We start from the raw sequence: 57,002 nt of genomic DNA on the forward strand, positions 1-57,002 counted from the left end.
GCGTTCATCCTGAGCCAGGATCAAACTCTCCAATAAAGTTAGTTTGTCTAGCATCTAAAAATAAAAATTGACGTTTCACGTTGTTTGTTTCGTTCAGTTTTCAAAGAACTAAAAGCGGGTGAAGAGAATCGAACTCTCGACCAGAGCTTGGAAGGCTCTTGTTTTACCACTAAACTACACCCGCGTGGTCGGGAAGACAGGATTTGAACCTGCGACCCCCTGGTCCCAAACCAGGTGCTCTACCAAGCTGAGCCACTTCCCGTAATTGGCGCGCCCGAGAGGAGTCGAACCCCTAACCTCTTGATCCGTAGTCAAACGCTCTATCCAATTGAGCTACGGGCGCTTATTCATGATGTTTTTTCGTCGTTGTCTTTTGGCGACTCAGTTATCTTATCATACTGCTTTTTCAAATGCAAGTACTTTTTTAAGATTTTTTTCGATGCGGCCGAGAGGACTTGAACCTCCACGGGGTTTCCCCCACTAGGCCCTCAACCTAGCGCGTCTGCCGTTCCGCCACGACCGCGCGGAAAAAACAAAAGTGAGCCATGAAGGATTCGAACCTTCGACCCTCTGATTAAAAGTCAGATGCTCTACCAACTGAGCTAATGGCTCGTAAATGGCTGGGCTAGCTGGATTCGAACCAGCGCATGACGGAGTCAAAGTCCGTTGCCTTACCGCTTGGCTATAGCCCAATGAAATAGTTTTCTTCTTTTTAAAGACAAATGTTATTGTACCATAATGTCCAATAAAAAACAACTGCTATGTAGCAGAAGTTAAAATGGCGGTCCCGACCGGGGTCGAACCGGCGATCTCCTGCGTGACAGGCAGGCATGTTAACCACTACACCACGGGACCATTTGGTTGCGGGGACAGGATTTGAACCTGCGACCTTCGGGTTATGAGCCCGACGAGCTACCGTGCTGCTCCACCCCGCGATAATACTATTCATATAAATTTATATGGTGGAGGATGACGGGATCGAACCGCCGACCCCCTGCTTGTAAGGCAGGTGCTCTCCCAGCTGAGCTAATCCTCCAAAGTGGTGACCCGTACGGGATTCGAACCCGTGTTACCGCCGTGAAAGGGCGGTGTCTTAACCACTTGACCAACGGGCCAATATGTATGGCAGAGAAGAAGGGATTCGAACCCTCGCACCGCGTTAGCGATCTACTCCCTTAGCAGGGGAGCCCCTTGAGCCACTTGGGTACTTCTCTGTATGGCTCCGCAGGTAGGACTCGAACCTACGACCGATCGGTTAACAGCCGATAGCTCTACCACTGAGCTACTGCGGAATAATGAAGACAATTTGTATCTTATAAAACTTCTCATCGTAAGTCAAGATGTTTTTTAACAATATCTTGCACAAACGTGACATGTTTATAATATACTGGATTGCGTTTTCACTGTCAAGATGTTTTCGCTACCAGTTTTAGTTTTCCCTTACACTTTCCACAGACATATCTTTTTGTATTTATTTGACGTCTTCTTACATATTGAAGCGAACACTCCATACATTCATACATATAAACCTTCTTTTCCTTCTCTTCATTAATCATTCGCTTACAAAAACGTGGCGCACCTACCTTTTTTAATAGTTCACGAAAATCCCTATCCCGATGCTTATATCCTCTCCCTGTAATATGCAAGTGATAATGACAAAGTTCATGTTTAATAATCCCGACTAATTCTTCTTTACCATACATTTCATAATATCGATAATTCAGTTCGATATTGTGACTCTTCAATAGATAACGTCCACCAGTTGTACGTAATCTATTATTAAACATCGCTTTATGTAAGAATGGCATCCCGAAGTATCGTAGGGATACTTCTTCCACTAGCTGCTGAATTTCTTTCTCATCCATTCTCATTCCTCCTAAACAAAAAAATATTTTTACACTTTTCTCCCTTCCTATACATATATTAAATAGTACATATACCCATCCTCATTCAAGAAGCGTGGTTTCTAAAAATACGACATTAATAGAAATCCACTCACCAACCTCTCATCAATAGTACCTTAACTACAAAGGTAAATTTTTGAGAGTAGGATTATACAAGGAGGGATTCCTATGCCTACATGGCTAAAAAAACAAATGCAACGTGCATATTTTGAAAAAAACCGGTATCAAATTAAATTGCTAAATGAATGCTGGTTTTATTATAGCAAAATACATCAAAGCTCATAATCCATTACACTTTCTACTCCATAAAAAAAAGAGCAGTTTTATCTGCTCTCTTTTCTTACTATTCAATCGGTAACATAGATAATGCAACACGACCTTTTTTTGTATCAATATCATCTACCCATACTTTTACGATTTGCCCTACAGATACAACATCTAATGGATGCTTTACAAACTGTTTGCTTAATTTAGAAATATGCACTAAACCATCTTGTTTTACACCAATGTCAACAAAAGCACCAAAATCAACAACGTTACGAACTGTCCCTTCCAGTTCCATACCACGCTGTAAATCTTCTAATTTCAAAATCCCTTTTTTCAGAAGTGGTTTTGGCAATTCATCCCTCATGTCTCGCTCTGGACTAATTAAGGCATCAATAATATCAACCAATGTCGGCTCACCGATCTCCGTCTCTTGAGATAATTTAGAAACATCCACTCCCTCTAAACTCTCCTGCAAGTTCGGTTTCCCTACATCATTCTTCGATAACCCTAGACTCTTTAGTAGCAATTCGACATTTTTATATTGTTCTGGATGGATCCCTGTACGATCTAACGGATTCGCGCCTTCTAATATACGTAAAAACCCAATACACTGTTCATATGTTTTCGCGCCTAAACGAGGGATTTTCTTTAATTCAGTACGCTTCGTAAATTTCCCATCTTCCTCACGCTTAGCTACAATATTTTTCGCAACTGTTTTTGATAACCCCGAAACATATTGTAACAACGCAACTGAAGCTGTATTTACATTCACACCAACTTGGTTAACTGCTGTCTCTACCACAAATGTTAACGATTCATTTAATCTCTTTTGAGTTACATCATGTTGATATTGCCCCACCCCTACCGATTTAGGGTCAATTTTCACGAGCTCAGCAAGTGGATCTTGCAGGCGTCTTCCAATTGAAACCGCGCTTCTTTCTTCAACTTGGAAATCAGGGAATTCCTCACGAGCTAAATCGGAAGCCGAATACACACTTGCCCCTGCTTCATTTACAATAATATAAAAAACATCCTGTTTCACACTTTGTAATACATCTACTATAAACTCTTCCGTTTCTCTAGAAGCTGTGCCGTTCCCAATTGCAATCATTTCAACTTGATATTTATCTATAATAGAAAGAACTTTCTTTTTTGCATCATCATATTTACGAACAGGTGGATGCGGATAAATAACATCGATATATAGAACTTTCCCCGTATCATCTACTACAGCTAATTTGCAACCAGTTCTATATGCAGGGTCTACGGCTAGCACAACCTTCCCTTTCATTGGAGGTTGTAATAATAAATTACGTAAGTTCTCAGAGAAAATATGTATCGCTTGTTCTTCAGCTGTTTCTGTTAATTCTTTTCGAATTTCTCTTTCAATCGAAGATTGAATTAATCGTTTATAACCATCCTCAATCGCTAATTGTACATAATGCGCACTTTTTGAATCGTTATCACGGATTACTTTCTTATATAAGAAAGTTATTATCTCATCTACTGGTGGAACAACAGAAACTCTCAATATATCTTCTTTCTCACCGCGATTCATCGCTAATACACGATGCGGCACTACTTTCTGCAACGGTTCTTCATAACTGTAATACATTTCATATATATTCTTTTCATCTTTTTCTTCGTCTTTTACAGCCGAAGACATAACACCTTTTCTAAAAGTAACATTCCGAATCCAACTACGATACGCAGCTTCATCTGAAACGATTTCTGCAATAATGTCTTGCGCACCTTGCAACGCCTCTTCTGCAGATTCCACTTCTTTTTCTGCATTAACAAATTCCATAGCCTTTTTAGCCGGATCTTCTTTTTTATATAACAATAACCATTCAGCTAGCGGTTCTAATCCTTTTTCTTTTGCAATCGTCGCTTTCGTTCTTCTTTTCTCTTTATAAGGACGATATAAATCTTCTACTTCCTGTAGTTTCGTTGCGGCAACAATATGACGGCGCAACTCTTCGGTTAGCTTACCCTTTTCACCAATAAGACGAAGAACCTCTTCTTTCCTATCTTCAAGCTGCATCATATATTGCCATCTCTCTAAGATTGCACGAATTTGCACCTCATCTAAGGAGCCTGTCCATTCTTTTCGGTAACGAGCAATAAATGGAACTGTGTTACCTTCTTCTGTTAATTGAATAACATGACGAACTTGCTTTTCGGTAAAGCCTAATTCTTTCACTAACATTTTCATTAACGCTTGTCGATTATCTACCATTTCCATATACAACCGTAACCTCCTCTATAATAAAAAAAAGTTGCCCTTCAAAGAGAGCAACTTAAACTGCCGATTTAAAAATCTATTAGTCCTAAACTAATTTGTAACGCTTCATCTACACGAATCATCATCACTTCATCCAAATGAGTGATTTTGTCCGTTAAGCGTTGCTTATCGATTGTTCGAATCTGCTCAAGTAAAATAACAGAATCTCTCTCGAATCCATACTTTTTCGCATCAATTTCCACATGAGTGGGTAATTTCGCTTTTTGAATCTGTGCAGTAATAGCCGCTACAATCACCGTTGGACTAAAACGATTTCCGATGTCATTTTGAATGACAAGAACCGGACGAACGCCTCCTTGCTCAGAACCAACAACTGGGGAAAGGTCTGCAAAATACACGTCGCCGCGTTTTACAATCAAAATATTACCCCCCGCTAACTAAGCGTTCTACCGTATGAGCTGCTTCATACTCTGCTAAGAAAGCTTCAGATGCAATACCAAGATTAATTTTTCCCATTTCAATGTACCCACGTCGCATTGATTCATGTTGGTAGCGTTTCTTCGTCTTATGTTGACGCAATAACAGTTGTGTTGCCTGGCAAATTAGTTCATGGCGATTCTTATTCTCTTGTTTTCCAATTCCGTCCAATTCCGTTACCATTTGCTTTGGCAACCGAACCACGATTTCAGTAGTTACACTTGATTCGGACACAAAAATACACCTCCACCGTCAACTACACACCCAAATATATATATGACACCTATTGTAATAATACCATTGTATGGAGCCTGTTGCAAAGACTTCCTTATTCCTTGCTTATGTTTTCCAATTCACAGGAAAAACATTCATCTTCTATTATTTTTCATCTTATTTTAAACAAGGAACAAAAGAATTCCTCTGCAAAACTTATATTAAAAGTGATTATAAGTAAAAGCTTCTCATCAAAAAAGAGCATATTCTCCATCAATAAAAAGCTCACTTAAATGACAAGAAGCAAATTAGATGATCTTCTATATATTATTCAAATAATTGATGATTTCTACAACTTTACCATGTCGTATAAATATTCTCGGCACACGGAAACTAATCGTTGCAATAATTTCATAATTAATAGTCCCGGAATATTCAGCAACCTCTGTAGCGCTAATATATTCATCACCTTGTCGTCCAATGAGTGTAACTTTCGTACCAAGCGGGACTTCACAAGGAAGATGAATCATGAATTGATCCATTGTTACTCTCCCTACAATCGGTACTCTTTTACCATCCACAAGCACTTCAAATCCTTGTAATCTTCTAAGCCAGCCATCTGCATATCCAATCGCAACAGTTGCAATCCATTCTTCAGTTTTTGTTCGGTAAGTGACGTTATAACTAATTCCATCCCCTTTAATCACCTGTTTAATATGAGCAACTTTCGTATGCAATGATAACGCCGGTTCTAATTTAAATGGTAAAAAAGGACGTATTTCTACAGATGGGGATAATCCATACATCGCAATACCAATTCGTACTGCATTAAATGTAATTCCTTGAAAACGTAAAGTTGCAGCACTATTAGCTGTATGGACAAATTTAGGATCCACTCCGAATTCCTTCAACCAACTTAACTGCTGCAAGAACGTGTTATATTGCTTATCAAAATACGAAGTCTCAACCTCATCTGCTGTTGCGAAATGCGTATATACCCCTTCTAACTCTAAAAATGGTGCACCTTCTAAACTCTTTAAGAATTCTTTTAATTCTTTGCGTTCGCGTATTCCAATTCTCCCCATACCACTATCAAAATTAATATGGAATTTCATTATAGATGAACCATCCCATAGTTTGATGGCTTCTTCCACCCACTCTTTTTGAAAAACAGTTAATGCTACATCATTTTCAGCAGCTACATTTATATCTCGAGGCGGGGAAGGACCTAGCACTAAAATTGGTACGGTAATACCAGCCCTTCTAAGAACTAAGGCTTCATCTAAAAAAGCAACTGCTAATCTTGTTGCACCTGCTTCTAATGCCGTTTTAGCCACCGGTACATAATCGTGCCCATATGCATTCGCTTTAACTACAGCAAAAATCTCAACATTACTCGGAATGAACTCTTTAATATGCGTAATATTGTTATAAATCGCATCTAAATCCACTTCCACCCAAGTATCACGGTAAAATGACGCTTCTTCCATAAATACACTTCCTTATACACGATATGCGAAGCTTATTCTTTTATATGCTTCTTTTATGAAATCCACCTTCAAACTAAGAAAAGACGTGGTGCACATATATCACCACGTCTAAGAAGTTTACTTCACCTGCTTCGCTGTAACTGAACGAGCTACCATTAACAACTCATTCGGCTCTAAACCTTTAGACACGAGCATATATTCTACTCCGTTATGTGACCACGTTACAGATTCTTTCGTCAATGCACCAATCGTAAACCCAAGATCAACCGGCTCTCCACTTACACTTACCGCTGACGAAGCCTCTGCAACTTTTGCCTTTTCTTGTATTAAGGTAAAGGATTTCTTATTTCCAGTGTATGTGAGTATCGCACGCTTGCCACTGTCTGTCTTCAACTCTTTTTCGTCTTTCAGAGTCATACCTTGCGGCGTATCACGCGGATACAAAATAGCAAATGGTTTGTCTTCTTTCGCTGTTGTTTGAACATCTACTTGCGCTCTAGACATATTTTGTTTCGTATCAAATGCACCTTTATCAAATTTCGCATCGAATTTCACTTTAGAGAAATCTACTTTCACAAGAACATTTTGATCATTATCCATTAATTTCACCGAAACTGGTGTTAAATCGCTTTTCTTCAATGCAATCTCTTGTTTCGGTAACATATTTTGATGTTGATAGTTTGTTTTTGTTTTAAAAATATAATATTTATCTGTTTTCTCGAAAGTAAGGTTTTTCTTATCCTGCAAAATATCTCTTACAAGTGATTCATATAAATAGGCCTGGCTACTATTTTGCGGCCAATCACTTTGAAAACGGAAACTCTTATTAAGCGCTGGCGTTAATACAAATACCCCTTCTTCATTTCTTAAAATAATTTGGCTCTGATCTTTTTTTGCATTCTGTAAATTCACACGATAAAAAGAAGGTTCTTTATGCCAAATTTCCACGTTATACTCCTGAGGCTCATTCCCTGTTTTAATAGTTAATTTCGCTTCAGCTTGATAACTTTTCATCCCTTTCACTTTCGCTTCTAAATCTCTCACGACATCATCTTGTTTCTTTTCCATACAGCCCGCCAACACAAAAACGGTCAATAAACCGACAAGAACTAAAAACAGACGCCTTTTCATCACTTCAGCCCCTTTGCCCCTATAAATGAATGGAAGGTGTACCTTCCTTATCGCTACCTCAAATATATGAGACAAGGATATGAAATATGCAGACTAGCGTGACGAGCTTTCTAAAACAACTTGTGCAACAGCAAATTCCTTACTATGACTAATTGATAAATGAACAATATACTCTGTATTTGCAATAAGAAGCGGCTTACCTCTATCATCATTTTTCACTTCAATATCTAAAAAACTCACTTCTTTCCCGATACCAGTGCCTACCGCTTTTGAATACGCCTCTTTCGCTGCAAATCTTCCCGCTACAAACTCTATAAGGCGACTCCCTTTCAGTTCCATAGCAACATTACGTTCACTTTCAGTTAAAATACGTTCCATAAATTTAAGCTTTCCATCTAGCATTTTTTCAATTCGATTTAATTCAATAATATCTATTCCAATCCCTATAATCATTTCGAAATCCCCTTCTTCTATTTAACTTTCTTCTTTCATATTGTAAGAATAACAGAGAATCATTCTGATGCAAAAGGAGTGATACTACCAACATGCTAATACGACCCACTCGCATTTCCTTAAATCCAATCATCCTCTCTTTACTTCTTATTCAACTAGTCATGATGATGTTAGACGACTTCTTTCTCTTTCCAATGGCAGCTAACAATGAATATATCACTAAAGGAGAATGGTGGCGTGTCATAACTTCTCTGCTCGTACACGTGGACTTACAACATTTTCTTTCTAATAGTATTTGCTTATTTATTCTTGGCTCTTCTATCGAAAAACAACTCGGACACATTTCTTTTATCATTCTATTTTTCCTTCCCGGTATTTCCGGAAATATCGCTTCTTATATCATTATGCCTCCTGAATACATTCATGCAGGAGCATCTGGTGGTATTTTCGGGTTACTAGGCGCCCAACTATTTTTATTGTACAATCGATACCGCCCTTCACACTCAAAAGAAATTGCTATTTTCTCAATCATGATACTTATATTACTATTATTTACTTTCTTTAATCCTTTCGCCAATCCTATAAGCCATTTAGCAGGATTAATAACCGGTGGTATTTTAACTCCTTTTTTAACAAAAAAATTCGATGGCGCTGAGCTTATTTAATGTAAAAGCTCGCACCATCGATAATTTCCACATCTATTTGTTTACTTAAGTCTCTCATGAGTTGAAATAAAGACTCATCCTTCTTCTTCGCCTCAATCATACAATCAATTTGCCCAACACTTCCCTTAATCCTTCTTAAAAAAGATAAGAATGCATCAGCATCAATAAAATCAGCGTGTGCCCTCGGGTCTTTCTCATCTCTAGGACTGGAGATATGCATTTTAACTGGTAACAAAGATGTTTCCCACGTATGAACAACACGCGCCCAATCTTCATGCCAATCTTCTCGTTCATTGTTCATCGTATGATGATGCAAATCAAACACGACCGGAATGTCTAATTTTTCTCCTAAATACAATGTTTCCGCTAGCGTGAAGGTTGTATCATCATTTTCTAACATGATCATTTCTTGAATACCCCTTGGAACGTTAGACCAATTTTCTATAAAGCGTTCTAATGCGAGCTCTTTATCTTTATAACCTCCTCCAACATGTAATACACATCGTTGCTTATGTTCAATCCCCATACCTTTTAACATTTTTTTGTGCATCTGCAAAGTTTTTACTGACTGTTTAAAAATACTTTCCTCCGGTGAATTTAGTACAACAAAGTGATCCGGATGGAAATCAATACGCATATTCATACGAATTGCGTATTCACCTAGCACTTTTAAACTTTCTTTTAATGGACGAATATAGTTCCACTCTAACAACTCCTCATGATTCGCTAAAGGAATAAGCTTAGAACTAAGTCGAAAGAAAGATATATCATGCCCCTTATTATGCTTTAATAACCGCAAGCAATTTTCCAAATTCGAATTAGCGATTCTTTCAAGTTTACGAATCGCAGCCTCTCGATCATCAATCCGTTGAAACTGTGCATATGTCATCGTTTGAGATGGAGATGCGTTCTTCAAATGCACACTCATCGCAACATACCCAAGCCTTACAAGCATATCGTACCTCTTTTCTACATGAGTTATTATGTAGTATGTACAATTTTAGAAATAAAAAAAGAGAATGCCAACAAAGGGCATTCTCTTTTTTTATTAAGCTTGTGGACGGCTATGATGTTTTCTTTCGCCGCGTCCATTTGAAGAAGATCCAGGGCGACCTTGACCTTCACCTCTACGACCACGGTTACCATCACGGCCACCATCACGATTGCGATCACGGTTACGACCATCGCCACTGCGTCCATCACGGTTACGGTCACGGTTACGACCATCGCCACTGCGTCCATCACGACTACGATTACGGTTACCATCACGGTATCCGCCTCCGTTACCACCGCGTTTTTTAGAACCGCCACCTCTTGAAACAACTGGTGGTTCTGATGTTAAAGCGATTGGTGTTGTATCTGGCTCTTTTGTCATCATTTTTAAAGCAGCAGCTACTACTGTTACAGAGTCGTTCTCTTCTAACATTTCTTCTGCAATACGCTTGTAGTATGATAAGTTATCATTTTCAATTGTGCTTTGAAGTTTTTCAGCGATTAAACGTTGTTGACCTTCTAGTGCCTCGTCAAGTGTCGGTGCTTCCATACGGTCAACCTTACGTTTTGTTGTACGCTCGATATTTTTTAATTGTCCTGATTCACGTGGTGTTACAAATAACATTGCAATACCTTTTTTACCTGCACGGCCAGTACGACCGATACGGTGAACGTATGATTCTGGATCTTGTGGGATATCGAAGTTGTATACGTGTGTTACGCCTGAAATATCAAGACCACGCGCAGCAACATCTGTTGCAACAAGAACTTCAATAGCACCTTCTTTAAATTTACGTAATACAGACATACGTTTCGCTTGTGTTAAGTCACCATGAATACCTTCTGCTGCATAACCACGTAAGTTTAATGCTTCTGATAATTCATCAACACGACGCTTTGTACGACCGAATACGATCGCAAGCTCTGGAGATTGAATATCTAGTAAGCGCGTTAATACGTCAAACTTTTTCTTTTCTTGCACTTCTAAATAGAACTGCTGAATGTTTGGCATTGTTACTTCTTTTGCTTTTACTTTAATGTGTTGAGGCTCAGTCATGAAACGCTCAGCAATACGACGGATTGGATCTGGCATTGTCGCTGAGAATAATAATGTTTGATGTGTTTCTGGCACATCTGTTAAAATTGCTTCAATATCTTCAATGAAGCCCATGTTTAACATTTCATCCGCTTCATCAAGAACAACAGTCTCAACGTTTTGTAGGCGAAGTGTTTTACGGTTAATATGATCTAAAATACGACCCGGCGTACCAACAATAATGTGTGGGTGTTTTTTTAGAGCACGAATTTGGCGGTTAATATCTTGACCACCATAAATTGGTAAAATACGAACACGTTTATGTTTACCAATTTTGTATAGCTCTTCTCCAACTTGAATTGCTAATTCACGCGTTGGCGCGATAACAATACCTTGAACTGCTTCTTTACGAGTATCTACTTTATCTAATAGCGGTAATCCAAATGCTGCTGTTTTCCCTGTACCTGTCTGCGCTTGCCCAATAATATCTTTACCTTGCAATGCATGTGGGATTGTTTCAGCTTGAATCGGCGTAGCCTCTTCAAAGCCCATACTTTCAACAGATTGCAATAAAGATTCACTTAATCCTAATTCTCGAAATGTTGTCAATGTTACTTCTCCTTTTCTATCCTATACTTATCATTTAAAAAAAGGCATTTTCCGAATTGGCGGAAAAGCCCTTTTCCTGAATGCTCACGTATATAAACGGGCGTATTTCTACACGAAAATACTTCTAAACGTTATTACACTTTATCAATTATAAGTTTTGTATGTGCAAAAAGCAAACCCAACTGTTACCTTATTTTCATATTCAGGACTTTTTTTCTTCACTTTTATTTTTTAACATCCTCTGTAAGCGCTTATTATAAGTTTCTTCTATTTTCGTGACTATCATCCCTATTTATATTCACCAATTATTTCAACATCGTAATAACTTCTTCTAATTTCATACCACGAGATGCTTTAACTAATACAACATCGTTATTACCAACTACCGCCTGTAAATCTTTTACAAGCTCTTCTTTATTATGATAGGCCTTTACACGTTCACCAGGGAAATTAATTTCCGCTCCCTCAGCAATTTGAGCCCCTAATCTACCATATGTGAATACATATGAGATTTTTGCTGGGTCAATTAATTTACCTACTTCATAATGAAATTGAACCTCTTGGTCTCCAAGCTCTAACATATCACCAAGCACGACGATTTTTTGAGAAAAACCATCTAAACCATTCATTAAATGGAATGCTGCTTCCATAGCTGTCGGACTTGCATTGTAAGCATCATTGATAATTGTTAACCCACTATCCTTTTTTACAATTTCCATGCGCATACCTGTCATTTGAAGTGTTACTAAACCTTGTTTCATTTCTTCCCATGTCACACCAAAATGTTTCGCAATCGCCATGGAAGCAAGTGTATTATACACATTATGTTTCCCTAACACTGGTATATAGAATGAAATGTTTTCTTCTCTATTCATTTTAAAATGTGTGCCAGTTGCCTGTAATGTTACAGTCGTTGGATAGTAATCGTTTGCTCTCGCATCACCAAATGTTACTGTTTCCGTCGCTAAATTCATTTCAGGAACACGATTTGTTAATAATGGCTCATCTCCGTTATATACGAACACTCCGCCTTCTTGTAATCCTGCCACAATTTCTAATTTCGCTTCTGCAATTGCCTCACGAGAGCCTAAATCCATTAAATGCGCCTCACCAATGTTCGTAATGATAGCTGCATTAGGACGAGCTAACTTAGATAAGAATTCAATTTCTCCTCGGCTTGACATACCCATTTCTAATACAGCAACTTCCGTATTTTCTTCTAGGTTTAAAATAGTAAGAGGTAAACCGATATGGTTATTGAAATTACCTTCTGTTTTTTGAACTTTGAATTTAGTCGCAAGAAGGCTTGTTACAATATCTTTCGTAGATGTTTTACCGTTACTACCTGTCACACCAATAACTTTAACATCCAATTGATCGCGATAGTTTTTCGCTAACATTTGTAATGCCAATAGTGTGTCTTCTACAAAAATAACTGGAAGATTCTCAGGCGGATTTGCTACATCTTTCATCCATAATGTAGCAACAGCTCCATTTTCAACAGCTTTATCTACAAAAGCATGTCCATCGAAACGTTCACCTTGAATCGGAACATATAAATTTCCTTTTTCGATTTTTCTCGTATCAATAGACACTCCCTGTATAGTAATTCCCTCATACTGCTCTGCTAATCCCGTACCATTTATCATCTGTTCTACTTGTTTTAACGTTCGATTAATCATGAAAACACTCCTTACATAGAGGAAGCACTATTCCTTCGAATAGTGCCTCCTCCTTTTTTGTTATATTGTATATTTAATTTTTTGTTTTTCTTCGTGACGTTCAATCGCTAAACGAATTAGCTCTTCGATTAATTCTGGATATGGTAATCCAGTATGTTGCCATAATAGAGGGAACATACTAAACGGCGTAAATCCTGGCATTGTGTTTACTTCGTTAATATATACTTCTCCGTCTTTCGTTAAGAAGAAATCAGCTCGTGTTAAGCCTGCACCATCTAAAGATTGGAATGCAACAATTGCATCTCGCTTAATTACATTAGACTCTTCTTCTGTCATTTCAGCTGGAATAATTAACGCTGTATCACCATCGATGTACTTCGACTTATAATCATAAAAGTCCTTTTTCGGTACGATTTCACCTACAACTGAACATTTCGGTTCGTCGTTACCTAGTACACCAACTTCTACTTCACGACCTACGATATTTTCTTCTACAATAATTTTGCGGTCGAATTGGAATGCCTCTTCAAATGCACTCTCAAGTTCTTCACGATTTTTACATTTATTAATACCAACACTTGAACCAAGGTTTGCTGGTTTTACGAAGCAAGGATACCCTAACTTCTCTTCTACTTTGTCATAAGCTTCTTCGCGATTTTTTTCCCATGCACTACGAATGAAAGATGCATATTTCGCTTGTTTCAAACCAGCTTCTGCAAAGATATTTTTCATAACAACTTTATCCATACCGGCAGATGATGCTAGAACACCATTTCCTACATAAGGAATGTTCATTAATTCTAATAACCCTTGAACCGTTCCATCTTCACCATTTGGTCCATGTAGTAATGGAAAAATAACGTCGATAGCATCTTCCTCAGAAGTTGCAGATGGAATAATTTCCGTGCTTAATGATAACGGAGAAATCGAATTTTCTGCACCGCTCATTTTTAAAGCTTCAACATCCGTTACTTCACCTTCAATACGCTCACCGCGTACCCATTGACCTTGCTCTGTAATATAAATCGGATGAATCTCGAATTTATCTTGATTTAACGCTTTAATAGCAGCAAGAGCCGTCTGTAACGAAACTTGATGCTCAGCTGATTTTCCACCATATAATAAACCTAATTTAATTTTCGTCAATTAAATCACCCTAACCAATTGTTTTCATTTTTCTATTTTAGCACTTTTTATAAAAATAGGTAGTTCCTATTTGAAATAAAATGTAACTTCCACAAATAATTAAATGACACCACTTATTGGATTTCTACACTTTTCTATTTCATTTTCTTCACAACTACACAAAATGAAATGACAACCTAATCTAGTTATGTACCTAAAATATGTAGAAATCCCCTTTTTGTGTATGTCACCTATTTTATTAAGAAGATTGTTTGGTTAGTGTGTCCTTTTGCCTTTGTTCCACGAGGCGATCTAAAGAAACGTATACAATACCCGCAACTAAACATCCTACACCTAAAATTGTAAATAAGAAATTTCCGAGTAATCTATCTAATAAAAAACCTCCAAGAAGTGGACCAAATGCACTTCCCGTAATCCACTGCAAACTCGCTGCTCCCATATAAGTTCCTCTCAAATGCTCAGGGGCCAAATTCGCTACAAACGTCATCTGTACAGGCGACATAATCATCTCGCCTAACGTATATATGGCATACACGAACATTAACGTCACTAAAATAATTGTAGCATTTGTATTAAATTCTCCAAACCACTTCGGTAACCACCCTATAAAAAACAAACCAATTCCAAACAAACACGCCCCGTATAACATCGTCTTTCCGACAGGTTTATCTGTCGCCCATTTTGAAATTTGAAACTGGAACAACACAACTAATAGTCCATTTAGCGCCATTAAATACGGGTATGGATTGTTAACTCCAAAAATATCCTTCATTTCATTATCAAAGTGAAGTGGTAACATGCCTTCTGTTTGAGAAAATCCCATAGAAATAATGATACCTGCTAACAAATAAATCATTAACGCCTTATCTCTCATTAAAACTTTCCAAACTGCACCTGATTCCTTCTCTGCATTCTCTTCTTTTTTATCTGCTGCTTTTGGCATTGTTTCCTGGATAAGAATTAGTACAAGTAATGCATAAAATAGCATCGTAGAAGAAGCAATAATAAACACAAGATTCTTTGACAACACCACTACTGATGCACCCATTATTGGACCGATTGCAGCACCTATATTGTGTCCCATTCGCAATAAACCATATGCTTCGGTTCTTTTTTCTGGCGCGGTCACATCTGCAACCATCGCTGATGCAGCTGGATGAAATAAAGAATTACTTAATCCTAAAAAAACAGATAAAATTGCATATGAAATAAACCCTTCTATAAATAAAAAACCGAGCATTAATAATGCATTACTTGCCATTGAAAATATCATAATCGGCTTTCTTCCATATATATCAGCAATTCTTCCACCTATAAGCGATCCAAAGCTTGCAGCAATTGGAGAAAGCGCCATAATAACTCCAACCTGTAATAAAGAATCTACCTTATCTTTTAAATATAATGCGAAAAAAGGCATTAACATCATCATCGCAATTCCATTCAATGTCTCACCGATAAATCGAATCCATACGTTACGATCCATTCCCCTTAGCTCACGCCATGTATTTTTCATATTTTCACCCCTTTAGTTGACCAACAATTATCTTATAATAGATTCAGAAAAATGTAAATTTTCAAATAAAAAAATCCATTCTAACAGAATTAGAATGGATTTTTCCACTTATAAATTCGCTACATCATCTTCTTTTTTACTATTATTTAAAACACTATGTTTTCGACTATATAAGAAGTAAACCGCTATACCTATAACCATCCATACTCCAAAACTAATCCACGCTGTCCCTGATAATTGAAGCATTAAGTATAAACAGAAAATTACTGTTAACGCTGGTAAAAATGGTACGAGTGGCGCCTTAAATGCTCTTGGTAAATCCGGATGAGTCTTTCTCATCACAATAACCGCAACAGCTACGAGTGCAAAGGCTGACAATGTCCCCATGTTTACAAGGTGTGCCAATACATTTAAATCTATTAATCCTGAAATCAATGCTGCAATAATACCCGTTGTCCATGTATTTAAAAACGGTGTTTTAAATTTCGGGTGAACCTTAGCCAGACGCTTCGGCAATAACCCATCACGGCTCATCGCATATGAAACACGAACTTGCCCATACATCATCACTAGCATTACAGTTGTAATCCCTGTGATTGCCCCTACTGAAATTACCCCCGCTAAACCATCTTGTCCAATAAATTGAAGTGCAAAAGCAACTGGATCTGATATATTCAGCTGTCCGTATGGAACAATTCCTGTCAGAATAAGTGAAACAACGATATAAAGAACTGTACATATTAATAACGATGCAATAATGCCGATTGGTAAATCACGTTGTGGACGTTTCACTTCTTCCGCAGCTGTTGAAACTGCATCGAATCCTATAAATGCGAAGAATACTGTAGCAGCCCCAGCCATTACACCATCTAAACCAAATGGCATAAAAGGCGTCCAGTTTTCAGGCTTCACATAATTAAAACCAGCAAAGATAAAAATAAGAACAACTGCTATTTTAATAAATACCATAATATTATTTACACGTGCACTCTCTCGAACACCCCTAGATAAAAGAGCTGTCATCACTAAAATAATTAAGACTGCAGGCAAATCAATTATTCCACCTTTTCCTGTGCCCGGGGCCGAAGAAAGAATGGTCGGAATATGAATCCCAAATCCCTTTAGTAAAGACTGGAAATACGCGGACCATCCATTTGCTACAGCAGATGTAGCAAGTAAATATTCAAGCATTAAATCCCAACCAATTAAAAACGCGAATACTTCTCCCATCGTCGCGTACGTATATGTATATACGCTACCCGAGACAGGAACTGAAGAAGCAAATTCAGCATAACAAAATGCAGCAAAGGCACAGGCTAATGCGGCTATCGCGAATGATAATATAATAGCTGGTCCAGAATGTTTTGCTGCCACTACGCCTGTAAGAACGAAAATACCAGTTCCAACAATCGCTCCGATTCCAAGCATAGTTAAATCCAGTGCGCCCAATGTTCTCGCTAACGTTTTTTGCTTACTTTCTTGCATTAACTTTGCAATAGGCTTCTTTTGAAAAATTTGCTTCATCGTCCACTCCTCCAAGTTTTAAATTTTCTGAAAATTTTTAATTCGCTTTTTCATTTTACTCATAACACTTTTTCTCGTCAATACTTTTGTCGAAATAAGTAGAAATCTTTCGGAATATACAATATCCTTATTATTCTTTCTGAGAATCTTTCTATCACCTTATTTTGGTGTCATTATACATATTAAAGAGGCGTGCTCCTTTATTGAGCACGCCTCTTTTTGCTTATTTCACAGTATATGAACCATCTTCAATCCAGCTATACATATACTTTTCATCTTCCGTTTCATGTGCTTGTTTTACAATACGAAGCGGACGGAATGTATCTATCATAACGGCTAATTCAAGCGTCTCTTTCTTTCCGATACTTGCCTCTGTTTTCCCAGGATGCGGCCCATGAGGAATTCCGCTCGGATGAAGTGTAATAGACCCTTCTTCCACACCTTTTCGGCTCATAAAGTTTCCTTCTACATAGTACAGTACTTCATCACTATTCACGTTACTATGATAATACGGTGCCGGGATAGATTCTGGATGATAATCGTATAAACGCGGTACGAAAGAGCAAATGACGAAATTATGCCCTTCGAATGTTTGATGCACTGGTGGTGGCTGATGAATACGGCCTGTAATTGGTTCAAAATCCTCCACATTAAAGACCCACGGATATAAATAACCATCCCACCCAACAACATCTAGCGGATGATGCCCTAAAACATACTTATGCATATATCCTCTCGACTTTGTCATTACGACAAACTCACCTTTCTCATCATATGTCTCTAATTTTTCCGGGCCACGAATATCTCTCTCGCAAAACGGGCTATGTTCTAACAATTGCCCATATTCATTGCGATAGCGACGTGGTGTTGTAATTTGGCTATTCGCCTCTACAACAAGAAACTTAGTCTCTCCTTCATCTGGAATAACACGATAAATCGTTCCAATTGGGATCGTTACATAATCACCTTTTCTATAGTGAATCGTTCCGAACATTGTTTCGATCTTTCCGGTTCCATAATGAACAAATAACATTTCATCGCCATCGCCATTACGATAGAAATAGTCCATTTTTTCTGTCGGAGTCACTACTCCAATTAATAAATCCTCATTCCCAAGCATAAAATTTCTTCCGCTTACTGCATCGCCCGTTTTTTTATTTTCTTTCGTGCGAAAATGACGATGTGCAAGAGCTACATCTTCTTCATACTGCAACTGACAAGAATGAGATACTGCCGCATGACCTACTTCCGTTGGCATATAATGATGGTACAAAATAGACTGCGTACCAGAAAAACCTTTCGTTCCCATTACCTGTTCACGATAAAGCGCTCCATCTTTTTTACGAAATTGTACATGTCGTTTATGAGGTAGCTCCCCCATGTGACGATAAAACATGCCCATCACCTGCTTTCATGTCTTTTTTGACCGTATTACGTAACGTACCTAAACCAGTAATCGACAGCTCTACAACATCTCCATCTTGTAGCCACTCTTCTGTACCAAGTTCTAAAATACATCCTGTTCCTACTGTTCCAGAACCGATCACATCTCCCGGATATAAGGTCACGTCTTGTGAAGCACGTTCAATCATTTCAGCAAACGTATAGTAAATATCTTGGAAATTTCCCTTTGATAATAGTTTCCCATTCACGTGAGCAGTCATCTCTAAATCATATCGATTACCATTACGATAAATGTCTAATTCCTCTTTCGTAACGAGATACGCTCCTAATGAAGTTGCAAAGTCTTTTCCTTTTGCTGGTCCAAGCCCTACCTTCATTTCTGTTGCTTGTAAGTCCCTTGCACTCCAGTCGTTCATAATACAATAACCAAAAATATATTCCTCTGCTTGCTCACAAGAAATATTCCTTCCTTCTTTTCCGATTACACAAGCAATCTCTAATTCATAATCAAGCTTTTTAGACTTCTTCGGACCAATTACAAAATCATCTGGACCAATAACAGCACGATGGTTAGTAAAATAAAAAACCGGGACATCATACCATTCAGGTACAACATCTAGTCCTCTTCGTCCGCGAGCTGTTTTTACATGCTGTTCAAATGCATAAAAATCTCGAATGCTACCCGGATTAGGAATAACAGCTGTCAATTGTACTTCTTCTAAGGAATATATACCCTTGTTTGGATTCTTACTATTACTCAGCAACTCTACATACTCATCCGCTTTCTCTAAAAAGGCGAGCATAGATGAAGGGACTTTTCCGTCACTAGCAAGATTCATATCGATTACTTTGTCACCTTCAAGCCACCCAGCTCGCATTTCTTTCGAAGGGAGACGAAATGTAACAAATTTCATCATAATTCCTCCCTATGAAAATGAAATTTCCACCAGCAAAAGAATTCTTGCTGGTGGATACAAATCTTATAAATTTCCGCGACGCTCTTGTTCTCTTTCAATTGATTCGAATAATGCTTTAAAGTTCCCTTCACCAAATCCACGAGAACCTTTACGTTGAATGATTTCAATAAATAAAGTTGGACGGTCTACAATTGGTTTCGTAAAGATTTGCAGTAAATAGCCCTCATCATCACGGTCTACTAAAATCTTTAATTCTTTTAACTTATCAATTTCCTCATCGATTTTTCCAACTCGCGCAGTTAACTCATCGTAATACGTATCTGGTGTATCTAAAAACTCCACACCATTTGCACGAAGCGCTTCAACTGTTTTAACAATATCACTCGTTAATAAGGCAAGATGTTGTACACCTGCTCCATTATAGAATTCAAGATATTCTTGAATTTGCGATTTTCTCTTTCCATCTGCTGGTTCGTTAATAGGGAACTTAATACGACTTCCATTCGTCATAACTTTTGACATTAATGCCGAATACTCTGTACTAATATCATCATCGTCGAAATGGATCATTTGTTTAAAGCCCATAACATTCTCGTAATAACTAACCCACTCTTCCATTTTCTCAACGTTACCAACTACATGATCTACAGCAATTAAACCAGATTCTTCAAATGGAATATTAAACTCAACCTTTTGGAATCCTGGCATAAATGTTCCTTTATAATTTTTACGCTCTACAAGCGTGTGAATTGTATCACCATACGTACCAATAACTGCTTTTTTCAATGTACCATCCTCATCTGTTAACTCCTCAGGTGGAGCAATTGCGACGGCACCACGTTTCACCGCTTCCGAGTAAGCCTTATCAACGTCATCGACAAGTAATGCAACGTCTTTTACACCATCACCATGAGTTTTTACAAACTCTGCGATACGATTATCGCTACCTAGGGCCCCGGACACAACAAAACGCATATTTTTTTGCACAAGAACATAAGATACCTTTTCACGGTTTCCTGTTTCTAATCCAGAGTAAGCCACAATTTTGAATCCGAACGCTCTCGCAAGGTAATAACTCGATTGTTTTGCATTCCCTACGTAAAACTCCAAATGATCTACATCACGTACCGGAAAAAAGTCCTCCATTTGTGCAGCTAGCGTATCCATAGATTTTTGTTTCATAATATCTTCATCCCCCTGTAAATAGTTTAAATGGTCCATACTTAAAATCAACCGAAAACGCTTCCAATATCAATTTATAGAAATTAGTTAGCAGGCTAACAATTTCTGACCTTTAAAATTTTCTATCTTTTCTGTCAAATTCCTCTTTTTTTCTTACATATAAAATTCGACTTTTTTCTCTTTAAAGTAAGGGGAAAATATTCATACTTGAAAGTATATATGAGGGGAAAACAAAAAAGACTCCAACATATTAACTACTTACTAATACGTTAGAGTCTTTATTTTTTTTGAATGATTGTATTTATATTTCTCATACTAATATATTTGCAAGGAATAGAATAAACGATGTTAATATTACTGCTCCGCCTAATGATCCTAATAAATCTGTTTTTGTTACTTGTAACACTTGTTCACTGTTCATATTCCTCATTCTCCTTTCATTTTGTACAATTTAAAACTTTTATTATACTAATACGCTTGATAGAAATACGATTAATGCCGTTAACACTACTGCTCCACTTGCTGATCCTACGAAGTCACCTTTTGTTACTTGTAATACTTGCTCTTTCATATCTTTCATTCTCCCTTCATTTATCTTTTGTTACAAAACTTCTATTATACTAATACGCTTGATAGAAATACGATTAATGCTGTTAATACTACTGCTCCACTTGCTGATCCTACGAAGTCACCTTTTGTTACTTGTAATACTTGCTCTTTCATATCTTTCATTCTCCCTTCATTTATCTTTTGTTACAAAACTTCTATTTATACTAATACGCTTGATAGAAATACGATTAATGCTGTTAATACTACCGCTCCACTTGCTGATCCTACGAAGTCACCTTTTGTTACTTGTAATACTTGCTCTTTCATATCTTTCATTCTCCCTTCATTTATCTTTTGTTACAAAACTTCTATTATACTAATACGCTTGATAGAAATACGATTAATGCTGTTAATACTACTGCTCCACTTGCTGATCCTACGAAGTCACCTTTTGTTACTTGTAATACTTGCTCTTTCATATCATTTATCCTCCCTTTGAATAAGTTTTCTATATGTAATTTATAAGAAATGTTTTTTTCATAGTTTTTATGTTATCGTTACATTGAATTTGATAACGTAACGTTTGTAACATTAATGTAACATAACTATTATTACGTTGCAATATGATTACGTAAATTTTATTACATTTTTTTTACGTTTTTTTATAAACACCCTTAAAAACACTGTTTTAATGCATTTTCCACTACATTCACGTTTGTAACATTCGTGTAACATTACAGTCATAAACCTAAATATAACTATATTCCTCTCTACTTTTGTTACAAATCAAGGTGAATCTTTAATAAGTAAGGTTGAATCTACTAGGTTTTCACTGGATGGTACACTATAGGACAAAATACTATCTTTCCAAGATAAGTTTATATGTTTCCTCTATATAACTATGTATAATAAAAACAAAGAGGTGGTCATTTTGAAATTAATCGCATTAGATATGGATGGTACACTACTATCATCTAATCTTGAAATCTCCAAAGAGAACTTACAAGCAATCCAAACTGCACAAGAAGCTGGACATATTGTAATGATTTGTTCTGGCCGCGCAAAAGAGGATGCTTTAAAACTATTGGAAGAATACCAATTATCTCTTCCAGTTGGAGCAAGCAATGGGGCAATTGTTTACGTGGATGGAAAAGTAATTAACTCGCGTTGTTTACAAAACGATAAAGTATACAAACTTGCAAAATTACTAGAAGCTGAAGGTTTTCCATATAAGCTATATACAAATAAAGGGGTTTACTCTCCTTCTACATGGCAAGATCAAGTGATGCAGGCATTCGAAGAAAACAAGCATGCGCTAGATGTTACATTAGAAGAACTCGAAAGAATTACAGAAAAACAAAAGAAATCAAACCTAATTACTGATTTCCAAAAAATCGAAGATGTTGTAAACAATCAAGAACTCGAAATATCTAAATTCTTCATTTTAACGTTCAATGCAGGTCATCGCGCCCAGTTATTAAGTATGTTACAAGAAGACACTGCTATTATGGTTACAGCATCTGCTCCTACTAATTTAGAAATTATGGATAAGAATGGCCATAAAGGAAATGGGCTACAGCAGATGGCAGCTCATTTTAATATACCAATTGAAGATACAATTGCTATTGGTGATAATTTTAATGATGTACCAATGTTAGAAGTTGCTGGTTTATCTGTTGCAATGGGAAATGCTGAAGAAGATGTAAAAAAATTATGTGATGTTGTAACATTAACAAACAATGAACATGGTGTTGCCCATGCAATCGAGCAATTTGTTTTAAAACAAACTTTATCTAGTAAATAAAAAAAGACCCTTTCAACTTCTGAAAGGGTCCTCTCTTTTATACATGATGACAAGCAACAAAATGATCTTCACCAACATTACGAAACTCTGGTACCGTTTGTGTACAAACATCTGTCGCAAACGGGCAGCGTGTATGAAAACGACAACCTGAAGGTGGATTTGCTGGACTGGGAATATCCCCCTCTAGTATAATTCGCTCCCGCTTCACTGTTGGATCTGGTATTGGCACAGCTGATAACAATGCTTTTGTATACGGATGAAGTGGATTCGTAAATAACTCATCACGCGGTGCCGTTTCTACAATCGTTCCTAAATACATAATTCCTATTTTTGTACATAAATGTTCCACAACACTTAAATCATGTGAAATGAATAAATAAGATAATCCCTTTTTCTCCTGTAACTCACTAAATAAATTAATGATTTGTGCTTGAATAGATACATCTAGTGCTGCCACAGGTTCGTCAGCTACAATGAATTCTGGATTTAATACCATAGCTCTTGCGATAACGATACGCTGACGTTGCCCACCAGAAAACTCATGAGGATACCGGTCAATATGATACGGAGCTAAACCACATAACTCCAATACTTCTATCACCTTTGCACGAACATTTTCTTTCGTCGCTAGTCCGTGAGCCAACATCGGCTCACCAAGTGCTTCTCCAATTCTCATTCTTGGGTTTAATGAACTAAATGGATCTTGAAAAACAAGCTGCATATTAGGGCGATGTTTTCTCAATTCCTCCTTGGATAAGGAATAAACATCGTGCCCTTTAAACTTTACTTCTCCCTCCGTTTTTTGGACGAGACGTAAAATTGTTTTTCCTATCGTTGTTTTTCCACTTCCTGATTCTCCAACTAGGCCAAACACTTCACCTTTATTAATAGTAAAACTTACTCCATCAACTGCCTTTACATGTCCAATCGTTCTACTAAATATGCCGCCCTTAATCGGAAAATACGTCTTTAAGTTTTTCACTTCTAATAATGGTTCACTCATTGTTCCGCACGCTCCTCATATAACCAGCAAGCTACTTTATGGTTCTCATCGTGCACATTCAAATTTGGTGCCTCTTCTTTACATATTTCCATACAATGCTCACAACGACCACTAAAATAGCAAAATTCACCTAAGCCAACTAAATTCGGAACTTGCCCTGGAATAGAATATAGTTTATCTATTCGTTTTCCCATTACCGGTTTTGATTTCAACAAACCTTTCGTATACGGATGTTTCGGATTTTGGAATATCTCTAGTACTGGAGCTTCCTCAATAACTTTTCCGCCATACATAACGACAACGTAATCAGCCATTTCTGCTACAACGCCTAAATCATGTGTAATTAATAAAATCGATGTTTTAAATTCCTCTTTTATCTGTCTTAGTAAGTCTAATATTTGAGCTTGAATCGTAACATCAAGAGCAGTTGTCGGTTCATCTGCAATTAATAACTTAGGATTACAACTAAGCGCAACAGCAATCATAATGCGTTGTAACATGCCTCCACTTAGTTCATGTGGATACGAATGGACAATTTCATCCGCACGAGCTATACCAACTTTACGAATTAATTCGATTGCCTTTTTATACGCCTCATTTTTACTAAGTAATTCATGCTCTCTTAACGTTTCTACAATTTGTTCTCCTACAGTGAAGACGGGATTCAGCGATGTCATCGGCTCTTGGAATATCATCGCAATATCATTTCCTCGTAAACTACGAAGCTCTTTCTCTTTCATACCTAAAAGACTTTTTCCTTCATATAAAATGTCTCCACCTACTACACTTCCTGATTCAGCAATAAGTCCCATAATCGATAGCGCCGTTACACTCTTTCCGCAACCCGATTCACCTACAACACAAACTGTTTCACCTTCTCGAACTGCAAAGCTAACATGATTAACAGCCTTTACTGTTCCTTCTTCTGTCTGAAAATGTGTTTGCAAATCTTTCAGCTCTACTACCGCTTTACTCATATTCCCTCACCTACCGTCTCATCTTTGGATCTAACGCATCACGAAGTGCATCACCAAGTAAATTAATTGATACAACTGTTATAAAAATTGCAAAACCGGGCGGAATCCATAACCACGGACGCTTTTGGAAATCGATTAATGAGTTAGCTGCACTAATCATATTTCCCCATGATGGTGTAGGCGGGACGACTCCGAGACCTAAGTAGCTTAGTGCGGATTCCCCTAAAATAGAGCCTGCAACACCTAATGTGGATACAACAATTAAGATCGGTAAAACATTAGGGATTAAATGATATATAATTTTCCGGTAATCTTTTATTCCTAACACATCAGCAGCTTGCATAAATGCTTGCTCCCTAAGTGATAAAATTTGACCTCTTACAAGACGTGCAAGTCCTGGCCAACCTACTAAACTTAAAATAATCATAATGACATAAAGACGATAATCAGATGGTACTTTCCATTCTGATAAAATAGCTCCCATTATAATAAGCAACGGCAATCCCGGCATCGACATTAAAATATCTGCAAGACGCATAATAATATTGTCGACAATCCCGCGATAAAAACCTGCAATAGCTCCTAATAAAGCTCCAAGTATAACCGATAAGACCATTGAAGCTAATCCAATTGTTAATGAAATGCGTCCTGCTTGCATAAGTCTCGTTAAAATATCTCTTCCCAATTGATCTGTACCGAGCCAATGTGAAAAACTAGGTGGTTTGTTAATTAAAGCGACTTGTATTTTCCCTGATGCATATGGCGAAAAGAGCGGACCGACAAAACAAAATAAAAACATAAACATTAGTGCATAAAACCCCACGAGTGCCATCTTATTTCTCTTTATTTTTTTAAGAGCCTGTCGCCATGGTGATGATTCATTTCTTCTCTTTTTTTCTTTTTTCTCTGTAATTGCTGTAACAGTTTCCATCTAATCCCCCCCTTACTTCAACCGAATACGTGGATCAACAACTGCATATACGATATCAGCGAAAAAGTTTGAAACAATTGTTAAACAAGAAAGAAACATCGTAAATGCCATTAATACTGTATAATCACGAAAATTTAGTGCTTCTAATTGAATATTACCAATCCCTGGCCAGTTAAAAATTTGTTCAATAATAATTGCTCCCGAAAATAAACCTGGTAATTCAAATGCTAATAACGTAATCGCCGGTAATATTGCATTTTTTAACGCATGCTTATAAATAACAGTCTTCTCCTTTAAACCTTTCGCCCGTGCTGTTCGTATGTAATCTTGCCTTACAACCTCTAAAATGCTTGTTCTAAAGTAACGAGTTAATGAACCCACACCAAGAAGAGTCAAAATAAATACTGGTAAAACCATATGCTTGGCAACTTCTATTACGTAAGCTAATCCAGTCGAATTACTCCCGACATCAATCATTCCGCCTATCGGTAATAACTTAAAGTCCACCGCGAACACCTTAATTAAAAACAAACCGATAAAGAATGAAGGAAATGACATTGCTGCAAAGACACCAATTGTTACAAGTTTATCGAATAAAGAATGTTGCTTCGTCGCTGAGAATACGCCGATAATAAGTGCAATTAGCCAAATAAAAAACAATGCAATAACAGCTACACTAAAAGAATTCCAAATAAATTTATTTAATAATGACGTTACAGGTTCCTGATATTGAAGCGAAAAACCAAAATCCCCTTGCAATGCATTACCTAACCAATGAAAATAACGCTCAACAATTGGCTTATTTAATCCATATAATTCCCTAAGTTCAGCTGCCCTTTCAGGTGTAATCTTTGGATTTGAATCAATATAGTCTCCTGGAAGCAGCGCAAACAGGAAGAAAATAATAATTGATGTTCCGAACAGTGTAGGAATCATTTGTAACAACCTACGAACGATATATGTTTTCACCCTTTTTCTCTCCAATCTTATGCCTAAAATAGAAGAACATTTTTTCAAAGCGGTACATTACTAACCGAATGAAAAAATGTCTTCTATTTATACATCCTTATCGTTATTTTTCAAATGATAAAACTGGTAAGTTTGCGCTAATACTATTGTATTTTTCAGAGTCAATTCCTTTTATATTCCCGTTATAACCAGTAATTGTTCTACGGTAGTTTAATAGAATTACTGGTGGGTCATCACTTAACTCTTTATATAATTCTTTATAAATAGGTTTACGTTTTTCAATATCAACTGTCTCAATACCTTTTTTAATTAACTCATCTACTTTCGCATTTTTATAACCAAGACTCTTATTATTGACACCAGACAAATATTCACCAGCTGTTTCACTCGGATCACTTGTAATCGGTGTCGAAACAGAAGCTAAATCATAGTCACCTTTATTTACCTTCGAAAGCATAGTATTAAAGTCCATAAATTCTGGATTAAATTCTACACCTATTTCTTTATAATTCTCTTTCGCAATTGGAATTAATAAATCACTATCTTTAGCCGAACTTGGGCCGAAATAAGAAAGCTTTAATTTTTGACCATCTTTTTCACGAACTCCATCCGAACCAACTTTCCATCCTGCTTCATCTAATAATTTTTTCGCTTTTTCTTTGTCGTATTCATATTTATTAACTCCTTCTTCCGTATAAGCCCAAGAAGTTGGATGAATTGGTACATTAGCTACCGTACCGTATCCTTTCAATGCTGTATCAACATATTTTTTACGATCTAATCCGTAAATAAGTGCTTGGCGAACCTTTTTATCCTTTAAGTACGGCTTATTATTATTCATATAAATATAACTAAATGACGCTGCTGTTTCGATTTGGATATTCGCAAATTCTAAACCCTTAGCCTGTTCAAGAATTTCATCACCAGTACCTAGGCCAGTGTAGTCAACCTCACCTGTTTGGAATAATTGAAGCTTCGTATCGCCAGAAGTAATTTTATAAATGAAGTTTGGAATTTTGGGTTTGCCCGCATAATAATTTTCATTTGCTACAAATCGAACTTCTTGCCCCGGGATATACTTTTCAAATTTATATGGACCCGCAGCTATCGGTTTTCCATATAACTCTTTTAAGTAATCTAAACTTGTATTTTGTTTGTAATCTTTTCCGTAATAAGCTTTTGATAATACTGTACCACCTAAAACAAATATAGCTTGTGAATTAACTTTTTCAGTGGTAATTTTAATTGTTTGTGGATCAACAACTTGAATACCTTCAATAGAAGTTGCCTTTCCTTCTTTATATTCTTTACCACCTTTAACCGCATATTGAGAGATATCTATTTCACCTTCATATGCCTTATCATGTAAAAGCGTCAATGTGAACGCTACATCATCTGCTGTTAATGGCGATCCATCGCTAAATTTTAAGTCTTTACGTAAATGGAATGTATATGTTAACTGATCAGAAGAAACGTCCCACTTCTCCGCTAATTCCGGAATTGGTTTCCCTTGTTTATCCGTTGATACAAGAGATGCAAAAATCACTGAAGTCACGTTTCCATCCCAACCATTTTGTTGGAAATATGGTAAAAATACGCCGCCTGGTTTACTAATACCAACTACTAGCGTATCTTTTCTATTCTTCGCTTTATCTGGTACTTTCGTTTTATCTGTCGCAGCGATCTTTTCAATTTTTATATTTTTTAAATCTTGTTGTTTAACCGGTTCTATAGAAGCCGTATCTTCCTGTCCCCCACAAGCAGATAGCACAAGCGAACTACTCATTAATACCGAAAATACACCAGCCCATTTTTTCGTCTTTTTCTTCATTGTCCCCACCCTAACTTTTTTTTAATAATTACACCTTATGAACTGCTTGCCCTATGTATGCCTCCCACAGCAACATTTATAGCCAATCGGAAAAGTCGGTTTTAATCGTAAAAAAATAGATGTTTTTGAGGGGTAACAATCTTATTCCGACTTTTCCGGTAGACTTTATGGTTAATAGCTTATAACTTTCAATATATTTTGTCAATTCTTTCTAAATAAATATTTTTATGGTTTTTTTCAAAAATATTGTTCATTTAATTTAGGAAACTACATATCGTTGTAGTTATCTTCACTCAACCCCTACTATAGCTTTTTTTATAAGTCCCTTTTCGTTTTCAATATGTCTCGTTTCTAATGTTTTTTAGTTTATGCATCCACATTTTATATTAAAAAACATAAAAACTACTTCTATTCCTTCAGCATGAAACATAGAATACTAATAATCAATTACCAAAAAGGGGGCGAAAACATGGACAACCTATTCCAATATGTCCTGCACTACGTATTATTAACAATTATGATAGTCGGGGCGCTATTACTATTCCCTTTCTTCCCAAAATTCGTCCTCTTTTTAGCTTTTTTTATTATGCTCGGGATCGCTATTATCATTTCAACAAAAGAAGATGCCACACAAAAAGAAAGCAGAGTTCAGCGCGTAAAGCTGTGACTCTGCTTTCTTTTTTATTTTCAATCTCAGATTTCCATCATACATACTTATGTCTCGGGAAATAATTAGCCTTTACTTTCGTAATTAATCCTATCGAAAATCTACTAATAACATATATATTTTGCCTCACCATTGCATATGTTTCACAACCTATGCAAGATGCGTAACAAAGATTTACCCAAGTTACTGTTTCACGTGAAACACACTTTTTCATTTATCTCTTACAGTAAAATATAGTTATAAAAAAAAGAAAGCTAATCCCTTCAGCAAAACTGAAAGGAATTAGCTTTCTACTCTTTACCCTACAATATTATCTAACTCATTATATAACTCCGCTCGTAACAACTCTTTTTTCGTTTTTTCTTCATACAATTGTTCAAGCATTTCAACATCAGCTACATGTTCCATTTTACATTCAAGTGCATATATATCTTCTTCTACACGCATTAACTCGTTTTCAATCCCCTCAATATTCCTAGCTTCTTTCTTTTTTACAGGGACTGTTTCAATACTTTTTCTCCCTTGAGGTTTCTGCTTTATTACTTGCTTCTCAATCCTTTCCTCCCACTTTTGACGAGCCCATGCATAGTTCCCTGCAAACTCAAATAATTTGCGTTCATCAATCCAATACGTCTTTTCAAATAACTTATTTAAAAAATAACGATCATGTGAAACAGCTAAAATCGTTCCATTATATTGCTCAAGAGCTTCCTCTAAAACTTCCCTTGATTCAATATCAAGATGGTTTGTCGGCTCATCTAAAATTAAAAAATTGATGTCTTGATACATAAGTTGCGCCAGTCTTAGCCTCATTTTTTCTCCACCGCTCAGTTGCGTTACATTCTTAAACACAGCTGGACCATAAAATAAAAACTTAGCTAATATATGTCTTGCTTCTCCCTCTGTTACAGCTACATACTCTCTGAAAGCTTCCAATACATTACTCTTCATATTTCCGTACGCATGCTGCGATAAATAACCAATTTTGACACTACTACCCATCCGAATTTCACCAGCATCTGGCTCTATTTCTTCTAATAGTAATTTTAGTAGCGTAGTCTTCCCTGTGCCATTGCGACCAACGATAGCCGCACGCTCCTGAAAACGAACATGTAAATTCGCTTGTTCAAATAAAGGTTTGTCAGAAAAACCTTTACTCACTTCTTTCATTACAACAACATCTTTCCCGCTTCTCTCTTGCCCTTCAAACTGAAGTCCCATCTGTTTTCGTTCTAAAATCGGTCTCTTTAACTTCTCCATACGTTCTAACGCACGTTCCATATTTCTCGCTCTCTTATGGAGTCCTTCATTCGGCGGATTCGCTTGATTTGCCCATTCACGTAGACGCTTAATTGCTTCTTTCATTTTCTTTATTTTCTTTTGCTGTTCTTGATAAGCCTGAAACTCATGAAGCAACCTTTCTTCCTTCTCCTCAACAAACTGAGAATAATTCGTATGATACACGTGAATTTCTCCATCTTCTAAATCAAAAACTTTCGTTACAACTTCATCAAGGAAATAGCGATCATGTGAAATAACCATAACTGTTCCGGTGTATTCTTTTAAAAATTGCTCTAACCATTCGACTGCAAATAAATCCAAATGATTTGTCGGTTCATCTAATAGAAGTAAATCTGGTTTCTGCAATAGCATATACGCAAGGCTTACCTTCGTCTGTTCTCCTCCGCTTAATTCTAGAAATGATCGGAGGAATAGTTCCGTCACTTGTAGACCATTTGCTACCTTCATAATATTTGCCTCTATTTCATAACCACCAAGAAACGTAAATTTTTCTTGAATTACACCGTACCTCTCCATCAGTTTTTGCAAAGCAGACGCTTCCCGTTCCTCCGTCATATTTTTTTCTAAAACACGCATTTCTTTTTCTAATTCCTTTTCTACTTTAAAGGCGGAACCCAATACATCGTATACAGTCATGCCCTCATCAAACTTTGGAATTTGTGCGACATGACCAATACGTGTACCTTTCTTCATATGAACGGCTCCTGCATCCACATTCTCCATTCCTGTTAGAAGACCAAAGATTGTTGTCTTCCCACTACCGTTACGGCCAACTAAACCAACACGTTCACCATTCTTTATTTCAAGCGATATATTTTCAAATATGATGTTTCCACCAAAAGATTTCGTTACATTATTTACACTACAAATTGTCATTTTCCGTACTCCTTTCAATATAAAAAAACCATGGGAAAGAAACATTCCCCATGATTTTCGACATAGAAAAAGGAAGCCAAATAGCTCCCTTTTCACACGTTTATTAAAAATGGGTGAAGAGATTTCTATCGTTCAATAGCTACTATGCAATTGTTAAAAAAGGGCAGACGTATCCCGTTAACAATTACATCATGAAAAATCGCACGACAAAAATAGATAAAATCTAAAAATTTGGCACGCGCAGCTAAAGAACGTTTCATCTCATTCACCCCTTTCGTACGGAATTTAATACTTACTTCTTTATTATACTTCCCTATTTTATGTTTGAATAGTCATTTTTCTGAAAATAATGAAGATAGACTAAACATTTCAATAAGTGACATCAAATCTTACAAAACTGTTATGTTCACGTAATGGAAAGCGATAGTACGAAAAGATGCCTCCCTATACAATAAAGATGTAAACAAGAGAGACAAACAAAAGGAGGAAACAATCATGATGAAAGAAATCGTAAAAGCAATCTTTGAGGTATTAGTGAACGGACAAGCAGTTGTAAAAGAACTAAATGAACTATAAAAAGGAGTGAAGAAATATGATGAACATGGTGAAAATGATCTTACACGCTTTAGTCGATGCAAAGGCAGTTAGCCAAGAATTAAACCAACAATAAAAAGGGGTATATGAATATGAAGAAAGCCATTATTATAATCACAAGTACAGCAATCGCCTTATACACAATAAAAAATAGAAAAACGAAACATAGTGAAAATACTCTATATTATCCATACACATTATTAAAGAAAAAATAAAAGACAAGATACCCTATCGTAATGAGGATATCTTGTCTTTTATTTTTCCCTATTCACTTTAAAGGATTTCCTCCTCCTTTCCCCGAATGTATTAAGCGGGATTTTTACACATATTTTAAAGGGGTATATACAAATGGATACACAACAACTATATTTTTTAAACGATATCGGTAAACAAAAACCAGAAAGCATTCGGAACAGAAGCGCTGCATGTCCATTTTGCGATAGAGAAAATTTAACGGATATTTTAGAAACTGAGGGCTCAATTATTTGGTTGAAAAATAAATTCCCTACATTAAAAGATACATTTCAAACCGTGTTAATCGAAACGGATAATTGTGAAGATCATATCGCAACATATACAGAAGAGCATATGCGAAAACTAATTCATTTCTCTATTCAACATTGGTTAAAGTTACAGGAAAACGAAGACTTTTCATCTGTAATTTTATACAAAAATCATGGTCCATTTTCAGGCGGAAGTTTGCATCATGCACACATGCAAATTATCGGAATGAAACATGTAGACTATCTCGAGAATATTGAAGAGGAAAATTTCCAAGGGATAATTGTTCAAAAAAATGAACGTATTGAACTCAATATTTCAGAGCGTCCTATTATCGGTTTTACTGAATTCAATATAATCATTGATGATATTGCATGTATAGATGAAATGGCAAATTACATTCAGCAAACTGTACGTTACATACTGACAGATTTCCATAAAGGGTGTAGCAGTTATAACTTATTCTTCTATCACTTAAACGGAAAAATTATTTGTAAAGTTGTTCCTAGGTTTGTCGTTTCACCGTTGTATGTAGGATATAAAATACCACAAGTTTCTACAAAACTAGAAGAAGTGAACATACAACTAGCGCAGTACTTCACAAGGCAGGAAGACAAAAATATCCATAAAAAAATAGAGTAGGTATCGAAAACCTACTCTTTTAGTACACCTTTATTTCGATAGTATACGTTCTCTAATCCAACGTTATACTTCATATTATTATCCGTCCACTCTGGCCCTAAATTCCCTGGCCATCCCGATGTATTCGCTACATATTTCAATAATGCAAAATCAGTCAAACCTCTTTGCACCCCGCGCTTATATCCCTTCACCAAATGCGGCATTGCAATTTGTGCATTTGTACGTGGGTCTTTCAACTCTTCATCAGTTAAATGATCTGGCGCAAGTCCACCACCACGGTGCAATTGAAACAATCCGAATGAAGTTCCGTTGTCTCCAATACTTCTTGGATTCAATCGACTTTCATGTTCGGCAATTGTAAGAGGTATCCATTCTGGAAGATTTACTTTCTTTGCTTCCTCTATAATAATTTGTTTCATCTGTTTTGCTTCTTCTGAATCAACATAGCTTGTCTCTTTCACTAGCTTATCCATTCCTTCAGACTTTCCTTGGAAATATAAATACACCCCAAGAACGACTAAAAATCCTACAAAGAATTTCTTCACTACCTCTACCTCTTTCTCCGCTGAAATTTGTCCCCTTTCAGCCTTCCCTTTACAATTACCTATGTTCTATCATTCTCTTACTCTTTTATCATAGCAAATAACTATACATATTATCATCATGCTTTAGGCCTATTTTGTGAAAAAACATTTGGTAAATACGTGCAAAAATGTAACTTTCATAGACTATAACTTATTTTTTGTATATAATTGTAAATTGAATTCTAAATATAAACTAGGAGAATAATAATATGAAAAAATGGCTATTACTCTTATTCAGTTTACTACTATTAATTCCTGTCCCTATTTCCGCACAAAAAACCGAAAAGTCGAAAGTCCTTATTTTATACAGTTCAAATGATGATCAAATTACAAGTGATATCCAAATACTTAATACACAAGTAGGACATTTCACTAATGATATAACAATTAAAAATATAAAACAGTTATCTGAAGTAACTGATAAATCTTCGTATACACACGTTATTTACATGGGTGAAAAACAAGAAGAACTTTCTACTGAAGCAAAAGAATTTCTAGAAAGCTTCCCCGGACCACTACTAGTTTTAGGTCAAAACATAGAACAGTTATCTAATCGTTTTTCGTTCATCACACTTAAAAACGAAGATATAAACTCTGATAAAATTGAATATCCAACACGTAAGCTAAAGAATACATTAGAGGAAGAGAGATCGATTAAACAACTTGATACAAATGGAACAATTCTTGCCCATGCCTTAAGAGACAATAATACTTATCCATTAATTGTACAGCAAAACAATTCGTATTACGTTGCAACTTCCAACCTCTTTGATTGGATATCTTATTATATTGGAGAAAGCTTATTTTCTTATTTCCAACAAAAACCTGAAACTAATAAAAAATTAGCCTATTTACGCCTCGAAGATGTTCACCCAGCTGCAGATATAAATCAATTACAGGATATTGCCGAATTATTAAAGAATAAAAAGATTCCTTATATGATAACTGTTATTCCTGTATATACAGATCCAAATACAGGTAAAACACTACATTTAAAAGATAAACCCGAACTAGTCGATCTTTTACGCTCTATGCAAGATGATGGTGCAGCAATTATTATGCATGGCTATACTCACCAATTTTATGACAGTGAAACTGGTGAAGGGTTTGAATTTTGGGACGTAAAAACTGATCAACCCATTCGTCAACCAAAGCATGAAAAGCCAAAAACAAAAGATAATTTCCCAAATATAGAGGCATATAACCAATATGTAAAAAAAGGTGAAGCATTTGAAGAAAAATATACGACAGATCATATTGAAAAAGGTATCCAAGAACTTGTAGATGCTAAACTATATCCTGTCGCATTTGAAGCACCTCATTACACAATGTCTCAAAAAGGTTATGAAATCTTATCAAAGTACTTTTCAACTTATGTAGGTCAGCTGCAGTTAAGTGATACAACTTGGAAATCCATGCACTCTCCAGCGTATAGAAGTACACCATCATTTCTACATGGAATGAAATTAATGCCTGAAACAGTTGGATTTATTGAAGAAGATAAACCACGAGCTATTGCCCAAATGAAAGAGCGTGCTTTATCTGTTGCTAAATTATCCGATGGAGTTATTGGTGCATTCTATCATCCTTACTTAGGTGTGAAACCATTAAAAGAAGTATTAAAAGATCTAGAAAGTATTCCAAACATAGAGTGGATTGATTTACAAAAAGAAACGAATGAAGTAAAAATGAAAGATATTCATATTACTACTAATAAAGACGGTATCCACGTTGAAAAACCAACTAGTGCAAATGACGTAATTGATTATATAAAACAATATGGATTCTTCCTTATACTTGGGTTCGTTATCATTGTCTTTCTATTATTATTAAGACGTGCGAAAAAATTAGAATCCTAATAAAAAACACTAAGCGAGCTGCTTGGTGTTTTTTAGGATTCAGTCAATCGATAAAAGCGAACTGTATTCTTATATATTTGTTCTGCAACTTTCTCTACTGGAATTTTTTTTATTACACTAACTTCTTCTAATACATCTTTAATCATACAAGGGTGTGTTATAGTATTCTCTTGAAATTCCCACGGTCCATCCGTTTCTACCATCATATATTCCAGTGGATAATACGAAACGATCTTTCTAATTTTCTCCTTATGTAAAACATCTGGTGTGATAGAAATATAATAACCATTCCTCACCATCCGTCCCATTGTCGCTTCATTTCCTTTAAACCAATGGAAGTGTGCACGTGAAATTTTATATTCTTCAAGTAAATCACATACAATATCGGCATCTTCATAAACTGCGTGTAATACAATGGGCAAATCATATTCACTAGCTAGTTCTATAAATTGTCTCAATATCGCCACGTATGAATCTATAGTAACCCCCTCATCTTCTTTCGTTAAATAATACGGCAAGCCCACTTCACCAATCGCAATGATTTCCTCAGCATGAGCTTCAATTAATTTGAATATGCGCTCACATTCTTCTTTATGAATTGGTTGCTCCGGATGAAATCCTATTGCTGGGTGTATGAAAGAGAATTTCTTTCCTAAAGATAAAGTTTCCTTACATGATTGATAATTCATAGATACCGCAATAAGCCCCTTTACCTCTTTACTATTTTCCAAATCTTTAAGTAATCTACTTTTCTCTTCATCCTTATATTGATCAACATGTATATGGCTATCAATCCACTTCATCTTTATTCCTCCATAAAAAAAACAAGAAAGGAACCCCCTTCTTGTTTTATCATCTATATTATTTAACAATTAAGTTTGTTATGATATCAAATAATCCAATACATACTACGGCAACAGTAAAGTAGCTACAGAAATCTTTAATTGGAAACCTCACTACTTCTTCTTTACGCATCCCATTTTTCTCCCTTCTTACTAAATCCCTAATTATTTTCATCTATTTGTATCTATTATGCAAAAAATATGACAAATTTACTATCGAATTAACTTACGTAAACCTTACAATGTTGTAAGGTTTATAAAAAGAGCCCCATCTACATACAGATGAGGGTTATTAAAAAGTAGTTGGTTTTTCATTCTTCCTTACATTACAAACAGAAAGTAATACATTAGACTTTCTACTTATACTATATTAAATTTACTATCTTTTAACTATCGAATTACATTACAGAAGGCTTACATGTTTGTAAGCTATGCGTAATGTAATTCGATAGTTTTCCATATCTATATTTCGTACAATACAGTTAGAAAGTAAGCCAAATAAGAAGAACGCTCACATAACCAAATTACATTGCTAGTAGCTACTCTTCTTATACCTTTCACTCATGCTACTACAATGTACCCCCTTCCCCTTTATATAATAAAAAAAGCCTTAGCCCATATGGACTAAGGCTTTTTTACGAACCTCAAAATACCCCTACCTAGTATTTTGATTTTCGACAAAAAATAGGCAGGGGTATATTCCGCTATCTCATCGCTAAAAGTTTACTCTTCGCATTAATAGGAATATTTACGGCTTCAATTTCTTCAATTGACTCGCCGTATCGTCCTTTTGCGTACACTTTTAATGCTTCATCTCTCTTTAACATATGCTTAACAGTCTTCTTTATTTTTTGTTCTCTTCCACGTTCGTCAAATGCAATAAATTCATATTCATACCACTCATCACCAACATGCTGACCAATTGTATTCACAACCGTATAGTATTCTTTCGTCTTATAAAGCGGATTATATTTATCAATAACTGGTCCAAGTTTCGTAGGCAGTAACATTACTACTATCACTAGCATCGCTATTATAGTAGTGATCATTTTTTTCTTCACAATAAACATTCCTCCTCTGCAGGATATATATACATCCATTTTAAGAAGAAGCAATAAAATCTACTATTGAATCTCATTACATTACACTTACATTTTTGTAAGAATAAAAAAAGGTGAACGATTTTACTCGTTCACCTTTTAGCTCGCTTTAAAGCCCCCACCAAGCACATCACGCACATCATGAATAACAACGAAAGCATCTTCATCTACTCGGCTAATAACTTGCTTTAACTTAACAAGCTCTTGTTTATTAATAACAACATATAAAACTTCTTTATTTTTTCCAGTATATCCGCCGCGTCCTTCTAATACAGTGACACCGCGTGTCATGTTTTTCGTAATAGCCTCACGTATTAAATCTGGTTGATTTGAAATGATTGTAACAGCCGTTTTTGTATCCATTCCTTCTACAATGAAATCAATCACTTTCGCACCGATGAATACTGCAACAAGTGTGTACATCGCTTTTTCTTGTCCTATTATAAATACAGAACCAGCAATTACAACGATATCAATAATAAGTACGCCTTTACCAACGCTCCACCCTAAATATTGATTTGCTAACTGTGCTAAAATTGCCGATCCTCCTGATGTACCTCCAGCTTTGAACATACAGCCTAATCCGATACCTACAAACAAACCAGCAAATAAAGCTGCTAATAGCGTATCACTATTTACATGATACTCAATATGTTCTGTAACATATAAAAACAAGGATGTTTCTACAATCCCTAAAATCGTATAAACCATCGTTTTTTTATCAAAAAACTTATAACCAATAGCTAGTAAAACTGCATTTATAGCAAAGTTCACAATCCCTGGTGACCAATCAAATAAGTAGTACGTAACAACCGTTAAACCAATAATTCCACCTTCCGATAAACGGTTTGGAATTGCAAAGTAATTAATACCAATTGCGAATAATAATGAACCAATTGTAATTAGTGTTATTTCCTTTATACGTTGATTAACCATAATTCATACCCTCCCCCATTTGACATTGTATCACTATCTCCTAGAGGTTTAGAAGTGGTTTTTATTCCGCATTTTACCTCTTAAAGATCGAGATATTATGTTTAAACAAAGGGTTGATTAATTATTCATATTTTCTCTAACTGCACGAACAAATCGCTCCACATTCCCTTTCTGAATATACCTAGCTCTAACCCTTTCATGATTACAAGTAAATTCAAAATATGGACAGAGATCTATGTCATCTATATGCAAATACGGATACTCTTCAAATATTGCAGGGTAGCCCGAAAATTTCCCGTAAAAAAGGAGACGTCTAGTAGTAGCAGCGAAAATCCCATGCCGGTAAGCTACGGTAAAATCATCCTTCTCAAATATCCCTACCACAACAGCTAAAATCTTTTCGTCATCCTCTACATATTTTTTCATACTCGATAAAAGTTCATTCATGCATATTCCTCCAAATTCTATTCATTGTTTTAACACTTGAAAAGAATCCATGGATTATTACAGACCGGTTTAACTCTTTTATAAAGTATGAAACGCGTTTCCTGTCAAAGACATTTCAAAAAATAATCCGTTATGCGATTATACACATAACGGATTAAGACTAAACTGTAGAGCGTTCCACAAGTTCATACGGAATCTCCACCTTTTCTTGTTTATAACTCTCGTTGCTCACTTGCCTATAAAACATTTCAAAAGCGTTTTTGCCTATCTCCTTTAAATTTTGATCAATCGTTGTCAACTGTAACACTTGTGAAATAGGTTGATTATCAAAACCAATAATCGCCAAATCCTCAGGAACTTGAATACCTAACTTTTCAACTTCTGTCATAATCCCAATCGCAACTTCATCTCCTGCTACTATTAACGCTTCTGGGAGGACCTGCATCTCCTTTAACTTATGAGCCACTCTCACACCATCTTCTAATGTAAAACATTCTGTAAAAATCCACTCTTCATTAACCTCTTCATCTATGGATTGTAATTGATGTTTATAAACATCAAAACGTTTTTGACTACTTGGCCCTAACTTCCTTCCCGTACAATAACCAATTTTTTTATAACCTTTTTCAATAAGATAATTCATTCCTAACTGAAAGGCTGCCGAATGATTTGTATATACACTTGAGATATTTGAAATATCATTATCTTCACAAGCAATTATTGTGCCGTAAGAAGCATACGGTTCTATCGTTTCCCAATCATTCGCACGCGAGCAAATAATAAGGCCGTCCAATTGTTTTGTTTTTAGCATATGTAAACTTTTCATTTCTTCTTTTTTATTGTAATTCGTTTGGCAAAGTAACACCCTGTAATTATGAGCTAACGCCACCTCCATCATTCCACCTACCATCGCATCAAAACACGGATGATTAATGTAAGGTAAAATTACACCAACAATATTCGTCTTCCCTTTGGATAAATGAACAGCGTTTGCGTTTTGTGAGTAATTCAACTTCTCAACTATCTCAATAACCGCTTTCCTTTTTTCTTCACTTACATATGGGTGATCATTTAGCACCCTCGAAACGGTCGTAACTGAAACTCCGGCCATCTTTGCGATATCTTTAATATTAGCCATACACTCACCTCTCCTTTTAACTTAATGAATTCCATGAACATATGTCAAATCTTCTCATCATTACACCTTCACTCGTTTTTCTTACAAAAGTGTAATTTTCCTGTAAGCTAATTCGATAGTGACTCTTCCCAATATCTTATACAATTAAGTCAGAAACAGGGCAACAACTATTCGAAAAGGAGCGGATCAATATGATGAACAAAATGAAGAACAACAAATTTACGAATACAATGGGCATGGTATTGTCCGCTCTTATCGATGCAAAATCTGTTGCTTCTACATTAAACAAGTAAGGAGAATATATTATGCAAAACATCACCTTTAACAAATTAGATTTTTTAGGACTAGCTAGCGGCTCTCTTCTTCTTACTGCTTTTATTTACGCTGCTACGCTTATATAAACTTTGTGTCCCCTTTCCCCTTTATATATAGAAAAAGACGACCGTCTATGCCCGGTCGTCTTTTTTACTTTTGTTTCGATTGCAAAGTTTCCTTTAGTTCTTCAAATTTTTCGTTTAATTGATCTGTCATCATTTTCATAGCCGTTTTTCGATCTATTTGTTCTCCGGCATCAATTTGAATCGGATCTCCAAAAACTAATTGCGCTTTTTTTCCTTTTATTAATTCTTTTACACTTGATGGACCAATATAAGCTGCCGGCACTAATGGAACGTTAGAACGCAGTGCAATCGTAACAGCCCCCGCTTTTAATGAAACGTCTTCTGTTGATCTCGTTCCACTTGGGAAAATCCCTACTACTTTTCCCTCTTTTAATAAACGCGATGGAATTTTTAATGTGCTCGGCCCTGGATTCGCACGATCTACCGGAAATGCATTTACATTTTTAAAGAACCAGTTTTTGAATTTCCCTTCAAATAATTCTTTTTTGGCCATGTAATGAATTTGGGTTGGATACATCCCAGTTGCTAACATTAAAACGTCCATAAAACTCGTATGTGTACACGCAACAACGTAAGGGCCGCCTTCCGGTAATTTCTCTCTCCCTTGTACTTCTACTTTCCCAGCCATTTTAAATATATATTTCAACGAAAATGTAATTGGTTTATACATTTGTTTCGTTCCTTTCTAAATATCCGAAGTATAATCATTTTCTTACAATGATTATAACACTAAGTTTTAGGAGTTGGTAATAAAAATAAGTATTTATTGTTAAATTTCAATTCTTACAAAAGTGTAATTTTCTTGTAAGCTAATTCGATAGTGACTCTCCCCAATATCTTATACAATTAAGTCAGAAACAGGGCAACCATTTGAAAAGGAGCGGATCGATATGATGAACAAAATGAAGAACAACAAATTTACGAATACAATGGGCATGGTATTGTCCGCTCTTATCGATGCAAAATCTGTTGCTTCTACATTAAACAAGTAAGGAGAATATATTATGCAAAACATCACCTTTAACAAATTAGATTTTTTAGGACTAGCTAGCGGCTCTCTTCTTCTTACTGCTTTTATTTACGCTGCTACGCTTATATAAACTTTGTGTCCCCTTTCCCCTTTATATATAGAAAAAGACGACCGTCTATGCCCGGTCGTCTTTTTAAATTTTTCTTTCTTTTAACTCTTTTAAAAGCTGTATCAGTTCAGCTTGTTGTTTTACCTTCTTACGACCATTTCGATTAATTGCTGCAAGCTCGCACGCAACTCCGACGGCGAAGAAAAACAATAAACTTTCTAACATGTTAAATCCTCCAATTGCCTATTAAACCGCTTGGCGTAATTGCTCTTCTTGTAAAACTTGCTTATTTATATTTTCTTCTTTTCTCTGACAAACGTTATTGCGAATAAGTGCTGCAATAACAAGTAAAGTTCCTACAATATCAAACATTGTTATTTGATACCCTTGTATCATCATAATAATCAAAGTCGTAATGGGTACAAAATTAATAAATAAAATGCCGTTAATCGATGATAAGATTTTCACACCGTAATTCCAAGCGAGTAGCGCTATGATTCCTGGTAATGTCATCATAAATAACAAATCATACTTCACGATAGAAATCGTTCCCATACTTGGGACCGGAACATACCCAAGCACCGTAATCATTACAGTTATAATTCCTGTGACAGTCGTACCAAATACACACGTCAATGTAGAATAGCGTAATGTTGACCAATCGCTACACGTTTGACCACCCATCGTATAAATAACCCAACCTACAACACCAATAAATATAAACGCTAGTGAAAACATGTTATCTTTCAATGTTAAAAAGAAACTCATATCACCTTTCGTAATAACAAACACAGCTCCTACAAAAGCGATAATCATGCTCGTTATCATATATTTTTTCGGTTTTATATGCTTATATCCCCATAGAATACAAATGGAAATCATCGGCATGAGTGCTTCCATAATGGAGGCTACCATTACACCTGATTTTCCCATTAACATTTGACCTAAAAATATGAGTACATTATATACAGTAAACGCCATCGTTCCAAAAAAGACGAGTAACTTTCCCCTTCCTTCTAAACGAAATGCCTGTTTTCCTTCTTTCATTAACAATAATACAATCAGTACTATCGCCACTGCTCCATAACGAATAAGTGAAAAATAAAATGGATCTATGTATTCTAGCGCATGATCAGCAACCGGAAACATCGCTCCCCATGACATACTTGCAATTAAACATGCCAAAGCTCCTATTACTATTTGACCTCTTCTCACCATAATCCCCCGCTTCTTTCTATTTGCACAAAGAGAATTGTAAAAGAAAAAACATATCACGTAAAACGATTCAAAATGATGTTAACTATCATTTATAATGATAGTTAACATCAAGGGGGAGCATACAATGGAATTACGAGACTTACAAATCTTCCAAAGCGTTGCCGATCGCGGTAGTGTAAGCGGCGCAGCAAAGGAATTAAATTATGTACAATCAAATGTAACCGCACGTATTAAACAATTAGAAAACGAGCTAAAAACACCGCTCTTTTACCGTCATAAACGAGGCATGACTTTAACAGCTGAAGGAAGAAAAATGCTCGTTTATGTTAATAAAATTTTGCAAGATGTTGAAGAGCTAAAACAAGTGTTTCTAGATAGTGAAACACCATCTGGTATATTAAAAATCGGTACAGTCGAAACAGTAAGTACATTGCCTACCATTTTGTCTTCTTACTATAAAAGCTATCCAAACGTTGATTTATCATTACAAGCTGGTCTAACCGAAGAACTTATTAGAGAAGTCCTTGACCATCAATTAGATGGCGCCTTTATATCAGGTCCTATTAAGCATCCACTAATTGAACAATACGATGTTAGTACAGAAAAATTAATGCTCGTGACACAAAATAAAGCTTTTCATATAGAAGAATTTACTACGACGCCCTTACTCGTTTTTAATCAAGGGTGTGGATACCGTTCCAAACTAGAACGATGGCTTAAAGATGAAGGTTTGCTACCAAAAAGAATTATGGAATTTAACATATTAGAAACAATATTAAATAGTGTAGCACTCGGTCTTGGGATTACACTCGTGCCCCAGTCCGCGGTACAACATCTTTCTACAGCAGGTAAAGTACACTGTCATCCGATTCCCGAGAAATACGGTAGTATTTCAACTGTTTTCATACGCCGCAAAGATAGCTACATGACCAATTCAATGCGTAGCTTTTTAAAAACAATTGAAGAGCATCATCACATCAATATGCTTTAAAAGACATTCTTACACGAATGTCTTTTTTTCTTACAAAAGTGTAAGTCTCCCGTAAGATAATTCGATAGTTGTAGTTCATCATTTTCCCTATAATTAAGACATAAAGCAGGGCAACAACAATTCGAAAAGGAGCGGATACGCATGATGAACAAAATGAAATCAAACAATTTTTTTAACACAATGGGCATGGTGCTATCCGCACTTGTCGATGCAAAAGCAGTTGCAACTACATTAAACAAATAAGGAGAGATGATAATGAACAACATTACTTTCAACAAATCAGACTTTATCGGACTTGCAAGTGGAGCGACTCTTCTTACAGCTTTCATTTACACACTTGCTCAAAGTCTTGTTTAACAATTCGTTTCCCCAAACCCCTTTATATAGAAAAAGCTGCTCGTCTTATAGACAAGCAGCTTTTTAGTTTGTTTCATATATAATTTGGCCTGTTTTCATAATATCGTATCCGCCAATCGCTTTTAACTCATTATGAAATTCTTCCGATTGCAGAATGTCTTTCATCACTTCAATAAGTTCTTCATTGTCTTTATTCTTCAAAATTACTAAATCATACTGTTCTTTCATTATCGGAATAAAGTCTACATTTACAATTTGCGAAACCTTTTCCGACCCTACCCCAACATCAGCTTTTCCATTCGCAACTTGCGTGGCAACACCAAGATGACTCGATTCTTCCCATTCATATCCACTAATATGTTCTTTATTTAACTTTTGAATTCGTAATTGTTCATCCACTAGCACCCTAATACCAGAGCCTTTTTCTCGATTTACAAATTTTATAGAGGACCCGGATATGTCAGCCCATGTCTTTATTTTCTTTGGGTTTCCTTTTTGAACATAAAACCCCACATTTCTTGCCAATAAATTGATCATAATACATGGTTGTCCAACTAAAATACGTTTTACGTAAGGAACATTATATGTACCCGTTTCACCATCAAATAAGTGTAAACTAACTACACTTCCTTCTCCTTGGTACATCTTCACTAAACTTGTTAAACTACCTTGATACGCTCTTAATACATTAGAATTTAGCAATCGATTTTCTATACGTTTTGCCAACATATCTAACGTTAGTTCTTGCCCGCTAATGATGCATGTATTCAAGATACTACTATCGTCATTCTTTACAGAAGTAACTTGTATCTTTCCTGTTTTCATTTGCTTTATATATTGTTCTAAATCCGCTGTATCAATGCGCATCTGTCTACCAACTCTATAAGAAGGAAGTTCTCCTTTTTTAATTAAGTCGTATACAGTTAGTTTTGATACTTTTAATCGCTTCGCTACTTCTTCCGTTGTGTAGGAATGATGATCCATAGACGATTCCTCACTTTCTTCCTTCATTGTAACAAAGAAAAGAATATTTCTCCTATTTTTTAAAAACAACCATATTGTTCAAATTATATTCAATTATAACTAGTTATAATTAGTTATATTTAGTTATAATTAATTATGTCAAAACGAAAGGGGATTTTTTTATGAACAAATTCACATTACGATCTATTGGGGCACTTATACTTTCTTTCCTTCTTATATTTAGTGCTGCTTGTACAAGCGGGGAAAAGAAAGAGAAGTCAGTTGCTAAAGAGGGAAAAACAGTCGAACTGACTATATCAGCTGCTGCTAGCTTACAAGATGCATTAAAAGAAATTGAAAAACAATATACAGAGAAAAAGCCTAATATTAAACTTTCTTTTAACTTCGGTGCTTCTGGTGCACTTCAACAACAAATCGAACAAGGTGCACCCGCTGATTTATTCTTCTCTGCAGCAGAAGATAAATTCCAAACACTTGTTAAAAAAGGATTCATTAATGAAAAAGAAGGAAAAAACCTTCTTGGAAATGAACTAGTTCTAGTCGTCCCAAAAGATAGCTCTCTTACAAAAATTCAAGATTTAAAAGATGAGAAAATCAAAAAAATCGCACTTGGTACACCTGAATCTGTACCCGCTGGGAAATATGCAAAGGCTTCTCTCACACATGAAAATCTTTGGAATGACATTCAAAATAAAATCGTATTTACAAAAGATGTTCGCCAAGTGTTAACATATGTAGAAACAGGTAATGTCGATGCTGGTATTGTATACAAAACAGATGCTCTCATTTCAGACAAAGTAAAAATTGGCGAGACGGCAGCAGCTACTTCTCATGAGCCAATCCACTATCCTTTAGGCGTTATAAAAGAATCGAAGCATAAGAAAGAGGCGACTTCATTTTATGAATATTTGCAGTCAACAGATGCACAATCTATCTTTAAGAAATATGGATTTACAGTCCTATCATAATTGCCATGAACTTTGATGATATTTTGTCACCTGTCTTTTTATCTTTACGAGTAGCTGCATACGCCACCATTATCGTCACAATTTTAGGAACGATTATCGGTCGGTCACTAGCACGCTCCTCATGGAGATATAAAGTAATACTAGAAACTATTTTCTTATTACCAATGGTACTTCCGCCAACTGTAATCGGCTTTTTTCTCATTATTATTTTTGGAAATAACAGCCCCATTGGAAAGTGGATAGAATCGTTATTTCAGCAGTCCATTATGTTCACATCTACTGCTGCTATCATTGCTTCTACAGTTGTCGCATTTCCGCTCATGTATCAATCAGCAAAAACAGGATTTTCGATCGCAAATGTACAAATTGAAGAGGGCGCTCGCGATCTCGGCGCCAGTGAATATCAAGTTTTTCTACACGTTACACTACCGCTTGCATTTCCTGCATTACTAAGCGGTATGATCTTAAGCTTTGTTCGTGCACTAGGAGAATTTGGTGCTACACTCATGTTTGCTGGGAATATTCCTGGCAAAACACAGACAATCCCAACAGCAATTTATATGGCCATTGATGCAAGTAATATGCAACTCGCTTGGACACTTGTAATTATCACTATCAGTATGTCACTCATATTTCTCCTATGTATTCAGCTCATTAATAAAAGAATTACTAATTCTTAAAGCAGCTTTCGACAAAAGCTGCTTTTTTATTTCTTAGGAAATAAAAAATACTATATAAAGTGACTGAATTTTACCTTTTATTTAAATATACATTCTATTTGAATTTACTTTCTAAAATAGGCAATTTCCTGTTATTATATGGAGGTGTTTGAAAAAATGAAGAAATGAAAACGCATTTATATCGTGAATTCTTCATCCTGTTTTAGCGATCGGTAATCTTCTACTCTATTAGTGGGGCATTACCGATCGTTAGAACGATATGTAATTATATTGGTATAGCAAACCGAAGGGAGTCTTGTAATGGACATTTTATTAGCGCTTCTTCCTGCAATTGCATGGGGAAACATCTTATTAGTAAGCGTAAAAATGGGCGGTGGTGCATATAGCCAAACGGTAGGTATGACAATCGGTGCTCTATTCTTCGCAACAGTTATGTATGTATTTACTCAACCAGCTTTAACAATGACAATTTTGATTGTTGGTTTTATTTCAGGTTTATTCTGGGCTTTAGGACAAGTAAACCAATTAAAAACAGTTGAAAAGTTAGGTGTTTCTACTACTGTAACGATTTCTACTGGTATGCAACTTGTTGCAACTTCTATCTTTGGAGTTATCGCTTTCCGCGAGTGGACTACTACAACAACGATCATTATGGGAACGATTGCAATCCTATTAATCGTAGTTGGTGTTGTATTCACATCATTAGATGATAAAGAAAATGCACAGCCACCAGGACAATTGAAAAAAGGACTTCTTACTCTAATTGTTTCTACTTTCGGCTATCTTGTATATGTAATTATTATTCGTTGGTATAACATTGATGGTTGGTCTGCTATTTTACCACAAGCAGTTGGTATGTTTGTCGGTGCGGTTGTACTGACATCTAAACATAAGCCATTTAACAAATATGCAATTCGTAATGCTTTATCTGGTTTACTTTGGGGAACAGGAAACTTATTCTTACTTCTTTCATTACCACGTGTCGGAGTAGCGACAAGCTTCCCATTATCTCAAACTGGAATCGTTATCTCAACATTCGGTGCGATTGTCTTCTTAGGTGAAAAGAAAACAAAACGTCAATTGATTTTTATTGCACTAGGTAGTGTTTTAATTATCGGCGGCGCTGTATTACTTGGTCTAACAAAAGCATAAACTTATATTCTATTAAAAACCCCTGAGGCATATGTGTCCCAGGGGTTTTTTCGATTTTAATTATTTTCTAAATATAATTATTTACACGCACTTGTCCTTTATAGTTCTTCTTCCACTCTAGCAAACCAGCTACACATATAAAGAGATTAATAACAGCTAGTATTAGCATGACATATAAACCAGTGGAAATATAAATTACAATGCTAACTACGTTATACAAAATCCATAAATGCCAGTTCTCTAAGATTTTTCGACTTAGCATAAATTGAGCTACTAATCCTAATACAGCATTTAAAGCGTCTAAATATGGACTTGTTGATTCTAAATAACGGACTTGATAATAGCCCCAACCAACCCAAGCAACTAAAATAAAAATTATATAAAAGGTCCACCCCTTTAAATCTAAACGAACAGTTGCTTTTACCTCTTCTTCCCCACTACGTGCAATCCAATAATACCAACCATATACATTAAATATAAATTGAAAGACTGCTAATACTGCCATTGCATATAAACCTTGTATAATGAAAATATACAGAAATAACGTAACGGTAATCATACCAAATAAAAAGTTGGATACTTTTTCTCTTGCTAATAACCAAACATTAACAATCCCCATAACTGATGCGAAAATTTCAATATAACTCGATTGAATGTAAAATCCAACCAATACGCAAATAATACTAGAAATGAGTAAAAAAAGTGGACTTCTAACCATATTTATCTCTCCCCAGATGTGTAATAAATTCCATATCACCAGTATAAGGAACTCCTCTTATTTTTATCATGAATTCCCTTATTCAAAAACCCCCTCATTATCTATTCCATATACGGTAAGTCTTTTCTTTTTACAAAATTCTCTTAAAAATGGTATCGTTTTTTATAACATATCTCTACTAGAAGGGAATAAAGGATATGCTTACTAAACATCGAATTTTATTTATTGGTGCCGGTCGTATGGCAGAAGCTATCTTCTCCGGGTTACTTAAAACGAGTAAGGAATATATCGAAGAAATTATCGTTTCCAACCGAAGCAACATAGAAAAACTAGAACAATTACAAGGGCGATATAATGTGTCCATCACTACAGACTGGAAGCAGCATATTACATCCGTTGATACGATTGTTTTAGCGATGCCACCAGCTGCACATGAACAGTTATTACAGGAGTTATCTCCTCTTCTAACTGAGCAATTCGTTGTGACCGTTGCTGCCGGGATTGGACCATCTTATTTAGAAAAAAGGCTTCCTCAAGGGACACCTGTTGCCTGGATTATGCCAAATACAGCTGCCGAAATCGGAAAGTCCATCTCCTTATATACGACGGGACATTCCGTAGGTGAAACGCATCAAGAAACGCTACAACTCCTTTTAAAAGGTATTGGTACCTCACAGTTTTGTACTGAAGAGGAAGTTCATCAACTTACCGCCATTACTGGTAGTGCACCTGCTTTTCTCTATCACTTTGCTGAAGGTTTAATTGAAGCGACGAAAAACTATGGAATTGATGAGAAAACGGCAAACCACCTTGTCATTCAAATGATTGCTGGTTCTGCCGCTATGCTCCAACAAAACGAAGATCCAGCTATGCTCCGAGAACAAGTAACAACACCAGGAGGTTCAACTGCTGAAGGCTTAAAAGTTCTATATGAAAATAATTTTTCAGAAGTCATTCAACAAGCAGTTGAAGCAACAAATAAAAAAGCTAGGGGGAAATAATATGAATTTAACAAGTTTAAAAGACTATACAACATTACATAATGGTGTAAAAATGCCTTGGTTCGGTTTAGGTGTGTTTAAAGTAGAGGACGGATCAGAAGTAATTGATTCTGTAAAAGCAGCTATTAAAAACGGATACCGCAGCATCGATACTGCAGCAATCTATCAAAATGAAGAAGGCGTTGGTCAAGCAATTCGCGAATCTGGTATTCCTCGTGAAGAGCTATTTATCACTTCAAAAGTATGGAATAGCGATCAAGGTTATGAAACAACACTTCAAGCATTTGAAACTACATTAGAGAAATTAGGCCTAGAATATTTAGATTTATATTTAGTACATTGGCCTGTAAAAGAAAAATATACTGAATCATGGAAAGCGTTAGAAAAGCTTTATAAAGATGGTCGCGTTCGTGCTATCGGTGTGAGTAATTTCCACATTCACCACTTACAAGACGTATTTGAAATTGCTGAAATTAAGCCAATGGTCAACCAAGTGGAATACCACCCTCGTTTAGCACAAGAAGAATTACATGCTTTCTGTAAAGAACATAACATCCAGCTCGAGGCTTGGTCACCATTAATGCAAGGGCAACTACTGGATCATCCAACATTACAAGAAATTGCGACAAAATATAGTAAATCAACTGCACAAGTTATTTTACGCTGGGATTTACAAAATGAAGTTGTAACGATTCCTAAATCAATTAAAGAGCACCGCATTATTGAAAATGCAAACATCTTCGATTTTGAATTAAGCTCGGATGATATGAAAGCAATTCAAGCTTTGAATGAAAATCATCGCGTCGGTCCAGATCCAGATAACTTTAACTTCTAGTAGAAAAACCACTGCCATGTGCAGTGGTTTTTTTCACTTTAAAAAACTGAAAATTTAAACTATATTCCATTTGATTGACACTTCATTATCCAAGGTGTAAGATTTTGAATTATCAAAGAAACACAAAAATTAATAAAATTTATTCGTTTACTCATTGTATCAAGAGAGGTGGAGGGACTGGCCCTTTGAAACCTCGGCAGCAGGTTCATTTTGAATACTGTGCCACTTCCTGCAAGCTTTATGCTTGAAAGATAGAATGAGGGACTTCGTTTATATACGGGTACATAACTCGTATGTGAAAATCCCTCTTTCTCAATCAGAAAAGAGGGATTTTTTATTTTTCATTTCCCTCATCATCATCCAATCTTATTAATTATTTAGGAGGAAAATCAAATGAAAAAGAAGTTTGTACCCGGTATCGCATCAGTTGTAGGAGTAAGTATTTTATTAACTGGTTGCGGTAGTTATAAAAACGAAGCTAGCGGAGCAAATGCAAAAGACGAGGCACCTAGTAAACAGGTTTTAAACTTATCTTCACCTTCTGAAATACGAACAATGGATACAGCTCGTGCTACAGATACTGATTCCGGTCAAGTAATGAGAAACGTATTTGAAGGTTTGTATAATCTTGGTGAAGGTAACAAACCTGTCCCTGGCGTTGCAAAATCCCATGAAGTAAGTGGCGATAAAACGAAGTACACATTCCACCTGCGAGATTCAAAATGGTCAAACGGTACTCCTGTTACAGCGAAAGATTTCGTCTTCGCTTGGCAAAGAGCTGTTGACCCAGCAACAGCCTCTGAATATGCATTTTTATTCTTTGATATTAAAAACGCAAAACAAATTAACAACAAAGAGCTTCCAGCCGATCAACTTGGTGTAAAAGCAGTTGATGACCATACGTTTGAGGTAGAATTAGAGCGTCCTGTTCCGTACTTTATTAGCTTAACGGCGTTCCCAACATTTCTACCAATTAGTGAGGAATTCTTTAAAACACAAGGTGATAAGTACGCTTTAGAAGATAATACAATTTTGTACAACGGAGCTTTTACACTAAGTGATTGGAAGCATGAACAAAGCTTTAAATTTAAGAAAAACCCTACCTACTGGGATAAAGATACTGTCAAAATCGAAGAAATCAATTTCAACATCGTAAAAGAAAAATCAACAGAAGTAAATTTATTCGAATCTAAACAATTAGACCGTATAAAACTAACATCTGACTTCGTTGATAAATATAAAAAGGATGCTAATTTTAAAGAACGTCCGAACGTAGGGGTACAATTTTTACGTATGAATCAACAAAACAAAGTACTTCAAAACGTTTCTGCACGCCAAGCAATTGATCAAACGATTGATCGAAAGTCCTTTGTCAATACGTTATTAAATGATGGCTCTACACCAACCTTTGGTCTTGTGCCAAAAAACTTTGCAAAAGGTCCTGATGGAAAAGACTTCCGTGCTACAAACGGCGATTTAACAAAAGTTGATACGAAATCTGCACAAGAATTATGGAAAAAAGCAAAAAAAGAACTAGGTTCTGAAAAGATAACATTAGAATTATTAACAAGTGACGGTGACCTTGAGAAAAAGACTGGTGAGTTTCTAAAAGGTCAATTAGAAAAGAATTTAGAGGGCTTAACAGTAAATATAAAACCGCAACCACGTAAACAACAAGTTTCACTCTTATTAAAAGGTGACTACGAAATCGGAATTGATGGTTGGAGCCCTGACTTTGCTGATCCAATTACATTCCTTGAATTGTTTACAACGAATAACCCTTACAACTTAGATCATTACTCTAATAAAGAGTTCGACGAAGCAATTGAAAAGGTGAAAACTACTTTAGCTGGTGATGAAAAAGCCCGCTTTGATGCATTACTAGCATCAGAGAAAATATTATTTAAAGACTCTGTTATTGCTCCTCTTTACCAAAAAGGCGAATCTTATTTAGAGAAATCTTATGTGAAAGGCATTGTACAAGTAGACTTTGCAGGTCAATTAAACTTCAAATGGGCAAAAATTGAAAAATAAAGTGAAACTTTAAACAACGTATTTCCACCAACTCCCATTGTTTTTTTGACAAAATATATTAAAAGTAGATTCCTTAATATGAGTGAATCTACTTTTTTGATATATTATTCCAAGAAATTAACACTTTGTTTTTATTATTGACATATAGTTCTTTCTGGTGTTAATATTCTAAATAATCAAAGAAACGAAATATTTAACCATCAAAATATAATGTCTACTACGTTGAAACATATAACGATACATTATAGTTCAACATGTATATACATATAGAACACATGATTACCTATAAACAAATATTTATACTAGGTTTTATCTCTTTCTATAGCTACTTCAAGACATGGACATTATGACGTTATGAACAACACATTTAGGGAGGAACGAACAATGAAGAAAAAAGTTGTACCTGTTGTTGCATCTGTTTTAGGGGCAAGTCTACTACTAACTGCTTGTGGGGGAAATAAAAATAATGCAAGCGGTGCAAAAGCAAACGATAAAGCACCTGATAAACAAGCAATTAACTTATCATTTGCTTCAGAAATTCCAACAATGGATGTTGCAAAAGCAACGGATGGGGAATCCATGAACGTAATGCGAAATGTTTTTGAAGGTTTATATGCAATGGGCGAAGATAATAAACCAATTCCTGGTGTCGCTGAGTCGGTTGACGTTAGTCCTGATAAAACAAAATATACATTCCATCTTCGTGATTCGAAATGGTCAAACGGTACTCCTGTTACAGCAAAAGACTTCGCCTTCGCTTGGCAACGTGCCGTAAATCCTGAAACAGCTGCCGAATACGCATTCTTATTCTTCGATATAAAGAATGCAAAACAAATAAATCAAAAACAATTACCACTTGATCAATTAGGTGTCAAAGCCCTTGATGACAAAACTTTAGAAGTACAACTAGACCGTCCTGTTCCCTACTTCTTAAGCTTAACGACATTTGCAACATTCTTACCAATTAATGAAGATTACTTAAAATCGCAAGGTGATAAATACGGTTTAGAAACAAATCATTTAATCTACAACGGTGCTTTCACATTAGATAACTGGAAGCACGAACAAGGCTTCCAATTAAAGAAGAATCCTAACTATTGGGATGCTAAAACAGTAAAATTAGAAGAAATCAACTTCAATGTCGTTAAAGATAAGTCTACAGAAGTTAACTTATATGATTCAGGACAAATTGACCGTGTTGCTTTAACTGCGGAGTTTGTTGATAAATATAAGGGCGATCCAAACTTCAAAGAACGTGCTGAAGTCGGCATTCAATTTTTACGACTCAATCAAAAAAATGAGGTATTAAAAAATCAACATGCACGCCTTGCTATTAACGGCGCAATGAATAAAAAAGCATACGTAGAAACAATTTTAAATAACGGTGCTGTTCCAGCTGAAGGAATGGTTCCTGCGAAATTTGCAAAGAGCCCAGAGGGCACTGACTTCCGCAAAGAAAACGGAAACCTAGTCAAAGATGATGTGAAATCAGCGAAAGAAAACTGGAAAAAAGCGAAGCAAGAACTTAGTACTGACAAAGTAACACTTGAACTATTAACAAGTGATAATGCTTTAGCTAAAAAGACTGGCGAATATTTAAAAGGTGAACTGGAAAAGAATCTAGATGGATTAACAGTGAATTTAAAGCCACAACCACGTAAACAACAGTTGAAATTACTATTAAGTGGTGATTATGAAATCGGAATTGATGGCTGGGGCCCTGACTTCGCTGATCCTATTACATTCTTAGATTTATTCACAACAGATAGTGCTTATAACTTTGATAAATACTCTAACAAAGAGTACGACGAGCTAATTCATAAAGTGAAAACAGATTTAGCTGGCGATGAAAAAGCACGCTGGGAAGCAATGAAACAAGCTGAAAAAATCTTATTACAAGATGGCGCTGTCGCTCCTTTATACCAACAAGGTCGCTCTTACTTACAACGCTCTTTCATTAAAGGACTTGTAACAACTGACTTCGGCGGTGAATTTAACTACAAGTGGGCAGAAGTTGCAAAATAATAAGTACTAATAAAAAGGTATCCAATTGAAGGATACCTTTTTACTGTGTACTTCATTAATTACAAGGTCTCTTCCCTTTATCATTTCTTTTATACCTATAGTGAGGCCCGCTACTAATTGTGTAACTAGTCTAATAAATAATAATGAGATAATATTTTCTCTAAATTAACTCCAGCAAATATTATTTTGTAATAGCCATTCGCTACGCATGTTGCGGGAAATAATCCCACATACAGGAATAAACATTTGTGTTAAAGAGATGCGAAGAAGACTATTGTCAACAATCCTCTTTCCCATCTTTTTGTATTGAACTAAAACTCATAATAAATATAAATGCAAATGTCAAATATGTTTTCCATGTCAAAGAAGGTGTATGCCCTGACCAAATATAGCTAACTAAATAGTTAATTCCCATAATGCAAGACGATATTACTAAACTAATACTTATTAGTTTTACATATTTGAGCATATCTTTTCTCCTTGTTTTTTATTTTTCTACTTCTTCAAATTGTAGATTCACCGGTTCTTCTAAGAGTGTTTCATAAAAGTTCTCTGCCAAATCTGTTGTAGGAATTTTTTCATCTACTTCATCAAATCGAATACTATCTAGCCACACACAACCTTCTCCTGATAATAAAACACCAAATGCAATACCAAGCGCTCCTTCTTTTATATCTAATACAACCGAGTACGATTGCCAATTATTCGTATTTTTAATGGGACGATTTTGCATATTATCCATAGCAAGCGGTTCTGTCTCTTTTCCGTCTACTCGCATCCACAACCCTGCCCAATCTCTTACGTTCTCACTCTTAACAAATGCTGTAAAACGTAATCTTTTACCTACATATTTATCCGCTCGGAAGATTTGCATTAATGTTGAAAATCCCCCATGCGTAACATTCTCTTTTGCTTTTATGTATGCAGATACTTTTCCTTGATGGACAACTTCATAATCTAACCCCATCTCGTATTCAGCAGGATGACTTCCACTTAATACCCACCCTTTCGGTATACCTTTTTGCATTGAAACACCCTCTCTTTCTATATAAAATGACTGGAAGTACTTTCGGTATTTCTTTGGTGGCAATTGAAACATTCTTTTAAAAGCTCTCGTAAATGCCTCTTGTGAGGAAAAACCGTATTGCACTGCAATATTAATGACTGCTCTTTCAGTCGATACCAAATCTTGTGCAGCATAAGTTAATCTTCTCTTACGAACATAATCCGTTACACTCATCCCAACATATCTTTGAAAGATGCGATGAAAATGGTACATCGATACTGCACTGTGAGATGCCACTCTTTCTGTTGTAAGCTCCTCATGTAAGTGATTCTCTATATATTCAATTGATTTTTTTATTATCTCTTTATATTCTTCATGCATTTTAGTCCCCCCCTCACAACTTCAATTTACCATATACATACAAATCGTTTTTGATTTAAATTGCGGATTAGCCCTTATGACTGCAGGATAATAATTTATTTTCAACACATACATAATTACATGTTTTTGGGAAAAACTTGTATAGAACGAATTTACATAAGGAGGAATTTATAATGAGAATTCTACTATCAGTTTTATTAGCTCTTATGCTAGTACCTGCATTAACAGGATGTAAAGCTCCTGCAAAAGAAGACACAACTTCTAATAAAAAGACGACTGAAGAAGCAAAAAATGAGGCTCCTGCAGATTTAAAACTAAACTTCAATGAATTCGATTTAAAGGCAGACTACCAAGATACAAAGAAAGACTACGAAGCAGACTATAAAAATGTAGCAGCTGATAAGAAAATGGAAGCAAAAATTGAAGATCATAAAGCAGATGTAAAATTAACAGGAGACGAGGCTATCACAAAATTAAGCCCACTTCTACAAGAATTGAAATTTGATAAAGATACTGCTGACCAAGAAGTAATCGATCAAGTAGTGAACGTGTTCAAACTTGATAAAGACTATCAAAAATTCGATTTAGAAGTTGTCTTCTCTAATGGAACGAAAAAAGAATATAAAAGAGAAATAAAATAAAGAAGTAGGCGGTTGCCTACTTCTTTATTTTTTAATTTTTGCGTACCTTAGTTCTGGACTAGAACCGATAATGAATTGGACACCGGATACTGATGGTTTTTGTAAATATGAGGCACTTGGGAAAATAA

The 57,002-nt window shown here is 35.8% G+C and carries 61 protein-coding genes, 12 tRNA genes, 1 pseudogene and 1 riboswitch (1 of these 75 running past the window's edge); of the genes and pseudogenes, 19 read left to right on the top strand and 55 right to left on the bottom strand.

The window, feature by feature from the left end; translation table 11 throughout:
- Positions 1–113: 113 nt before the first annotated feature.
- From ACS2MN_RS27545 to ACS2MN_RS27605, 13 genes are all read right to left on the bottom strand, one after another.
- Positions 114–184 (bottom strand) — tRNA-Gly (locus ACS2MN_RS27545).
- A gap of 1 nt (position 185) precedes the next feature.
- Positions 186–262 (bottom strand) — tRNA-Pro (locus ACS2MN_RS27550).
- Positions 263–266: 4 nt separating this feature from the next.
- Positions 267–343 (bottom strand) — tRNA-Arg (locus ACS2MN_RS27555).
- Between the two features lie 97 nt (positions 344–440).
- Positions 441–523 (bottom strand) — tRNA-Leu (locus ACS2MN_RS27560).
- Positions 524–539: 16 nt separating this feature from the next.
- A tRNA-Lys gene (locus ACS2MN_RS27565) sits at positions 540–612 on the bottom strand.
- A 5-nt stretch (positions 613–617) separates the two neighbouring features.
- Positions 618–692: transfer RNA gene (locus tag ACS2MN_RS27570), tRNA-Gln, on the bottom strand.
- 87 nt (positions 693–779) lie between these two features.
- Positions 780–855, bottom strand: a tRNA-Asp gene (locus ACS2MN_RS27575).
- A 3-nt stretch (positions 856–858) separates the two neighbouring features.
- Positions 859–935 (bottom strand) — tRNA-Met (locus ACS2MN_RS27580).
- A gap of 25 nt (positions 936–960) precedes the next feature.
- Positions 961–1,036: transfer RNA gene (locus ACS2MN_RS27585), tRNA-Val, on the bottom strand.
- A 4-nt stretch (positions 1,037–1,040) separates the two neighbouring features.
- Positions 1,041–1,115: transfer RNA gene (locus ACS2MN_RS27590), tRNA-Glu, on the bottom strand.
- A gap of 8 nt (positions 1,116–1,123) precedes the next feature.
- Positions 1,124–1,214, bottom strand: a tRNA-Ser gene (locus tag ACS2MN_RS27595).
- 3 nt (positions 1,215–1,217) lie between these two features.
- Positions 1,218–1,292: transfer RNA gene (locus ACS2MN_RS27600), tRNA-Asn, on the bottom strand.
- Positions 1,293–1,406: 114 nt separating this feature from the next.
- Positions 1,407–1,865: a SprT family protein gene (locus tag ACS2MN_RS27605; RefSeq protein WP_000343550.1), complete on the bottom strand. Its 459-nt coding sequence runs from the start codon at positions 1,863–1,865 to the stop codon at positions 1,407–1,409.
- Positions 1,866–2,072: 207 nt separating this feature from the next.
- Here ACS2MN_RS27605 and cmpA point away from each other — a divergent pair, with 207 nt between their 5' ends.
- Positions 2,073–2,189, top strand: coding sequence for a cortex morphogenetic protein CmpA (gene cmpA / locus ACS2MN_RS27610; protein ID WP_001143642.1), 117 nt, complete (start codon positions 2,073–2,075; stop codon positions 2,187–2,189).
- 58 nt (positions 2,190–2,247) lie between these two features.
- Here cmpA and ACS2MN_RS27615 read toward each other — a convergent pair whose 3' ends face one another.
- The 6 genes from ACS2MN_RS27615 to acpS all read right to left on the bottom strand — a co-directional run bounded on the left by ACS2MN_RS27615 (position 2,248) and on the right by acpS (position 8,180).
- Complete coding sequence (locus ACS2MN_RS27615; protein WP_142345028.1) at positions 2,248–4,416, bottom strand: Tex family protein; 2,169 nt, start codon at positions 4,414–4,416, stop codon at positions 2,248–2,250.
- Between the two features lie 68 nt (positions 4,417–4,484).
- Positions 4,485–4,835, bottom strand: a complete 351-nt coding sequence (gene ndoA / locus ACS2MN_RS27620; protein WP_000635963.1) for a type II toxin-antitoxin system endoribonuclease NdoA — start codon at positions 4,833–4,835, stop codon at positions 4,485–4,487.
- A gap of 4 nt (positions 4,836–4,839) precedes the next feature.
- On the bottom strand, positions 4,840–5,127 hold the full coding sequence (locus ACS2MN_RS27625; protein ID WP_000004570.1) for an antitoxin EndoAI: 288 nt from the start codon (positions 5,125–5,127) through the stop codon (positions 4,840–4,842).
- Positions 5,128–5,426: 299 nt separating this feature from the next.
- Entirely contained in the window at positions 5,427–6,596 is a 1,170-nt protein-coding gene (gene alr, locus ACS2MN_RS27630) for an alanine racemase (RefSeq protein WP_000390621.1), read from the bottom strand.
- A gap of 117 nt (positions 6,597–6,713) precedes the next feature.
- Positions 6,714–7,664, bottom strand: a complete 951-nt coding sequence (locus ACS2MN_RS27635; protein WP_002059179.1) for a LolA family protein — start codon at positions 7,662–7,664, stop codon at positions 6,714–6,716.
- Between the two features lie 156 nt (positions 7,665–7,820).
- Positions 7,821–8,180: a holo-ACP synthase gene (gene acpS / locus ACS2MN_RS27640; protein ID WP_000583422.1), complete on the bottom strand. Its 360-nt coding sequence runs from the start codon at positions 8,178–8,180 to the stop codon at positions 7,821–7,823.
- A gap of 92 nt (positions 8,181–8,272) precedes the next feature.
- Between acpS and ACS2MN_RS27645 the strand changes: the two genes are divergently transcribed.
- Positions 8,273–8,845 (top strand): rhomboid family intramembrane serine protease, encoded by a 573-nt coding sequence (locus ACS2MN_RS27645; RefSeq protein ID WP_000908504.1) that lies wholly within the window; start codon positions 8,273–8,275, stop codon positions 8,843–8,845.
- On the opposite strand, the gene uvsE is transcribed toward ACS2MN_RS27645, so the two are convergent.
- From uvsE to ACS2MN_RS27715, 14 genes are all read right to left on the bottom strand, one after another.
- Entirely contained in the window at positions 8,838–9,800 is a 963-nt protein-coding gene (gene uvsE / locus ACS2MN_RS27650) for a UV DNA damage repair endonuclease UvsE (protein WP_000961175.1), read from the bottom strand. The two genes, ACS2MN_RS27645 and uvsE, sit on opposite strands and share 8 nt — an antisense overlap.
- Before the next feature lie 93 nt (positions 9,801–9,893).
- Positions 9,894–11,483: a DEAD/DEAH box helicase gene (locus tag ACS2MN_RS27655; protein WP_000206605.1), complete on the bottom strand. Its 1,590-nt coding sequence runs from the start codon at positions 11,481–11,483 to the stop codon at positions 9,894–9,896.
- A 305-nt stretch (positions 11,484–11,788) separates the two neighbouring features.
- Positions 11,789–13,165, bottom strand: coding sequence for a UDP-N-acetylmuramoyl-tripeptide--D-alanyl-D-alanine ligase (murF, locus tag ACS2MN_RS27660; RefSeq protein WP_000610668.1), 1,377 nt, complete (start codon positions 13,163–13,165; stop codon positions 11,789–11,791).
- Positions 13,166–13,225: 60 nt separating this feature from the next.
- Positions 13,226–14,311, bottom strand: a complete 1,086-nt coding sequence (locus ACS2MN_RS27665) for a D-alanine--D-alanine ligase (RefSeq protein ID WP_000161430.1) — start codon at positions 14,309–14,311, stop codon at positions 13,226–13,228.
- A 238-nt stretch (positions 14,312–14,549) separates the two neighbouring features.
- On the bottom strand, positions 14,550–15,824 hold the full coding sequence (locus ACS2MN_RS27670) for an MDR family MFS transporter (RefSeq protein WP_000799755.1): 1,275 nt from the start codon (positions 15,822–15,824) through the stop codon (positions 14,550–14,552).
- 108 nt (positions 15,825–15,932) lie between these two features.
- Positions 15,933–17,348, bottom strand: coding sequence for an amino acid permease (locus ACS2MN_RS27675; RefSeq protein WP_000809353.1), 1,416 nt, complete (start codon positions 17,346–17,348; stop codon positions 15,933–15,935).
- Between the two features lie 223 nt (positions 17,349–17,571).
- Complete coding sequence (locus tag ACS2MN_RS27680) at positions 17,572–18,744, bottom strand: homogentisate 1,2-dioxygenase (protein ID WP_000499906.1); 1,173 nt, start codon at positions 18,742–18,744, stop codon at positions 17,572–17,574.
- Positions 18,710–19,666 carry a fumarylacetoacetate hydrolase family protein gene (locus tag ACS2MN_RS27685; protein WP_000674028.1) on the bottom strand — a complete coding sequence of 319 codons (957 nt, stop codon included), beginning with the start codon at positions 19,664–19,666 and terminating at the stop codon, positions 18,710–18,712. The genes ACS2MN_RS27680 and ACS2MN_RS27685 overlap by 35 nt, the downstream gene beginning before the upstream one ends.
- 66 nt (positions 19,667–19,732) lie before the next feature.
- Positions 19,733–20,851, bottom strand: coding sequence for a 4-hydroxyphenylpyruvate dioxygenase (gene hppD / locus ACS2MN_RS27690; RefSeq protein ID WP_000810910.1), 1,119 nt, complete (start codon positions 20,849–20,851; stop codon positions 19,733–19,735).
- 310 nt (positions 20,852–21,161) lie between these two features.
- Positions 21,162–21,272, bottom strand: a complete 111-nt coding sequence (locus ACS2MN_RS27695) for a DUF3948 family protein (RefSeq protein WP_001083697.1) — start codon at positions 21,270–21,272, stop codon at positions 21,162–21,164.
- 42 nt (positions 21,273–21,314) lie between these two features.
- On the bottom strand, positions 21,315–21,431 hold the full coding sequence (locus tag ACS2MN_RS27700; protein ID WP_000654250.1) for a DUF3948 family protein: 117 nt from the start codon (positions 21,429–21,431) through the stop codon (positions 21,315–21,317).
- Positions 21,432–21,466: 35 nt separating this feature from the next.
- On the bottom strand, positions 21,467–21,574 hold the full coding sequence (locus ACS2MN_RS27705; protein WP_000664237.1) for a DUF3948 family protein: 108 nt from the start codon (positions 21,572–21,574) through the stop codon (positions 21,467–21,469).
- Positions 21,575–21,619: 45 nt separating this feature from the next.
- Positions 21,620–21,736, bottom strand: coding sequence for a DUF3948 family protein (locus ACS2MN_RS27710; protein WP_000654250.1), 117 nt, complete (start codon positions 21,734–21,736; stop codon positions 21,620–21,622).
- Between the two features lie 35 nt (positions 21,737–21,771).
- Positions 21,772–21,879 (bottom strand): DUF3948 family protein, encoded by a 108-nt coding sequence (locus ACS2MN_RS27715; protein WP_000664237.1) that lies wholly within the window; start codon positions 21,877–21,879, stop codon positions 21,772–21,774.
- A gap of 452 nt (positions 21,880–22,331) precedes the next feature.
- On the opposite strand from ACS2MN_RS27715, the gene ACS2MN_RS27720 reads away from it, so the two are divergent.
- Positions 22,332–23,204 carry a Cof-type HAD-IIB family hydrolase gene (locus ACS2MN_RS27720; protein ID WP_000766432.1) on the top strand — a complete coding sequence of 291 codons (873 nt, stop codon included), beginning with the start codon at positions 22,332–22,334 and terminating at the stop codon, positions 23,202–23,204.
- A 37-nt stretch (positions 23,205–23,241) separates the two neighbouring features.
- Here ACS2MN_RS27720 and ACS2MN_RS27725 read toward each other — a convergent pair whose 3' ends face one another.
- From ACS2MN_RS27725 to ACS2MN_RS27745, 5 genes are all read right to left on the bottom strand, one after another.
- A complete protein-coding gene (locus ACS2MN_RS27725) occupies positions 23,242–24,207 on the bottom strand; it encodes an ABC transporter ATP-binding protein (RefSeq protein ID WP_001294496.1) in 966 nt (321 codons plus the stop codon).
- Positions 24,204–25,184, bottom strand: a complete 981-nt coding sequence (locus tag ACS2MN_RS27730; RefSeq protein ID WP_000030774.1) for an ABC transporter ATP-binding protein — start codon at positions 25,182–25,184, stop codon at positions 24,204–24,206. The genes ACS2MN_RS27725 and ACS2MN_RS27730 overlap by 4 nt, the downstream gene beginning before the upstream one ends.
- Positions 25,185–25,194: 10 nt before the next feature.
- Entirely contained in the window at positions 25,195–26,115 is a 921-nt protein-coding gene (opp4C, locus tag ACS2MN_RS27735) for an oligopeptide ABC transporter permease (protein WP_000451062.1), read from the bottom strand.
- A gap of 12 nt (positions 26,116–26,127) precedes the next feature.
- Positions 26,128–27,084: an ABC transporter permease gene (locus tag ACS2MN_RS27740; protein ID WP_142336571.1), complete on the bottom strand. Its 957-nt coding sequence runs from the start codon at positions 27,082–27,084 to the stop codon at positions 26,128–26,130.
- A 103-nt stretch (positions 27,085–27,187) separates the two neighbouring features.
- Positions 27,188–28,915, bottom strand: coding sequence for an ABC transporter substrate-binding protein (locus ACS2MN_RS27745; protein WP_098954865.1), 1,728 nt, complete (start codon positions 28,913–28,915; stop codon positions 27,188–27,190).
- 469 nt (positions 28,916–29,384) lie between these two features.
- Here ACS2MN_RS27745 and ACS2MN_RS27750 point away from each other — a divergent pair, with 469 nt between their 5' ends.
- A complete protein-coding gene (locus tag ACS2MN_RS27750; protein ID WP_000369248.1) occupies positions 29,385–29,582 on the top strand; it encodes a hypothetical protein in 198 nt (65 codons plus the stop codon).
- 297 nt (positions 29,583–29,879) lie between these two features.
- Here ACS2MN_RS27750 and abc-f read toward each other — a convergent pair whose 3' ends face one another.
- Complete coding sequence (gene abc-f, locus ACS2MN_RS27755) at positions 29,880–31,760, bottom strand: ribosomal protection-like ABC-F family protein (RefSeq protein WP_000150879.1); 1,881 nt, start codon at positions 31,758–31,760, stop codon at positions 29,880–29,882.
- A 125-nt stretch (positions 31,761–31,885) separates the two neighbouring features.
- Positions 31,886–32,020 (bottom strand): RAxF-45 family protein, encoded by a 135-nt coding sequence (locus ACS2MN_RS27760; RefSeq protein ID WP_000830640.1) that lies wholly within the window; start codon positions 32,018–32,020, stop codon positions 31,886–31,888.
- 420 nt (positions 32,021–32,440) lie between these two features.
- Here ACS2MN_RS27760 and ACS2MN_RS27765 point away from each other — a divergent pair, with 420 nt between their 5' ends.
- Positions 32,441–32,569: a hypothetical protein gene (locus ACS2MN_RS27765; RefSeq protein WP_002037821.1), complete on the top strand. Its 129-nt coding sequence runs from the start codon at positions 32,441–32,443 to the stop codon at positions 32,567–32,569.
- A 133-nt stretch (positions 32,570–32,702) separates the two neighbouring features.
- Positions 32,703–33,497, top strand: coding sequence for a DUF4931 domain-containing protein (locus ACS2MN_RS27770; RefSeq protein WP_002059171.1), 795 nt, complete (start codon positions 32,703–32,705; stop codon positions 33,495–33,497).
- Positions 33,498–33,508: 11 nt separating this feature from the next.
- Here the strand turns inward: ACS2MN_RS27770 and ACS2MN_RS27775 are convergent, their stop codons facing one another.
- On the bottom strand, positions 33,509–34,042 hold the full coding sequence (locus ACS2MN_RS27775) for a transglycosylase SLT domain-containing protein (protein ID WP_000713241.1): 534 nt from the start codon (positions 34,040–34,042) through the stop codon (positions 33,509–33,511).
- A gap of 248 nt (positions 34,043–34,290) precedes the next feature.
- Here ACS2MN_RS27775 and ACS2MN_RS27780 point away from each other — a divergent pair, with 248 nt between their 5' ends.
- On the top strand, positions 34,291–35,940 hold the full coding sequence (locus ACS2MN_RS27780; RefSeq protein WP_000759034.1) for a DUF2334 domain-containing protein: 1,650 nt from the start codon (positions 34,291–34,293) through the stop codon (positions 35,938–35,940).
- Positions 35,941–35,972: 32 nt separating this feature from the next.
- Here ACS2MN_RS27780 and ACS2MN_RS27785 read toward each other — a convergent pair whose 3' ends face one another.
- The 5 genes from ACS2MN_RS27785 to ACS2MN_RS27805 all read right to left on the bottom strand — a co-directional run bounded on the left by ACS2MN_RS27785 (position 35,973) and on the right by ACS2MN_RS27805 (position 40,403).
- Entirely contained in the window at positions 35,973–36,743 is a 771-nt protein-coding gene (locus tag ACS2MN_RS27785) for a TatD family hydrolase (RefSeq protein ID WP_000871078.1), read from the bottom strand.
- Between the two features lie 743 nt (positions 36,744–37,486).
- A complete protein-coding gene (locus tag ACS2MN_RS27790) occupies positions 37,487–37,843 on the bottom strand; it encodes a YxeA family protein (RefSeq protein ID WP_000728436.1) in 357 nt (118 codons plus the stop codon).
- 138 nt (positions 37,844–37,981) lie between these two features.
- Positions 37,982–38,818, bottom strand: coding sequence for a YitT family protein (locus ACS2MN_RS27795; protein ID WP_000248049.1), 837 nt, complete (start codon positions 38,816–38,818; stop codon positions 37,982–37,984).
- Between the two features lie 117 nt (positions 38,819–38,935).
- On the bottom strand, positions 38,936–39,265 hold the full coding sequence (locus tag ACS2MN_RS27800; protein ID WP_001004254.1) for a PH domain-containing protein: 330 nt from the start codon (positions 39,263–39,265) through the stop codon (positions 38,936–38,938).
- A gap of 160 nt (positions 39,266–39,425) precedes the next feature.
- On the bottom strand, positions 39,426–40,403 hold the full coding sequence (locus ACS2MN_RS27805; protein WP_001273896.1) for a LacI family DNA-binding transcriptional regulator: 978 nt from the start codon (positions 40,401–40,403) through the stop codon (positions 39,426–39,428).
- Positions 40,404–40,708: 305 nt separating this feature from the next.
- Between ACS2MN_RS27805 and ACS2MN_RS27810 the strand changes: the two genes are divergently transcribed.
- On the top strand, positions 40,709–40,804 hold the full coding sequence (locus ACS2MN_RS27810) for a DUF3948 family protein (protein ID WP_001179702.1): 96 nt from the start codon (positions 40,709–40,711) through the stop codon (positions 40,802–40,804).
- A gap of 64 nt (positions 40,805–40,868) precedes the next feature.
- On the opposite strand, the gene ACS2MN_RS27815 is transcribed toward ACS2MN_RS27810, so the two are convergent.
- The gene (locus ACS2MN_RS27815) at positions 40,869–41,474 is read right to left on the bottom strand and encodes a lysophospholipid acyltransferase family protein (protein WP_000277795.1); all 606 of its coding nucleotides are present in this window, start codon (positions 41,472–41,474) and stop codon (positions 40,869–40,871) included.
- Between the two features lie 334 nt (positions 41,475–41,808).
- Here ACS2MN_RS27815 and ACS2MN_RS27820 point away from each other — a divergent pair, with 334 nt between their 5' ends.
- Positions 41,809–41,904, top strand: coding sequence for a DUF3948 family protein (locus tag ACS2MN_RS27820; protein WP_001179702.1), 96 nt, complete (start codon positions 41,809–41,811; stop codon positions 41,902–41,904).
- A 63-nt stretch (positions 41,905–41,967) separates the two neighbouring features.
- Here the strand turns inward: ACS2MN_RS27820 and ACS2MN_RS27825 are convergent, their stop codons facing one another.
- Both ACS2MN_RS27825 and ACS2MN_RS27830 read right to left on the bottom strand, forming a co-directional pair.
- Positions 41,968–42,108 carry a YrzO family protein gene (locus ACS2MN_RS27825; protein ID WP_000894071.1) on the bottom strand — a complete coding sequence of 47 codons (141 nt, stop codon included), beginning with the start codon at positions 42,106–42,108 and terminating at the stop codon, positions 41,968–41,970.
- Between the two features lie 21 nt (positions 42,109–42,129).
- On the bottom strand, positions 42,130–43,098 hold the full coding sequence (locus ACS2MN_RS27830) for a DMT family transporter (protein WP_001252498.1): 969 nt from the start codon (positions 43,096–43,098) through the stop codon (positions 42,130–42,132).
- 127 nt (positions 43,099–43,225) lie between these two features.
- Between ACS2MN_RS27830 and ACS2MN_RS27835 the strand changes: the two genes are divergently transcribed.
- Both ACS2MN_RS27835 and ACS2MN_RS27840 read left to right on the top strand, forming a co-directional pair.
- Entirely contained in the window at positions 43,226–44,092 is an 867-nt protein-coding gene (locus ACS2MN_RS27835; RefSeq protein WP_000423063.1) for a LysR family transcriptional regulator, read from the top strand.
- Between the two features lie 255 nt (positions 44,093–44,347).
- Positions 44,348–44,449 carry a DUF3948 family protein gene (locus tag ACS2MN_RS27840; protein WP_001060020.1) on the top strand — a complete coding sequence of 34 codons (102 nt, stop codon included), beginning with the start codon at positions 44,348–44,350 and terminating at the stop codon, positions 44,447–44,449.
- Between the two features lie 63 nt (positions 44,450–44,512).
- Here ACS2MN_RS27840 and ACS2MN_RS27845 read toward each other — a convergent pair whose 3' ends face one another.
- Positions 44,513–45,460 (bottom strand): helix-turn-helix transcriptional regulator, encoded by a 948-nt coding sequence (locus ACS2MN_RS27845; protein ID WP_000657124.1) that lies wholly within the window; start codon positions 45,458–45,460, stop codon positions 44,513–44,515.
- A gap of 134 nt (positions 45,461–45,594) precedes the next feature.
- On the opposite strand from ACS2MN_RS27845, the gene modA reads away from it, so the two are divergent.
- The 3 genes from modA (at position 45,595) to ACS2MN_RS27860 (ending at position 48,233) form a co-directional block, all read left to right on the top strand.
- Positions 45,595–46,401 carry a molybdate ABC transporter substrate-binding protein gene (modA, locus tag ACS2MN_RS27850; RefSeq protein ID WP_001032236.1) on the top strand — a complete coding sequence of 269 codons (807 nt, stop codon included), beginning with the start codon at positions 45,595–45,597 and terminating at the stop codon, positions 46,399–46,401.
- Between the two features lie 5 nt (positions 46,402–46,406).
- Positions 46,407–47,081: a molybdate ABC transporter permease subunit gene (gene modB / locus ACS2MN_RS27855; RefSeq protein WP_002059169.1), complete on the top strand. Its 675-nt coding sequence runs from the start codon at positions 46,407–46,409 to the stop codon at positions 47,079–47,081.
- A 300-nt stretch (positions 47,082–47,381) separates the two neighbouring features.
- On the top strand, positions 47,382–48,233 hold the full coding sequence (locus ACS2MN_RS27860; protein WP_000353551.1) for a GRP family sugar transporter: 852 nt from the start codon (positions 47,382–47,384) through the stop codon (positions 48,231–48,233).
- A gap of 67 nt (positions 48,234–48,300) precedes the next feature.
- Here the strand turns inward: ACS2MN_RS27860 and pnuC are convergent, their stop codons facing one another.
- The gene (pnuC, locus tag ACS2MN_RS27865) at positions 48,301–48,951 is read right to left on the bottom strand and encodes a nicotinamide riboside transporter PnuC (protein WP_097958057.1); all 651 of its coding nucleotides are present in this window, start codon (positions 48,949–48,951) and stop codon (positions 48,301–48,303) included.
- 197 nt (positions 48,952–49,148) lie between these two features.
- Between pnuC and proC the strand changes: the two genes are divergently transcribed.
- From proC to ACS2MN_RS27885, 4 genes are all read left to right on the top strand, one after another.
- Positions 49,149–49,952: a pyrroline-5-carboxylate reductase gene (proC, locus tag ACS2MN_RS27870; RefSeq protein ID WP_000956243.1), complete on the top strand. Its 804-nt coding sequence runs from the start codon at positions 49,149–49,151 to the stop codon at positions 49,950–49,952.
- 1 nt (position 49,953) lies between these two features.
- Positions 49,954–50,787 carry an aldo/keto reductase gene (locus ACS2MN_RS27875; protein WP_001054814.1) on the top strand — a complete coding sequence of 278 codons (834 nt, stop codon included), beginning with the start codon at positions 49,954–49,956 and terminating at the stop codon, positions 50,785–50,787.
- A 153-nt stretch (positions 50,788–50,940) separates the two neighbouring features.
- A riboswitch (SAM riboswitch) is annotated at positions 50,941–51,045 on the top strand.
- Between the two features lie 135 nt (positions 51,046–51,180).
- A complete protein-coding gene (locus ACS2MN_RS27880; protein WP_000726441.1) occupies positions 51,181–52,821 on the top strand; it encodes a peptide ABC transporter substrate-binding protein in 1,641 nt (546 codons plus the stop codon).
- A gap of 384 nt (positions 52,822–53,205) precedes the next feature.
- Complete coding sequence (locus tag ACS2MN_RS27885) at positions 53,206–54,846, top strand: peptide ABC transporter substrate-binding protein (protein ID WP_000731095.1); 1,641 nt, start codon at positions 53,206–53,208, stop codon at positions 54,844–54,846.
- Positions 54,847–54,852: 6 nt separating this feature from the next.
- Here ACS2MN_RS27885 and ACS2MN_RS27890 read toward each other — a convergent pair.
- The 3 genes and pseudogenes from ACS2MN_RS27890 to ACS2MN_RS27900 form a co-directional block, all read right to left on the bottom strand.
- Positions 54,853–55,073: pseudogene (locus ACS2MN_RS27890) on the bottom strand (hypothetical protein); the annotation flags it as partial.
- A gap of 50 nt (positions 55,074–55,123) precedes the next feature.
- Positions 55,124–55,315: a hypothetical protein gene (locus ACS2MN_RS27895; RefSeq protein ID WP_087948829.1), complete on the bottom strand. Its 192-nt coding sequence runs from the start codon at positions 55,313–55,315 to the stop codon at positions 55,124–55,126.
- A gap of 18 nt (positions 55,316–55,333) precedes the next feature.
- A complete protein-coding gene (locus ACS2MN_RS27900; protein ID WP_087948828.1) occupies positions 55,334–56,233 on the bottom strand; it encodes a helix-turn-helix transcriptional regulator in 900 nt (299 codons plus the stop codon).
- A 173-nt stretch (positions 56,234–56,406) separates the two neighbouring features.
- On the opposite strand from ACS2MN_RS27900, the gene ACS2MN_RS27905 reads away from it, so the two are divergent.
- Positions 56,407–56,874 carry a YusW family protein gene (locus ACS2MN_RS27905; protein ID WP_438894804.1) on the top strand — a complete coding sequence of 156 codons (468 nt, stop codon included), beginning with the start codon at positions 56,407–56,409 and terminating at the stop codon, positions 56,872–56,874.
- 24 nt (positions 56,875–56,898) lie between these two features.
- Here the strand turns inward: ACS2MN_RS27905 and ACS2MN_RS27910 are convergent, their stop codons facing one another.
- A protein-coding gene (locus ACS2MN_RS27910) for a peptide ABC transporter substrate-binding protein (RefSeq protein WP_346994993.1) crosses the window boundary here: on the bottom strand, positions 56,899–57,002 show its 3' portion. It continues 1,507 nt past the right edge of the window; the window shows 104 of its 1,611 coding nt (coding positions 1,508–1,611); the start codon falls outside the window, past its right edge; it ends in the stop codon at positions 56,899–56,901.

The organism is Bacillus cereus group sp. BceL062 (assembly GCF_051780025.1).
In the GTDB taxonomy this organism is placed as follows: domain Bacteria; phylum Bacillota; class Bacilli; order Bacillales; family Bacillaceae_G; genus Bacillus_A; species Bacillus_A toyonensis.

What these genes read in the sequence shown, in the direction of transcription:
- ACS2MN_RS27895 (WP_087948829.1), bottom strand. Translation starts at nt 55,315, where the DNA reads ATGCTCAAATATGTAAAACTAATAAGTATTAGTTTAGTAATATCGTCT.
- ACS2MN_RS27715 (WP_000664237.1), bottom strand. Translation starts at nt 21,879, where the DNA reads ATGAAAGAGCAAGTATTACAAGTAACAAAAGGTGACTTCGTAGGATCA.
- ACS2MN_RS27800 (WP_001004254.1), bottom strand. Translation starts at nt 39,265, where the DNA reads ATGAATGAACTTTTATCGAGTATGAAAAAATATGTAGAGGATGACGAA.
- ACS2MN_RS27785 (WP_000871078.1), bottom strand. Translation starts at nt 36,743, where the DNA reads ATGAAGTGGATTGATAGCCATATACATGTTGATCAATATAAGGATGAA.
- hppD (WP_000810910.1), bottom strand. Translation starts at nt 20,851, where the DNA reads ATGAAACAAAAATCTATGGATACGCTAGCTGCACAAATGGAGGACTTT.
- ACS2MN_RS27900 (WP_087948828.1), bottom strand. Translation starts at nt 56,233, where the DNA reads ATGCATGAAGAATATAAAGAGATAATAAAAAAATCAATTGAATATATA.
- ACS2MN_RS27880 (WP_000726441.1), top strand. Translation starts at nt 51,181, where the DNA reads ATGAAAAAGAAGTTTGTACCCGGTATCGCATCAGTTGTAGGAGTAAGT.
- modB (WP_002059169.1), top strand. Translation starts at nt 46,407, where the DNA reads ATGAACTTTGATGATATTTTGTCACCTGTCTTTTTATCTTTACGAGTA.
- ACS2MN_RS27875 (WP_001054814.1), top strand. Translation starts at nt 49,954, where the DNA reads ATGAATTTAACAAGTTTAAAAGACTATACAACATTACATAATGGTGTA.
- ACS2MN_RS27635 (WP_002059179.1), bottom strand. Translation starts at nt 7,664, where the DNA reads ATGGAAAAGAAACAAGATGATGTCGTGAGAGATTTAGAAGCGAAAGTG.
- ACS2MN_RS27770 (WP_002059171.1), top strand. Translation starts at nt 32,703, where the DNA reads ATGGATACACAACAACTATATTTTTTAAACGATATCGGTAAACAAAAA.
- ACS2MN_RS27905 (WP_438894804.1), top strand. Translation starts at nt 56,407, where the DNA reads ATGAGAATTCTACTATCAGTTTTATTAGCTCTTATGCTAGTACCTGCA.
- ACS2MN_RS27705 (WP_000664237.1), bottom strand. Translation starts at nt 21,574, where the DNA reads ATGAAAGAGCAAGTATTACAAGTAACAAAAGGTGACTTCGTAGGATCA.
- alr (WP_000390621.1), bottom strand. Translation starts at nt 6,596, where the DNA reads ATGGAAGAAGCGTCATTTTACCGTGATACTTGGGTGGAAGTGGATTTA.
- ACS2MN_RS27605 (WP_000343550.1), bottom strand. Translation starts at nt 1,865, where the DNA reads ATGGATGAGAAAGAAATTCAGCAGCTAGTGGAAGAAGTATCCCTACGA.
- ACS2MN_RS27885 (WP_000731095.1), top strand. Translation starts at nt 53,206, where the DNA reads ATGAAGAAAAAAGTTGTACCTGTTGTTGCATCTGTTTTAGGGGCAAGT.
- ACS2MN_RS27820 (WP_001179702.1), top strand. Translation starts at nt 41,809, where the DNA reads ATGCAAAACATCACCTTTAACAAATTAGATTTTTTAGGACTAGCTAGC.
- uvsE (WP_000961175.1), bottom strand. Translation starts at nt 9,800, where the DNA reads ATGCTTGTAAGGCTTGGGTATGTTGCGATGAGTGTGCATTTGAAGAAC.
- proC (WP_000956243.1), top strand. Translation starts at nt 49,149, where the DNA reads ATGCTTACTAAACATCGAATTTTATTTATTGGTGCCGGTCGTATGGCA.
- ACS2MN_RS27645 (WP_000908504.1), top strand. Translation starts at nt 8,273, where the DNA reads ATGCTAATACGACCCACTCGCATTTCCTTAAATCCAATCATCCTCTCT.
- acpS (WP_000583422.1), bottom strand. Translation starts at nt 8,180, where the DNA reads ATGATTATAGGGATTGGAATAGATATTATTGAATTAAATCGAATTGAA.
- ACS2MN_RS27795 (WP_000248049.1), bottom strand. Translation starts at nt 38,818, where the DNA reads ATGGTTAATCAACGTATAAAGGAAATAACACTAATTACAATTGGTTCA.
- ACS2MN_RS27685 (WP_000674028.1), bottom strand. Translation starts at nt 19,666, where the DNA reads ATGAAATTTGTTACATTTCGTCTCCCTTCGAAAGAAATGCGAGCTGGG.
- ACS2MN_RS27615 (WP_142345028.1), bottom strand. Translation starts at nt 4,416, where the DNA reads ATGGAAATGGTAGATAATCGACAAGCGTTAATGAAAATGTTAGTGAAA.
- ACS2MN_RS27825 (WP_000894071.1), bottom strand. Translation starts at nt 42,108, where the DNA reads ATGTTAGAAAGTTTATTGTTTTTCTTCGCCGTCGGAGTTGCGTGCGAG.
- ACS2MN_RS27725 (WP_001294496.1), bottom strand. Translation starts at nt 24,207, where the DNA reads ATGAGTGAACCATTATTAGAAGTGAAAAACTTAAAGACGTATTTTCCG.
- modA (WP_001032236.1), top strand. Translation starts at nt 45,595, where the DNA reads ATGAACAAATTCACATTACGATCTATTGGGGCACTTATACTTTCTTTC.
- ACS2MN_RS27805 (WP_001273896.1), bottom strand. Translation starts at nt 40,403, where the DNA reads ATGGCTAATATTAAAGATATCGCAAAGATGGCCGGAGTTTCAGTTACG.
- ACS2MN_RS27845 (WP_000657124.1), bottom strand. Translation starts at nt 45,460, where the DNA reads ATGAAGGAAGAAAGTGAGGAATCGTCTATGGATCATCATTCCTACACA.
- ACS2MN_RS27835 (WP_000423063.1), top strand. Translation starts at nt 43,226, where the DNA reads ATGGAATTACGAGACTTACAAATCTTCCAAAGCGTTGCCGATCGCGGT.
- murF (WP_000610668.1), bottom strand. Translation starts at nt 13,165, where the DNA reads ATGATTAATCGAACGTTAAAACAAGTAGAACAGATGATAAATGGTACG.
- ACS2MN_RS27700 (WP_000654250.1), bottom strand. Translation starts at nt 21,431, where the DNA reads ATGAAAGATATGAAAGAGCAAGTATTACAAGTAACAAAAGGTGACTTC.
- opp4C (WP_000451062.1), bottom strand. Translation starts at nt 26,115, where the DNA reads ATGGAAACTGTTACAGCAATTACAGAGAAAAAAGAAAAAAAGAGAAGA.
- ACS2MN_RS27750 (WP_000369248.1), top strand. Translation starts at nt 29,385, where the DNA reads ATGGACAACCTATTCCAATATGTCCTGCACTACGTATTATTAACAATT.
- ACS2MN_RS27815 (WP_000277795.1), bottom strand. Translation starts at nt 41,474, where the DNA reads ATGTATAAACCAATTACATTTTCGTTGAAATATATATTTAAAATGGCT.
- ACS2MN_RS27780 (WP_000759034.1), top strand. Translation starts at nt 34,291, where the DNA reads ATGAAAAAATGGCTATTACTCTTATTCAGTTTACTACTATTAATTCCT.
- ACS2MN_RS27765 (WP_002037821.1), top strand. Translation starts at nt 32,441, where the DNA reads ATGAATATGAAGAAAGCCATTATTATAATCACAAGTACAGCAATCGCC.
- ACS2MN_RS27760 (WP_000830640.1), bottom strand. Translation starts at nt 32,020, where the DNA reads ATGAAACGTTCTTTAGCTGCGCGTGCCAAATTTTTAGATTTTATCTAT.
- ACS2MN_RS27680 (WP_000499906.1), bottom strand. Translation starts at nt 18,744, where the DNA reads ATGTTTTATCGTCACATGGGGGAGCTACCTCATAAACGACATGTACAA.
- ACS2MN_RS27670 (WP_000799755.1), bottom strand. Translation starts at nt 15,824, where the DNA reads ATGAAAAATACATGGCGTGAGCTAAGGGGAATGGATCGTAACGTATGG.
- ACS2MN_RS27695 (WP_001083697.1), bottom strand. Translation starts at nt 21,272, where the DNA reads ATGAACAGTGAACAAGTGTTACAAGTAACAAAAACAGATTTATTAGGA.
- pnuC (WP_097958057.1), bottom strand. Translation starts at nt 48,951, where the DNA reads ATGGTTAGAAGTCCACTTTTTTTACTCATTTCTAGTATTATTTGCGTA.
- ACS2MN_RS27675 (WP_000809353.1), bottom strand. Translation starts at nt 17,348, where the DNA reads ATGAAGCAAATTTTTCAAAAGAAGCCTATTGCAAAGTTAATGCAAGAA.
- ACS2MN_RS27810 (WP_001179702.1), top strand. Translation starts at nt 40,709, where the DNA reads ATGCAAAACATCACCTTTAACAAATTAGATTTTTTAGGACTAGCTAGC.
- ACS2MN_RS27860 (WP_000353551.1), top strand. Translation starts at nt 47,382, where the DNA reads ATGGACATTTTATTAGCGCTTCTTCCTGCAATTGCATGGGGAAACATC.
- ACS2MN_RS27710 (WP_000654250.1), bottom strand. Translation starts at nt 21,736, where the DNA reads ATGAAAGATATGAAAGAGCAAGTATTACAAGTAACAAAAGGTGACTTC.
- ACS2MN_RS27730 (WP_000030774.1), bottom strand. Translation starts at nt 25,184, where the DNA reads ATGAGTAAAGCGGTAGTAGAGCTGAAAGATTTGCAAACACATTTTCAG.
- ACS2MN_RS27745 (WP_098954865.1), bottom strand. Translation starts at nt 28,915, where the DNA reads ATGAAGAAAAAGACGAAAAAATGGGCTGGTGTATTTTCGGTATTAATG.
- abc-f (WP_000150879.1), bottom strand. Translation starts at nt 31,760, where the DNA reads ATGACAATTTGTAGTGTAAATAATGTAACGAAATCTTTTGGTGGAAAC.
- cmpA (WP_001143642.1), top strand. Translation starts at nt 2,073, where the DNA reads ATGCCTACATGGCTAAAAAAACAAATGCAACGTGCATATTTTGAAAAA.
- ACS2MN_RS27840 (WP_001060020.1), top strand. Translation starts at nt 44,348, where the DNA reads ATGAACAACATTACTTTCAACAAATCAGACTTTATCGGACTTGCAAGT.